This window comes from Paenibacillus sp. FSL W8-0439 (assembly GCF_038008995.1).
Lineage (GTDB): Bacteria > Bacillota > Bacilli > Paenibacillales > Paenibacillaceae > Paenibacillus > Paenibacillus polymyxa.
The window spans coordinates 2,573,014-2,620,000 of record NZ_JBBPAK010000001.1; the positions used below are offsets into that span (position 1 = coordinate 2,573,014).

The window sequence follows — 46,987 nt, forward strand, 5'->3', positions numbered from 1 at the left end:
ACTCCTGCAAAATCTCAGGAAGACAACCTATATGATCCACATCCTGATGTGTCAAAATCACAGCTTTTAGTTTGCCAAACGACACGCCTACCTTTTCCATAGCCATGCGTAAATCTTCGATTTGTCCTGGAAATCCTGTATCTACTAACACTGCCATTTCTCGATCCCACAACAGAATGGGATGAATCCTGTTCCCATGAAAATCTAGTTGAAGCATTTCCACTCCCTTTGAGATTTCCATAATACCATGCCTCCGTAAAATGAAATTTTCACCCATGCGGGTTGCCGATTCCACAAATCATGGAAGGATGGCTTAAACTTGTGGGATCGGCGATTACCTGTGATACTATGTTAGATTTATGGGGCGAATCCAACTCTGTTGGATTGTTTTTCTTTAATGTCTATGGATACGGTGCGAATGGACGTAATTGGAATAACAAGCGTCTGATATTGCGTAAGGTATTTAACATACTTGTCGTCAATCTGGTCCAATACCCCGTCGCTTGCACATGTTCCGTCAATGAAATGAATAGTTACTTCCTTGCCTTGCAAACTTGCTAACATGAAATCACCTCGTATTTTTCTTGTAGTTTCTTGGCCAGAGCAGGGGATCATTAAGTCTTGTGCATACTCTACAAAGAAGTTATCACTTGATCGATGATGCCATACTCCAGTGCTTCCTGAGCAGACATGAAAAAATCCCGGTCCATATCTTTTTCGACTTTTTCAAAAGATTGCCCGGTCCGTTCAGCTGTGACATGGGTTGCCTTTTCACGAGTTAATAAAATTCTTTTGGCGCTGATCGCAATATCGCTGGCCTGCCCTTGTGCGCCGCCGTGCGGCTGATGGATCATAATTTCACTATTCGGTAGTGCCGAACGTTTCCCTTTGGTGCCAGCCAGCAAGAGGATCGCGCCAAACGAAGCAGCAAATCCAGTACATATCGTATGCACATCAGGTTTGATGTACTGCATCGTATCATAAATGGCAAATCCTGCGGAAGTAGAGCCACCGGGGCTGTTGATGTACATGTAGATTTCTTTTTCCGGATCTTCTGCCGCCAGAAACAATAATTGAGCAATAATGCTGTTGGCTAATTGATCGTCGATGGCTGCTCCTACAAACACAATGCGATCCTTTAACAGTCTGGAATAGATATCGTATGATCGTTCACCTTGAGCGGTTTGCTCAACAACATAAGGAACATAAACACTCATTTTGTATACCCCCATTTTCTTGGTTCAGTTGATTTCTCCTTGTAAACGAACCGAGACCGTAAAAAGATACGGAGTTTTAATGGGAAAAATGATTTGCGTTATGGTGTAACTTCTATAACCCCTTGTTCGTTTACAATGAAGGTAGCAAATGGCTTTGCTTTAGCAGAGGGCAGAATATGACCGTAGAGGAGAAGGCCTATGAACATAGAAGATTCTGTACAGATGACAGACAATACACTAGACATCCAGAACTTTGATGAATTACAGGCGGTCCTGAAAAGTTACTGTCTGTCGCTTACGAAATCAAATTGGGATGCGGAAGAATTGGTGCAGGACACTTGGGTAAAAGCATTAGGAAAGTTAAATAAATTCGAGCATACAAATCCCAAGGCACTGCTGATGCGGATTGCTAAAAACACCTGGATTGATGATATACGGAGAAAAGCAGTCTACACTCGAATATTGAATAGGGAACAAGCGAAAGTAACTGTACCGGATCATGGATCTTTTGAAATCGAGATCGCGTTGCAGTCCTTAATGAATCATTTATCTGCGCTTCAGAGAACTGTTTTTTTGCTGCGAGATGTGTTTGGATATTCGATTCGTGAGACATCCGACATCCTTGAAACAACGGAGGGAGCGGTAAAAGTTGCACTTCATCGGGCACGAAAATCGCTAGGAGCAGTTCAGGAGGAACTCTTAAAAGGCGAATTATCCTTACCAGAAAGTGAAAAATCGAAAACTTTTCTAAGGGCATTAACGGCTGCATATCAGATGGGAGATATTGCAACTTTGGTTATGCTTTCCTACCAGGATGTAATAGAACCAGAAGTTATGATCAGTATCGTCAATAATAAGTTGCTCTGGAGTCACATCTCAGCAAAACAAGCGAATTTCGATACCATAAGTATGATGGCGGCGTAGTTTTCTTATCATCGTAGTATCATAGGATAGAATCACAAAGAATATTTTGATAAGGAAGACAACAACAAGCTGTTTTAAGCGCAGGATAAAGTAATGATAAAGCAAAAATTGAAAATCGAGGGCATCCCGGCAATTTTGTGGGGTGGTGAATCAGATAAGATACTTATAGCTATCCACGGTAATATGTCAAACAAGGCAGATGATGTGATCGTTATATTTGCAGAAGAAGCAACGGCACAAGGGTATCAAGTCATTAGTTTTGATTTGCCTGAACATGGTGACCGCAAAGAAGAAACCTACGTCTGTAAAGTTCAAAATTGTGTTCATGATCTTGACATCATCATGCGTTACACACAAAAGCAATGGCATGAAATTAGTATTTTCGCTTGTAGCATGGGTGCGTATTTTGGTTTGCTTGCTTATAATCATATCCCACTTACACAATGTCTGTTTCTTTCTCCGGTGCTAGATATGGAGAGAATAATCAAAAATATGATGACATGGTTCAGTGTTAGCGAGGATAGATTAAAAGTTGAAAAAGAAATATCTACACCCATTGGGCAAACACTTGATTGGGATTATTACTGCTATGTTAAATCGCATCCAATTGATACATGGAATAAGCCAACTGCCATACTTTATGGCTCTGAAGATGACTTGTGTGAATATGACGTCATATCTACGTTTGCAAGCCGATTTCATTGCCAGCTAAAAGTGATGGAACGTGGAAAGCATTATTTTCACACCAAAGAGCAACTACAGTTTTATAGACAGTGGTTGAAAGAACATTTAACCGCAAAATAAGCATATGGGAAGCAAGGAGTTTATCTCGCTGCTTCCCATTTAACGTACCTTCCAGCGCCGTATTTATCTTCAAAAGGTTACAAATAAGTAGCTGGTAAGTGAGTGTTTGAGATTGGAAAAAAGTTAAACCATGTGAAAGAGAATGATTTAGTATTATTGATAACGATGCAAGAAGCCATCAACTAATTTGGCATTTGTCATCTGAATTACAGACTGATCTTCCAGTTCCTCGGCCATATCATCATCTGTCATGGACACGAAAAAAATAATATCTTCTTTGGATTGGCCGAATTGAGTAAAAAGTACATCGTCGGTTTCTTTAACTACCTTGGCCATAATTTTTATCATTTCATCTTTATAGTCCAACACATTGTCGGTTGCATACAGAAATTTGCTAATATGATTGAGGTGTGTTGTATCGCCATATTGATATTCGCTTAATCCCCATCTGTAATAAATTTCATCTTCCTTGCTGTTGCACAGGTCTTGGGCTTTCATGTTTGTGATATGTCTAACAAGTGATTCCTCCGTATTAACAGCTAGAAATAAGGTGACAAAATCGCTGTCTGTGCCAAACGCGCAAGCGTAAACTTTTTCATCCTTCACTTCTTCCAGTATGCTTTTGAGATCTTCCAAAAATCCTGCTCTAAATCTTTCCTCAAATTCACTCAGAAAATTGCTCAACTGTTCATATACTCCTTTATGAGTTTTATGCTTGATTATACTTTACTATTATTAGCATGACTCGTGTAGCCTACCACAATTATAGGAACTTGGTTGGTACGAAACAAATAAGCCTAGAACCTTTCCAGAACTTCTTTCACAGCTGGTTTAGAAATTTTGGTGTAGCATTTTGGATTGAGCTATTGATTGCTCAGCCAATAGCAAGATATGCAATGAAAAACATACATGCAAGATAGGCTAGCCAAGAGAGAGTGTAAATCCGTAACATGATACCAAAGTCATAATAAAAAACCGCATAACAATATGGTTTTTCGTAAATCGGTAAAGATACAAACCATGTAAAAAGGCGCTGGTTCCAGCCTGGGACCAGCGCTTTTTCACGTTTCGGATTACGAACTTTCGCCGGACCAAGCAGGCCGGGTTGGCGACTTATTCCTAAAATGACGCATTCCCGACTGTTTGTCTTTATTCTTACTGGGCCGTTAAAATCAGTGGGCCGTCCTGTGTAACTGCGATCGTATGCTCATATTGTGCCGACAACTTGCCGTCGGCCGTTCTCGCCGTCCATTGATCGTCGTCGATCGTAATACGAAATGTACCTTCGTTGATCATCGGTTCAATGGTAAACACCATGCCTTCCTTTAACCGAATGCCTTTACCAGCGATGCCGATATGCTCGTAGCTCGGCTCCTCGTGCAGGCTCCGTCCGATCCCGTGCGCGAGCAAATCGCGTACGACCGAAAACCCGTTTGCTTCCGCATGCTGTTGAATCGCCGACGTTATGTCGCCGAGCCGGCCCCCGGGGAGTGCACGGGCAATCCCTAAATCCAAGCATTCCTTTGTCACCTTCATTAATTTTTGCGCCTCCGGCCGGATATTGCCCACCGCATAGCACCAGCACGAATCGCCGAACCATCCGCCGTATTCCACGACGATGTCGAGCTTCAGCAAGTCGCCGTCCATAAGCACCTGGTTCGAAGGAATGCCGTGGGCGACCACATCGTTGACCGAAATGCAGGTTTCGGCGGGGAAACCGTTGTACCCTTTCGTAAACTGCTTGCCGCCTAGCTTGGTGATGTGTCTGGCAACAAAGTCATTGATTTCCCGAGTGGTAATCCCAGGCTCGATCAGTTTGACCACCTCTCGGTAGCAGTCCGCAACGATCTGGCTTGCCGGTTTCATTTCTTCGATTTCTCTAGGTGATTTTAAGATGATCATCTTTGATGATTCGCTCCTTATCCATTCTATAATTTTAAAAACCGGGCGATATCCCTGGCCTCCTCGTGCAGCTTTCCGCGACGAAGCGAAAGCGAGGCGCAGCCGACCAAGGCGGCCAGCAGCATTTCCGCGTGGTGTAGCCGATACGGCGACTCTGCCGTATTTTCGCCGGAAGCGGCAACCTCGTCCACCGCACGCCCAGTCTCCAGCAAAGCGGCAAGCGGCGCGAGCACCTCCCGGCGAAAAGCGGCCGAGAGTGGGGCCGAGCGCGCTTCAGGCAGCGAGGCAAAGCCCTCACCGGCCAGCTTATGCAGCAGGTACAGGGCGTGGTCCTCCGCCCAAAGCTGCAGTAGCCGGACGCCAGCGGCGGCGACGGGGCCAAGCTCTGCGGTAGCGGCCGTTTCGCGGCTTTTGCTTTGGGAATCCGCGGCAGACGTGTTCCCGATATCTGCCGCCACAGCCAAGCCGAAATGCCCGCGCGCCGGCGCCTGCCCCGAAGCCGAAGCACGCGGGGCCTCCAACCATCCCCCGGACCGCTCCAACGCGTCCCATAGCAGATCGTGGAGCAGATCACCCTTATTGCCGTAATAATGGTATACCGTGCCATAGCCGAGTCCCGCCTGCACGGCCACATCGCGTATTTCCAGTAAAGGCCCTTTATTCAAAAACACATTGGCAGCGGCTTTCCGGATTTGTGCCAGTCGCCGCAGCCGGATCTCTTCGTTTTGTTCCTTCGTTCGTGGAGACATCTCGTCCGTTCACCTCTTTTGTTTTTGACCTACTCTTATGTCAATATAAAACATCGGCTTACGAATAACAAGAGTCGAGCAAAAAAGCGTCCCGACAGCACCTCGTAAATGGATGAAGATCAGGTGAGCAGAGTTATGCTATACTTGCGAAGTAAAAGGGGGTGCCTACTGATGGAGAATCTATTGGGATTGTCTGTGACTTCTTACACTCATGCAAAGCCAATTATTGAGAAAGCGTTACTTTGTATGGGGCGAAACAATTTTTTAACGCTGAACAAGCTTTTTTAATATTTTTGGCTTTGCACCTTATTTTAAAGAATCAAAATAAGGAGCGAGCAAAATTGAGATATACGAATGCTACAAAAGTTTTACCTCAAAAACTAATTACGGAAATTCAAAAATATGTTCAAGGAGAGACTCTGTATATTCCTAAGCCAAAAACGGAATATATGGATTGGGGCAGTTTGAGTGGCGGGAGAAGGTTGCTTGAACAGCGAAATGCCGCGATCAGAAATGCTTTTCAAAATCGCAGCAGTATCGAGCAATTAGCTAAGGAGTTTTTTCTCTCTACCGAAACCATTAAAAAAATTGTGTATTCACATAAAAAGTAGGGGGATACGCCAGCGAATATCAATCGATACCCCATGAAGTGGACATAAAAAACACCTATTTGCAAAGTGGCGTGGTGCTATACTCGCGTCAATAAATTTAGTTTTGGCTCATAAAATGGTGAGCTTAGGGCGTGACTGGATGATCGCGGTGAAAAACCAATCCGGTCACGTTTTTTTGTTTGGCAAAAGATTGGATTGCACCTCATTTTTTCATTATTGTTTTTATGTCAAAAATGATTCTAACTCGTTGTTTTCATTTATAAAGCTTATTTTAATCTTTAAAATATGAATATAAACGACAGAAACAACGGATTTGGAACGGTGCCGATTCTGAATAAATGAAGGGAAACATGTGTTGATTCATTGTCATTGAAAAAAGAAAGTGGGGAAACGACTACCATGGGGGAGCAAAAAAGTAGAAGTAGACATCTGATTGATCCAGAAATTATCAGTGCAGTTGATTTAATACCAACAACTGATCTTACCATATCTACACTAATGGAATCACGTAAAAACCAATCTCAAATGATGCAACCATTAGATGTAACGCAGATGTTCCCTGTTACATTGGAAAAAAAGATTGTGCCAAGTTATTTTAGTGGTCCAGATATTCAAATAGAAATCATTAAGCCCAAACAATCAAAGCATAATAAGTTGCCTCTATATTATTCTATACACGGAGGCGGGATGGTCTTAGGAAGTCCAGTCGTGGATCGTCCTGCTAATGCAGCTCTTGCTGCAGAACATGGTTTCTGTTGTGTATCTGTGTACTATCGCCTAGCGCCAGAGCATGTACAGCCAAGTCAGTTACAGGATTGTTATTCGGGCCTAAAATGGTGTATTGAACATGCGGAAGAGTTAGAGATAGATACTCAGAAAGTTGCCGTCGGGGGCAGTAGCGCTGGTGGTGGTTTGGCGGCTGGCTTAGCTTTGTACATTCGCGATCAGAAGGAATTCGAAATCCATCATCTAAGATTAATGAGGCCAATGCTAGATGACCGCACAAGTATCGCACCGGAGCATCCATACGCAGGAGAGTTTATTTGGACAAAACAAAGTAATTATTTTGGCTGGAAATCTGTATTGGGGATTGAACCGGGTTCTGAGGAGGTAAGTGAGTATTATGTGCCAGCCCGTGCAAAGTCATTGGCCGGGTTACCACCGACTTATATAAATATAGGTACCGTTGATTTATTTATTGATGAAGCCTTATCTTTTGCTAAACAACTGGTCTTTAATGGTGTATTAGTGGAATTACATGTTTATCCCGGATACCATCATATGTCTCCCGCTTTTCCAGATGCACATTTTTCAAAAGAAGGGACCAGAACAAGTGAATACGCCTTACTGAAAGCTCTGAACATATTTGATATAAACGCTAATGAGTATAATGCTAAAGGCTATTAAGGTACGATTGCAGTAAACAAAGCACTGTTGGAGAATACCCATCAGTGCTTTTTCATACCTACTTATGACCTGAATAAACAATTAATTGATAGATTCGATAAAAGGTCATTATCTTTTTTCTGTTCTTCCGACTTTTACCAACCATTTAGGGTAAAATAATACCGAGCATAAAATCCAACTACGGAAGTGGTGATGCCCCATGTCAACGAGCAGCAAACCGAATAGATTAGCCAAGGAAAAGTCACCGTATCTATTGCAACATGCTTACAATCCGGTAAACTGGTTCCCTTGGTCAGATGAAGCTTTTGAAATTGCTAAGCGTGATAACAAGCCTATTTTCTTGTCGATTGGCTATTCAACTTGTCATTGGTGTCATGCGATGGAGAGAGAATCTTTCGAGGATGAAGAGGTAGCTGAGGTATTAAACCGGGATTACGTATCCATTAAAGTGGATCGAGAGGAACGTCCGGATGTGGATCATATTTATATGTCCATCTGCGAGACGATGACCGGGCATGGGGGTTGGCCGCTGACGATTTTGATGACGCCGGATCAGAGACCTTTTTTTGCGGGTACGTATTTGCCCAAGGAGCAGAAGTTTGGGCGTGTCGGACTTTTGGATTTGCTAAGTAAGGTGGGAATCCGGTGGAAAGAACAGCCGGATGAGCTGATGGAGCTGAGTGAGCAGGTACTTACCGAGCATGAAAGACAGGATTTGCTTGCAGGTTATCGCGGAGAACTGGATGAGCAGTGCTTGAATAAAGCTTTCCATGAATACAGCCACACCTTCGATCATGAATATGGTGGCTTCGGAGAAGCACCGAAGTTTCCTTCTTCACATAACTTGTCTTTTCTGCTGCGATATGCACAACATACGGGGAATCAACAGGCATTGGAAATGGTAGAGAAGACGCTGGATGCGATGTCACGGGGCGGAATCTACGACCATGTAGGCATGGGATTCTCAAGGTACTCAGTGGACGAGAAATGGTTGGTGCCGCATTTTGAAAAAATGCTGTATGACAACGCTTTGTTGGCCATCACGTATACAGAGGCTTGGCAGGTGACAGGCAAGAGACTGTATCGACAAATCACTGAACAAATTTTTACATATATCGCAAGAGACATGACGGATGTAGGTGGCGCCTTTTATTCGGCAGAGGACGCGGATTCTGAAGGAGAAGAGGGTAGATTTTACGTCTGGAGCGACTCCGAGATAAAGTCTGTACTGGGCGATGAGGATGCCGCTTTTTTCAACGATTTGTACGGAATCACACCTTACGGTAATTTTGAAGGCCACAATATTCCAAACCTGATTGATATCAATCTGGAAGCCTATGCGAACAAGCATGACTTGACCGAGCCAGAGCTGGAGCAGCGGGTCAGTGAGCTACGGGCCAAGCTGTTTACTGCTAGGGAGCAGCGGGTTCATCCTCAAAAGGATGACAAGATTTTGACCTCGTGGAACGGGTTGATGATTGCTGCTTTGGCCAAGGCGGGGCAAGCTTTTGGAGATACCAGATATACTGAGCAAGCTCGAAAGGCAGAGACGTTCTTGTGGAACCATTTGAGACGGGGGGATGGACGCCTATTGGCACGGTATCGGGACGGTCAGGCAGCTTACCCCGGCTATGTAGATGATTATGCTTTTTATGTGTGGGGCTTGATCGAGTTGTACCAGACGACCTTTGATGTGCAATATCTACGGCGGGCACTGACGCTTAATCAGAATATGATTGATCTGTTTTGGGATGAAGAACGGGACGGATTATTCTTTACCGGATCAGATAGCGAACAATTGATATCCAGACCCAAAGAAATTTATGATGGTGCGATTCCGTCAGGTAACAGCATTGCGGCCCATAATTTTGTGCGGCTTGCGCGGCTAACGGGGGAAACTCGATTGGAAGACTATGCAGCCAAGCAGTTTAAGGCTTTTGGCGGGATGGTTGCTCATTACCCCTCAGGCTACTCAGCGCTGCTCAGCGCGTTGTTGTATGCGACGGGAAAGACGAAAGAGATTGTGATTGTGGGTCAAAGGGATGATCCGCAGACTGCCCAGTTCGTTCAGGTGGTTCAAGCTGGTTTTAGGCCGGATATGGTTGTTATTTTTAAGGATAAAGGACAGCCGGAGATTGCAGAAATAGCTCCTTATATCCATGATTACGATCTTGTGAATGGCAAACCAGCCGTATATGTGTGTGAGCATTTTGCTTGTCAGGCACCGGTCACCCATCTCGACGATTTTAAGGCTTTGCTGGATAGAATGGAATAAATCGTATTTAATCCCCTTGCGGGTGTAGCATATGGTGATTTCGATCAATGAGCCTATGTGTACCACCTTCAAGGGGATTATTTTATGTAAAGAGATAGGTATAGTATGTTGAAACTAACAATTTCTTAACATCTACACTGCATTTTTTTTAATAATTTTTAGGTATATTATATCAAAGAACCGGTTCCGTTCAGCCTTGTGGCGCTCAAAAATAAGTACATATACCTATTCGACTAGCGTGTTTATATTTTTTTATATCGAAGCATCTCAGCAAGAGATGTGAAAAAACGTGAGAGAGAATCTGTCGGGTGACTGTCATCATCGACAAGATTTAAGCGGTTCACCATAGGTTACAAAATTCAGGCGATGAAATGGAGATGCTTAGTAATGAAGAAGTTTTCAGAAAAAAAACGGAAGGTGTCGAGGATGCTCAGTAAAAATTTCAAAACAAAGCTAATGGTGGCCTTTATTGCATTTTTGATCATACCATCCATGATCGTGGGTGCTCTGTCGTTTGTGAGCGCTAGTCAGCAGATTCGAAACCAGATTGAAGAGAGCGCCGAGCAGGCTATAATTCGTACAAATTTTATCATTGATAGTGCCATTGAGCCCAAGATACATGATGCAGAATATTTTGCAGAAAGACTAAAAGGCAATCGGATCGAGACGGAGGAACAAGCAGCTAAACTGGAAGAGTTGTTTAAGCAATATGCTGCACTTCACCCAGAAGCAGAATCCATCTATTATGGTACGAAAGACGCTAAAATTACAACCTATCCACAAAAGCAATTACCCGATAATTATGATCCACGTATCAGACCTTGGTACGATGAAGCGATAAAGGGACCAACAAAGACAGCGATTAGTTCACCTTATCTTTCGGCAGATTCAAAGCAGATGACGGTTACGGTGTCGAGAGCAACGACAGATGGATCGGGTGTTATTGGCATTGACCTGAAAATTAGTGGTATTAAAGATACATTGAACAATATTAAAGTAGGCCATGAGGGTTATGCCATATTGCTGGATAGCAACCATACTTACATTGTTCATCCAACGAAGACAGCAGGCACCAAAATTACAGATATTGAATCACGCATGTTTCAAAGCGATACTGGTGAATACGAATATGAATATGAAGGTCAGCTCAAGTATATGAACTATGCGACCAATAAGCTGACAGGCTGGAAGATAGGCGGAACGCTTTATTTATCTGAAGTCGATGAAGCAGCTCAGCCGATTTTGATCAGCACTTTGCTTACCATTGTTGGTTGTCTTGTGATTGGTGCTATCATCGTTTATTTCCTGATCCGTTCCATCATTAAACCGATTTTAAAACTTAAAGAACAGGCGGAAAATGTGAGTGCCGGGGATCTGACACAGGACATTCAAGTCATGAGCAAAGACGAAATTGGACAATTAGGAGTAGCTTTTCAGAATATGCAGAACAACTTGCGATCTGTTATTCAGAATGTAGGAAACAGTGCAGATCACGTCGCTCTTTCTTCGAATGAGCTGACGGTAAGCGCGGAACAAACCAGCGCTGCAAGTGAGCAGGTGTCCCAAGCCGTGCAAGAAATTGCTAGCGGTGCGGAGAAGCAGACTATGGGGCTGGAAAATAACTCGGTGGCACTGGATGAAATAGCACATGGAATCACTCGAATCGCTGAACGCTCGACTTCAGTAGCGGATCTGGCCAGACAATCTGCCTTGCAAGCTGAGGAAGGACGAAAATCTGTAGAGCAGACAGGCGAGCAGATGAATTCCATTCACGAGTCAGTAGAGCGTTCCAACCGGATGATTCAAACCTTGCAAGCCCGCTCTCATGAAATTGGAGAAATTACGAAGGTCATTGGCGATATCTCCAATCAGACGAACCTGTTGGCGTTGAATGCAGCTATTGAGGCAGCTAGAGCAGGTGATCATGGTAAAGGCTTTGCCATCGTCGCGGATGAGGTGCGTAAGCTGGCAGAACAGTCTCAGAGTTCTGCCACCCAGATTGCCAACTTGATTGGCGAAATTCAACATGAAACCGAAACTACGGTGGAGACGATGGATAGGGTTACGACTGAGGTGAAGGATGGGCTACAGATTTCCAAAGCGACCATTGTGAAGCTGAATCATGCGATGGAAGGCATTCGAGAGACCACGCCTCAGGTAGAGGAGGTTGCTTCGATAGCCCAGCAAATCTCAGCCAGTGTACAAGAGATTGCAGCGACAGCCAATGAGCTGGCGACGATTGCAACCGGTAATGCCGCTACATCTGAAGAAGTGGCCGCCTCCTCAGAAGAGCAATTGGCTTCCATGGAGGAAATTTCAGCCTCTGCTCAATTGCTTTCCAATATGGCTGCTGATTTGAAGGTGATGATCAGTCGTTTCAAATATTAAAACGAGCTTGAACCTTATGGAATCTATAGTACAATGAATGCTCGGGACAGTTCTTTAAGCCTAATGGCATAAGGAATCTGTCCTGAGTTTTTTTATATTTCCGATACAGCTTCTCGCAACGTATGGGAGATTACAAGGAGGACGAACACTTGGTTCGAGATTTGTTGCTATATACGATCGTGATATTATTATTAGTTTTGATTTTTCAGCGTCAGCTCATTCGTCAGGCGTTCACGGGCGTCTTATACGGGCTGGCAGGAGTTCTGTTCTTATATTTTGGCATAAGTGATGGAACACTGCTGACCTGCGGGTTGGAAATAGGGATTGGTCTATTGTTCATAACTCTGTTTGGGCAGGCTCTAATCCCCGCCAGGTATACAAATGGACAGCGTTCGATTGACAAAAATCATGATCTGCTAACTTTACTTCGAGTTCAACCTGGCTTTACCTTCAGGCTGGAGAAAAGGGGGGATGAATTTTATTATATGCTGCTTGATGGTGAATTGCTGGAGCGCATGGGTCTGAATCTGCAAGTCAATTTCAATAAATGGGAGCATGTGAAACGTATCGGGGATATTTTGGAGCTTTCCTTTGAAACACTAGAGCAGCTTTCCGAATACTACAAACAGGCTTGGTTCGGTGATCGGACCGTATTTGAATTGGAGTTTTGGGAATATTCAGCTTTAATTACCTTGCATCCTGTCAGGGACGAGGGACTCACCAGATATGTCATCGGTCATGTATTGGATATTACGGAGTATAAAGCTTCCGAGCAGAAAAGAAAGGAGATGAGTGAATCTAACCATGCAAAAAGTATTTTTCTAGCTCATATGAGCCACGAAATTCGAACGCCGCTGAATGGCATCATTGGCCTCTCAAAGCTGTTGAGTAAGACTCAACTGACTGACGTTCAGAATGATTATCTCCATAAGCTGCTCGCCTCCTCGCGTACTCTTTTGTCCATGCTCAATAATGTCTTGGATTTTTCTAAAATGGAGGTCCGTAGGGTAGAACTGGAAAAGGCGGAATTTGAGCTGGAACACATGCTTCGGCATCTCGCAGATACCGTTGGGATTTTGCTGGAACATAAAAAAGTAGAGATCGTTTTCATAGCGGACCCGAAATTACCGAAAAGGTTCAAGGGAGATCCGCTTCGAATGGAACAGGTGCTTTTAAATCTTCTGACCAACGCCATTAAGTTCACGGACCAGGGACATGTATTGTTACAGGTAAAAATGGTAAGCCAGCAGGACGGACGAGTGAGTGTCTCTTTTATGGTAGAAGATACGGGCATAGGCATTTCCAAGACCGGAATGGACAAGCTATTCGTCCCTTTTACGCAAGTGAGTACATCAACCCACAGATATGGGGGTTCCGGGCTGGGTTTGGCTATTAGCAAACAATTGGCTGAAGCTATGGGCGGTAGCGTAGAAGTGAAAAGCTGTTTAGGAGAGTATAGTCAATTTTACTTTAATGTGGAGCTTGAAATAGGGGATTTTAATGCGAGAAGCACACAGCTGGAAAAACCAGTCAACGGCAAAGCCTTAATCATTGCACAGCATGAACTGGTGAGCCACAGCCTGAACGAACTACTGCAAGATTTGGGGCTACAAACACTCACCGTTTCATCCTTACAGGAATATTCAGACGCTTTTCAAAAGGGTGAACATTTTGATTTGGTTATGATTGATATGGGGATGGAAGACTTTAGAGAGCTTGAATCACGCAGGCATTGGCTTCATATACTGGATAAGCAAATGACTCAGGTCATTGGGCTTACAACCGTGTTCCAGTTGGAAGAAGTAGCCGCTGAAGCTACAGAGCAGGGGGTAGATGCCTTTTTGTCTAAGCCAGTAACCCGGAGCGCTCTTCTGGAGGTGCTCCGCTTGAGACCTGAGCAGGAAAAGCCAGTGTCTGTAGATAATCATAGTCTGGAAGCTGTTGCAACAATGGACCTCCAATATGAAGTTGGGGTCTCAACACAAAAATATCAAATCCTCATAGCAGAGGATAACGAGATTAGCCAAGTTGTGATCACTGAGTTTTTGGCAGAGCGTGGTTTTGAGGTAACGATAGTCACAAATGGAAGAGAAGTTATAGAATTACTGGAGCGGTGCTCATGGGATATGGTGCTACTTGATCTGCATATGCCGGAAATGGATGGTTTTGAGACGGCCAGACATATTCGAAGAAACAGAGCTTTTAACAGACTCCCCATTATCGCTTTTACCGCGGATGCTGTGCAGCCTGAGCAGGAGGTTTGTCTTCGTGCAGGCATTAATGATGTGCTGCTCAAGCCTGTACATGAATTAACCGCAACAAGAATGTTAAATAGCTGGATTCATTTAGCGTGGCTGCAAGAATTACATGGTATTCACGCGGAGAAAGCGATAGCCGGTATGGATGGCAAGGTGTATATTTTTCAATTTGCCCTACATAAATGGATACAGGAATACCAGTATCTTGATAGAAGAGTTGTGAGAAAAATGGACAATGGTCAGTTATCTTCTGCTCTTCGATTAATTCACTCGCTGAAGGGAGGAACGGGGAATCTGTGCGCGACTGAGCTGCTGGCAAAGGTGATAAAGCTGGAGAAAGCATTGAAGCGCAGCAATGAAACCTCAGGGGGAGAGCTGTATCCAGACTGGAGAGAGCAACTGAGTAGGGTTCAAAAGGAGATTAATCAAATTAAATCATCCATTCCCTGGATCTAGCTGCGTTATTGCATAAATTTGTAACCGATTCCCCAAATGGTCTTAATCAATTGCGGTTTCTTGGGGTCTTTTTCGATCTTTCTACGTAAATGGTTAATATGTACGTCCACTGCCCTCTCATTAATAAAGGAGTCTGTGCCACGGAGAGCCTGAATCAAGGCATATCTACTAAATACAATTCCTCGGTTCGTATAAAAAAGTTTCATTAGCTCAAATTCCGAATAGGTCATCTCTACCATCTGACCATTAACGGTAACCATTCTTCTCGCCAGATCCAAAGTAATGCCTGTTTCAGGTTCAGCTACAGGTGAAATGCCTCTTCCTTGCAAGCGTGTGATTTTGATCCGACGGAAAAGAGCTTCGATCCGTGCTTTGAGCTCTTGCATACTAAAAGGCTTGCAAATATAATCATCTGCTCCCAACGTAAGTGTACGAATGCGCTCTGAAATGTCGTTTTCTGTAGAAATCACGATGATTGGTACGTCCGTATGCTTGCGTATCAGTGGGCAGGGATTCACGCCATCCAAATCTGGAAGCAACAGATCTAGTAAAATAATATCGGGCTGTACCCTATCGAGTCGGGCAATACCCTCAGTCGCTTGTTCCACTCGTGTAACGTGGTAGCCTTCCCCTGTTAAATATAAGGAGAGAGTGTCACCCAGCATATTATCATCTTCAATAATCAAAACATTAGACATGATGTGTTTCCTTATCTATTTTTAAATTTAGCAAGTTCTTTTGATAGAGTAAACTCCTTTGGTCAGTCTGTCAAAAGCTCAGCTTTATTATGGAAATCCAGTCTCCGGACGATCTAGATATATATCTATTTGATATGAAAATGTACTATTTTTGAGATTTATTACTATATTACGTCATATTTCATATTTATTTAACAATATACTGCAAGGAAATGTCCTAAAATTACAATAAATTAACAAAAGATCTCAGAAACATGCATTGACTTTAATGAAAATTATGGTATTTTATTACATAGGAGTTGACATCCTCTGACAGACCTCTTAGAAAACCCCACTATTTAATCTTCTATTCATCTTACTCTCAATGTGCATCTCTGTTGTATTCTTTTGTACTCTATATGTTCTTGTGATCGTACTCAAGATTTTATGGTGTGGATATCCCATTGTGAATTCAGACTGTCTACTCATTTTAGATTACATATTTACACTTTTTTTGCTTTCCATGCTTGTATTTTTCAAAAATCAGGTCAGCGGGAGGACGAATATTTATGAACACATTCGAAACACTGGAGTCCAATGTAAGGTCTTATTGCAGGAGTTTTCCAGTTGTTTTCAACAAAGCAAAAAACGATGTTATGTACACGGAGGCAGGAGAGGGATATATTGACTTTTTCGCCGGTGCAGGGGCTCTAAATTATGGGCACAATAATGACTTTATGAAAAACCGGTTACTAGATTATTTAACCTCCGATCGGATCATGCATGGTCTGGATATGTACACCACGGCCAAGCAAGAGTTTATAGAGTCTTTTTCCGAGCGTATTCTCCGGCCTAAGGGCTTGAATTATAAGCTTCAATTTTGCGGACCGACGGGAACCAATGCGGTGGAAGCAGCACTGAAACTTGCGCGTAAGGTAAAAAAAAGAAATGGTGTTTTTGCTTTTATGGGCGCGTTCCACGGTATGTCGCTCGGTAGTTTATCGATTACCAGCAATAACTCCATGCGAGAGAGCGCAGGAGTCCCACTGAATAATGTTACCTTTATACCTTATAACAGCACATTTAACGGAATGGATACCATTTTGTACATGGAACAGCTTTTAACAGACACTCATTCCGGTGTGGAGAAGCCTGCTGCGATTATTTTGGAAACGATACAGGCTGAAGGCGGTATTAATATTGCAGATAACGAATGGCTGCGTGATTTGCGACAGCTTTGCGATGATCATGATATCTTGCTCATTGCTGACGATATTCAGGTCGGTTGCGGCCGAGTTGGTTCGTTCTTCTCGTTTGAGCGAGCAGGCATTGTGCCTGATATGGTTGTCTTGTCCAAGTCGATCAGTGGATACGGTCTGCCAATGTCCTTGTTGCTGCTTAAGCCAGAACTGGATATTTGGAGTCCTGGTGAACATAACGGCACCTTCCGTGGAAATCAGCTAGCGTTTGTCGGAGCAAAGGCGGCGCTGGAGTTCAGAGACACGGTTGGGTTGGAAGCCCAAGTGAAGGAAAAAGAAGCTTTTGTTCAGCAGTTCTTGCGTGAACATATCCAAACAATGGATCCACTTATTGAAATCCGCGGCTTGGGACTGATCTGGGGAATTGATGTGACCCATCTGGGAGAAGCTTTCGCCAAGGAGGTTGCAACTCTCTGCTTTAGTAAGGGGCTTATTATTGAGCGAGCTGGGCGTAACGATACGGTACTTAAAATTATGCCAGCGTTAACGATAAGTATGGAGAACTTGAGCAAGGGCTGCAATATTATTAAAGAAAGCATGGCTCAGGTAACCAGCAACTTGGTTACGCTGTAAATGTAATTCTATCAGCAAAGCCCCTTGGTTGGAGCCAACGTCTGCTGTAGGGCAAGCAGGTGTGGGCACCTTCCAAAGGGTAACTTGTGTAAATTAAGAAATAACCGCCTGCACGTATTTTTGTGCAGATTGCTCCAACTGCTCATCTGTCAAAACTCCGGCACCATACTGCACGAAATAAGGGAGCAATTTGACACCAATCAGAAGGCCTGTAGCTTCAAAAGGTCTCAACAGCTCTTCGATCGTATATCTGTTTCGTCCGTCATGTTGATAGTTTTCCTCCACGCTGGCAGCAGACAAGGCGATCAACAACTCTTTGCCCTGTAGCTTGTCACCTTCGCTTCCATAAGCCCAGCCGTAGGTTAAAACCTTATCCAGCCATTTTTTCAGCAGGGGGGGACTGCTATACCAGTAAAAAGGGAATTGCAGAACGATACGATCATGCTGCTCTAGCAGTTTTTGCTCATGGGCAACGTTGATTTGCTCATCCGGATATACTTCATACAGGTTGTGAACGGTCACACTGGATTGCTTTTTGAGTTCTTGCATCCATCTTTTGTTAATGCGAGACTCCGCAAGATCAGGATGAACAACAATAACGAGTGTTGACATGTAAAACCATCTCCTTAAAGCTTATTTTTCGTAAGTAAATAACCATTCTGCGTGTAACCATTTTAGTTTGCAATCCATAAAATTGTCAACTCTTCTCAATTTTAAGTTTCTACATACAAAAAAACTCCGACAACTATATGCCGGAGTTGCATTAAATGCATTTTTACATTAAGCGATATGGTTAAGAGCAACAATTTTATTTTTACCGGAGCGCTTGGCTTGATACAAATAGTCGTCTGTCTCCTGGAAAAATACATCTTTGTCTTTGTTCATATCCTCGGTATAGCTTTTTAATCCAATGCTTACGGTTACAGAAACGATTTGCATTTTCTCCTGAAAGGTCATTTTCTCCACTTCACGCCGAATGTTCTCTACAATCTGATAAGCTTCCTCAAAAGTATGCTCGAACATCAAAATAGCAAACTCCTCACCGCCATAGCGGGCCGGAATGTCATTTGCTGTAATCTGCTCTGTAATAATTTGCGAGATGCCTTCCAAAATTTTATCTCCAAACTGATGCCCGTAAGTGTCATTGATCTTCTTGAAATTATCAATATCCACTAACGCCAGATGGATGATCGCGCCTTGTTCGGCATATTCCAGTGCTTTTTCATAAAAGTTTTGGAAAGACAAATGATTGTATAGCTTCGTTAAACCATCAGTCATGGACATTTTACTAATAATCGCGTTACTGATCATTAATTCCTGCTGAGCACGCTTTGTTTTGTATAAATCCACTAACAAATCGCGGCCGCTGGCCTGAATAATGAGGGCAATAAAGGTGGACATAATCAAAAATGTCGGAATCGCCACGATATCAAAGTCTGACAAATAGCTGCGGAATGATCCATCTATTGCTAGCAATAGAAAGAAGACGATCACTTGCAATACAAAAGAAAGCCATATTAAGCGACGATTGAAGAACAAGATTGAAGAGAAAATAGGCAACAAGCACAACGCTGGAATAATCCGGATGTCATAGTTAAGGCGAATAATCATCCAACAAATAACGGTGCTTGCCATAAACAGAATTGCAAAAGAATACCTGTTAAATTTAAAATGTGCCAGTTCTGCAAGTAAGTTGGATCCACTCATGATTAGTGTGGGAACAATAAGGACCCCAACGTAAAATTCATAAGGCGAAGCGGAATAATCAAGGAATAAGTAGCTGCCCAGCTGGACGATAAAATGTACGGTTATAATCATCCAGTAAAGTAATAACATTTTGCGCACCCAGCGGGCTTGCTTTGTTCTGTAATCCATGGTTTGAGTAAGCCGTTTTGTCTTGTTCATGATGTCACCACACTTAATGTATCTATAGCCATTCTCGTATTATAAGATACTATGTGGTGAAGTTGAAGCTAATTTTTTTGAAGGACATGAACTCGTTAGCCCAGCAACACTTTTACCTGATGAATAGTTCCATCTCCTGCAACTGGCAGAATATTATTCGTTAGAATAGTGCCATCTACGGTAACTGTAGCTACACCTTTGGAGACGTGCTGTGGATTCGTGATATGAATCACATAGGTGTCGCCTCGGAAGACACGGGTGACTGTGAATTCTCCCCAGGATTTGGGGATGCACGGATCAATACGCAGACCGTCCCATTCCGGCTGAATACCGAGGATGGATTGAGTAATAGCTATAAAATTCCAAGCCGCAGTACCTGTTAGCCAGGAATTTTTGGCTTCACCTTCACGAACCGCATCCTTGCCCGCAATCATTTGAGCATACACATACGGCTCGGTACGATGAATGTCGCTGATGTCCTCTAGAAAAGCGGGAGCAATTTTGCTATACAGCTCAAAAGCGCGATCACCGCGTCCTATGACAGCTTCTGCCATCATAATCCAGGGGTTATTGTGACAGAAAATACCTGCATTTTCCTTATACCCAGGAGGGTAGGAAGAGATTTCACCCAGATTAATATAGTAGCGGGAATAAGGCGGATGTTGTAGTACAATGCCGTAGGGAGTTTCCAGCCGATCACGTGTAGAGTCGAGAGCTTTATGAGCCAAGCCTTCTTCAACGCCAATTCCTGCCATTACACAGAAGCCTTGAGGCTCTATGAAAATTTGCCCTTCCTCACAATCCTTGCTCCCTATTTTGTTACCATAATGGTCGTACGCCCGCAAGAACCATTCCCCGTCAAACCCATGCTCCAATGTGGCTGTTCGCATACAATCCACATGTGCTTGAGCGGCGACTGCTTCTTCATTCAAACCTCTGCGCTTGCAAAGTTCAATAAAATCCGGCCCAGTGTATACGAATAGTCCTGCGATAAACACAGATTCGGCTATGCGGCCCTCCAAATTCTGTGTCGTCTGATAGGACTCATCTGGTGTAGCGGAAAAACAGTTGAGATTCAGACAGTCGTTCCAGTCAGCCCGGCCAATGAGCGGAAGACCATGCGGACCGAGATTGTCTACAACATGATAAAAAGAACGCTTCAAATGTTCAAACAGCGAAGCGGCACGATCTATATTCCCGTCAAAGGGAACTTGTTCATCCAGTATGCCAAAGTCTCCGGTTTCTTTGATATATGCTGAGGTACCGACAATAAGCCACAGCGGATCGTCGTTAAAGCCACCGCCAACCTCGTGATTTCCTTTTTTGGTTAACGGTTGGTACTGATGATATGCCCCGCCATTTTCAAATTGAGTAGAAGCGATGTCGATAATCCGTTCCCTTGCCCGCTCCGGTATTTGGTGGACGAAGCCGAGCAAGTCTTGATTTGAATCCCGAAAACCCATACCACGTCCAATACCGGATTCAAAATACGAAGCCGAACGTGACATATTGAATGTAACCATACATTGATACGGGTTCCATATGTTCACCATTCGGTTCAGCTTGTCATCGTGACTTTGAAGGGTGTACTTGGACAGCAGATTGTTCCAATAACTTCGCAGCTCACTTAACGCACGGTCCACATCGGTTTCATCCGCAAATTGCGCGATCATGGCATGAGCCTGTTTTTTGTTAATAATACCGGGGGACTCCCATTTTTCTTCCTCTGGGTTTTCCACATATCCGAGTACAAAGTTACAGCTTGTTTCTTCGCCCGGCTCCAGTGTAATCTCAATGCAATGCGATCCGATAGGGGACCAGCCGCTGGCTATCGAGTTAGACGCTTGCCCTGCGGTGATGGTGTAGGGCTGATCCAGTCCGTTGTAGAGACCCAAAAAAGCTTCACGGTCTGTGTCATAGCCCGCCAGCGGACGATTCGCAGAGAAAAAAGCATAATGATTGCGGCGCTCACGGTATTCTGTCTTGTGATAAATGACAGAGTCCTGTATTTCAACTTCGCCTGTGTTCAAGTTACGCTGAAAATTGGTCATATCGTCATAGGCGTTCCACAGGCAGAATTCGACGAATGAAAAGAGTTTGATCTTTTTAGTTTGTAACGATATGTTCTGAAGCTTGACCTGGTGGACCTCGCCGTCAAAGGATAGGGGCACAAAAGCTAGTTGCGTAGCCCGAATCCCTCTGCGTTCCCCCATAATTGAGGTATATCCAAGTCCATGACGACATTCATACTGCTCCAGGTCCCTTTTAACCGGCATCCAGCCCGGAGTCCAATAATCTCCATCAGCATAAATATAAAAATAGCGACCACCGTTATCGACAGGAATATTGTTGTACCGGTAACGTGTTAAGCGACGTAAGCGAGCATCTCGATAAAATGCATAGCCGCCGCCTGTATTGGAGATGAGTCCAAAAAATCGTTCATTACCTAAATAATTAATCCAGGGATACGGAGTTTGAGGGGTGGTGATGACATATTCTTGGTTGGCATCATCGAAGAAACCATACTTCATGGCGCAGGACTCCTCTCAATTTGGAAAAATAAAAGACCCAACACATGATTATATTCAAACATACAGCAGTTCTTCCTTAAGAAATACATTTCCTGCTTTATGCAAAATGTGCTTGAATTCGTCAACCCTCTTTTTCGAATTTGCAAAATATTTGAAATGGGTAAATATACCTTTTTGTGCTAAAATAAAAAAGTTAGAATTCCGCAACACAGGAGGTTGCAAGAATGGTACCTATCACATTATTTTTCATCCCATATGCAGGCGGATCGGCATCAGTCAGCTTCAAATGGAAAAAGCTGCTGCTTCCACAGATTAAACTTGTCCCTTTGGAATTGGCGGGCAGAGGTATTCGTTCTGGGGAACCGCTTAAGGATAGTATTGAGGAGATGAGCGAGGATCTGTTGCATCAAATCAGCCATGAGTTAGCCCCTGGTGATCCTTATGCCATATACGGTCACAGCATGGGTACGATGATTGCATTCGAGCTGTATTATAAGCTGGTGGCTGGAGGATATGGCCAGCCGGCTCATCTATTTGTTTCGGGTGGACGGGCACCGCATATCCCAAGAAATCTCCCGTGGTTACATGATCTGCCTGCAGATCAATTCAGAACGCATTTGCAGAGGTATGGTCAACTTTCGGAAGCCATTTTTGACAATCAGGAATTGTATGACTATTTTATGCCAGTATTAAGAGCAGATTTCAAAGCAGTCGAGATGTATAAGTATATGAGCAAAGCCACGCCTTTACATTGCCCTATCACCGCCTTGACAGGACTGACTGATAACACGGTGGCCCTACAAGATGCAGAGGCGTGGGCACAGCATACGGATCAGCAATTTCGTGTGTTTACCTTTGAGGGAGGACACTTCTTTATTCATGATGAAGTAGAACGAATTACAGAAATCATCAATGAGTCCTTGGAGCTGAGTACGGCGATTAGTAGAATACAAAAATAAAAAGAGGTGATTTTTAGTGACAGTAGGTGTATTGGCACATTTGTTTGGCAAGTTGCCTTATCGCGAGTTGGCTGCAAAGGTAGGTGAAGCGGGCTTTACTCATGTTCAGCTCGCTCCGTGGAGAGCGATCAGTGATGTCGATTTTAATAAACCAGGCAAGTTCAATCCTGGATTGGCATTGTCTATCGCTGAGGAATTTCGTAAGCACGGAGTATCCATATCAGTGCTCGGGTGCTATTTGCATTTTTTTGTACAGGATGAGGAATTGTTACGTGAAAATGTAGAGCGGTTCAAAGAGCTGATCCGATACGCAAGTCTGTTAGGAGCACCAATGGTTGCAGCTGAAGTCGGACGCAATGAGGATGGGACCCCTTATTCGGAGCGAGACTGGAGAGTTGTAAAAGAAGTTGTGCGAGAATTAGCAGATGAGGCGGAGAAGTGGGGCGTATTTGTAGGATTAGAGGCTGCTAACGATCATTTGGTCGGAACAGCAGCAGAGCTAGCTACCTTTCTGGAGGAAGTACCGTCTTCACACATTGGTGTTGTGATTGATCCGGGTAATTTGCTAAAAACGGAAAACCTGGCGCGACAGGATGAGATCATCCGCGAAGCTTTTCAGCTGCTAGGACCTCGGATTATCGCAGCACATGCCAAAGACCGACGTTTGTCATCATCAGGTGAGATCGAGACCGTACCGCCGGGTTTTGGTGACATGAACTATGCTCTATATATGGAACTGCTGGAGCAGTACAAGCCAGGGGTCCATATTATTATGGAAGCTGCTCAGGAGCATGAAATGGCTCAATCCAAACGCTATATCGAAGGTCATCGGATCGCGGCTCAGAAAGCACAGCAAGTGTAAACGAAATCATAGACGCGTTCATCTTCATCAATAAATCGGCCATGATACAGGAGACTTGGAAGCGCCTACTTTTCCAAGTCTCTGTTTATTTGTTTAGCCTTGTATTACCGCCACAATCACAATGACCCAGCTTGCCAAAAAAGCCAGCCCGCCAATCGGGGTGACGGCTCCAAGCTTTTTCACACCAGACACACTAAGAACATACAGACTGCCGGAAAACAGAAGAATGCCCACCAGCATAACCCAACCTGCGGTTACAATAAGAGAAGAATGGGCAAGGTTGCCTGCAAGAACTCCCAGCAGCAACAAACCCAAACCGTGAGCAATTTGATATTGAATTCCTGTCTGGAATATGCTCATCATGTCTGCGGAAAGTCTTTTTTTCAACGCATGCGCCCCGAATGCTCCCAGAGCTACAGCTAAAAACATCACAATACAGCCAAGCAACAGCAACACTTTCATGTTTTAACGCCTCCTTGTGAAATAGTACCGATTCCTATCGATTTCGTCAATTTTCCTTGTGCAACTCTAAACATATAGAATTTTTCGACTCTCATTTGGCGACTAGTGTGGTATATTCTTGCCAGGGCCAATGTGAAGCATTTGGAGCTATGGACAGCGTGTCCTCCACCTTTATAACGGGAAAGTGAGGTGATGGCGCTGTCTTTTTGTGCTGTCGTTTTTCGGAACCAAATTTTAAGTAAAGCCAATATTGATAATGGAGAGGATGAATGCAAAAGTGATCAGTAGAAAATCTGTGTTCAGAAAATCTGTCTCTATGGTCATGTCAGCCATTTTGGTACTTCCGTTAAGCTTGGGTTTATTTCAGGCCGAACCCGACCGTGCATCAGCCGCAACCCCTGAATCAACACGCTTTTTGCAAATGTATAAACAACTGAAGGACCCAGCTAGCGGTTACTTTTCTAAAGAAGGTATCCCTTATCATTCCGTTGAAACACTTATGAGTGAGGCGCCTGACTATGGACACTTAACGACCTCGGAAGCATACAGCTATTGGATGTGGCTGGAAGTTCTCTATGGTCATTATACCGGGGATTGGGGTCATTTGGAATCGGCATGGGACAACATGGAGAAATATATCATTCCTGTTAATGAGGGTGACGGTAAGGAAGAGCAGCCTACAATGAGTAACTATAATCCGAACAGCCCTGCCACTTATGCCGCAGAATATCCACAGCCGGATCAGTACCCAAGCCGTCTGAGTGGTCAGTATGGTGCTGGCAAGGACCCACTGGACTCTGAGCTGAAGGCAACCTATGGCAACAATCAGACCTACCTGATGCATTGGTTGCTGGATGTAGACAATTGGTACGGTTTTGGCAATCTGCTGAATCCGTCACATACGACGACCTATGTGAACACCTTCCAGCGCGGGGAACAGGAATCGGTCTGGGAGGCCGTACCGCATCCATCGCAGGATAATCACAAGTTTGGCAAGCCTAATGAAGGCTTCATGAGCCTGTTCACCAAGGAAAATAATGCTCCTGCACAGCAATGGCGCTACACGAATGCCACGGATGCGGACGCACGGGCGGTTCAAGCCATGTACTGGGCAAAAGAACTCGGTTATGACAACCAGGTATATTTGGACAAAGCGAAAAAGATGGGAGACTTTTTGCGTTACGGCATGTACGATAAATACTTCCAGAAAGTAGGAAGCGCTTCCAATGGAAGTCCGATTGCTGGCACGGGCAAGGATGCCAGTCTTTATCTAATGGCATGGTATACGGCTTGGGGCGGCGGACTGGGCCAAAGCGGCAACTGGGCTTGGCGGATTGGTGCCAGCCATGCGCATCAGGGCTACCAGAATGTCGTTACTGCATATGCATTATCCGATAAGGATAGCGGATTGATCCCAAATTCACCTACGGCAGGACAGGATTGGGCGACCTCGCTCAAGCGCCAATTGGAATTTTACACTTGGCTGCAATCTGATGAGGGGGCCATTGCAGGTGGAGCAACGAATAGCTGGGATGGTGCCTACAAGGCGTATCCATCTGGTACGAGCACTTTTTATGGCATGGCTTATACAGGGGCTCCTGTATATCAAGATCCACCGTCCAACAACTGGTTTGGCATGCAGGCTTGGCCTGTCGAGCGGATTGCGGAGCTGTACTATATTTTGGCCAAGAAAGGTGACACTTCGTCTGAGCAGTTTAAAATGGCTAAACAAGTGACGGAAAACTGGATCGCTTGGTCCAAGAGCTATGTATTTGCCAACGAACGGCCTGTAACTGATGCGCAGGGTTACTATTTGGATGCACAAGGTAAGCGTATTCTGGGTGGCAAAAATCCGAAGGTAGCCACTACAGCGGCTAAAGGTGAGTTCTGGCTGCCGAGCAATCTGGAATGGAGTGGAAAGCCTGAAACCTGGAGCGGATTTGCCAATCATAAAGGAAATGCCAATCTTCATGTCGTAACCAAAAATCCAGGACAGGATGCAGGAGTGCTGGGCAGTTATGTGAAAGCGCTAACCTTCTTCGCTGCCGGAACAAAAGCTGAAAAAGGAGACTACACCGAGTTAGGCAAGGAAGCCAAAGATCTGTCCAAAGCCTTGCTTGATGCAGCATGGGGCTATAACGACGGCATAGGAATTACAACGAAGGAAGCACGTGAGGATTATTATCGTTATTTTACTAAAGAAGTATATATCCCGAGCGGATGGAGTGGTAAGACTGGGCAAGGCAACACGATCCCAGGCACAGACGCTACACCGTCTGATCCGTCCAAGGGCGGGAATGGTACGTATTCCAGCTATAGCGACATCCGCCCTAATATCACTAAAGATCCGCAATGGTCCTATCTTAAAGACAAATACACGACTTCATGGAACAAACAGACCAAAAAATGGGATAAAGGTGCGCCAGAATTTACGTATCACCGTTTCTGGTCCCAAGTAGATATGGCAACTGCTTATGCAGAGTATGACCGTCTGATTAATGGTAGTGGACCAGCCGAACCTACAGCTCCCAAAGCTCCGGCAAATGTAAAGGCGAGTGCAGGAGATGCACAAGTTACACTAACCTGGAGCAAAGCGACAGGTGCTGATAGCTACACGGTTAAGCGCTCCACAGCCAGTGGTGGCCCGTATACCACGATAGCAACGGTAACTGACGCCACTTACAAGGATACAGGGGTGGTGAATGAAACCACTTATTATTATGTAACAAGTGCAACAAATTCCTTAGGAACCAGCCCGGATTCTGCTGAGGTCAGCGCCAAGCCAACAGCAGCCCCGATTCCGGCGAAGGGAGATGTAATTGCCCAATACCGTGTGGGCGACACCAACCCGGGAGATAACCAGATTCGACCACTCTTCCGTGTCGTAAACAAGGGTAAAGAGGCTCTTGATCTGAAAAACGTAAAGCTGAGATACTACTATACTGTAGATGGCGATAAGGGGCAGGAGTTTCACTGTGATTATGCACAATTGGGCAGCGGCAATGTTCAGGGACGGTTTGTGAAACTGGATAAGGCCGTAACTGGGGCAGATTATTATTTGGAGATCTCCTTTGGAGCCGGTGCGGGAAGTCTGGCAGCAGGGGAAAACACGGGGGATATTCAGATTCGCATGAACAAGGCGGATTGGAGCAACTATAACGAAAGTGACGATTTTTCCTATGATGCAACCAAGACCTCTTATACAGATTGGGACAAAACACCTTTGTATATAAACGACAAACGTGTCTGGGGTCTGGAGCCTTGATTGTGAACTAAATGTTGAGCAAGGCGGGCGGAACGTGAGTGTGTCTGAATTCACTTCCGTCCGTTTTTTTGTGATCAAATTCATGGTACACTAAGAACGTTACATCATTACATATCTGACCGAGGTGACCTAAGACATGAATGACAATTTGGCACAGGCTCTGAATGAGCAAATGAACTTTGAATTTTACTCCGCTCACGTATATCTGGCGATGGCTGCATATTGCTCTAGTGAAAGTCTAGATGGGTTTGCAAACTTCTTCCTGGTACAAGCAGAGGAGGAACGGTTTCATGCCATGAAACTGTATAGATACATTAACGACCGTCGAGGACGCGCCACATTGGCAGCATTACCGGAGCCCAAAAATAGCTACGATTCCATGCTGGACGTATTTGAGCATGGCTACAAGCATGAGCAGCAAAACACACAAAAATTTTATCATTTGGCTGACTTGGCCCTCGATGCACGTGAGCATGCAACGATCCATTTCTTGAAATGGTTTATTGATGAGCAAGTCGAAGAGGAAGCTCTGTTCGATAGTGTTATCCAGAAGCTTAAGCGTATTGAAAGAGACAGCAATGCCTTTTATATGCTGGACAGCGAGTTTGCCAAACGCAGCTTTGTTGCCCCTGCGGAATAACACAGCGTACAGGTTGGTTTGAATGCCCCAGAGACAGGGACAGCATTCTATTGGTCTAGAAAGTAAAGGAGCCCGGCTTTCGGGCTTTTTTGCTTTTATTTGAATTGCGGACTTTCCAACCCTCAAGGGACATTGTTATTTTAAATGAAGGTATAGAAAAAATTAATTTGTCGCTGAATGGTGAGCATGCTACAGTTATGTTAACTTTTATTTCTGATTAAAAAGATAGGATTAGTTAAAAAATTTATGCACATTATTACAATACTATAGGGAGGCGGGGAACTATGAGCGAGATCTATCGTCTGGCACGTCAAGAGGATGCAGAAAGATTGCAGTATATAACGTATGAGGCATATGAAACAATTCGGCAGTTGGAGCTTAAATGGCCTGCCGCTCAGGCAGACGTCGCTCTCATTCAAGAAAACATTAAAAATAATGATTGCTATGTGCTGGAAGTCGATGGTGTCATCCAGGCTACCGTTAGTCATTTAAAAAATAGAGCCCTTAATTTTATAACCGATCTTCCGTTTGTGATGTGGTTTGCCGTAGATCCGGCTGCTCAGGGCAAAGGATATGGAAAAAAACTGCTGAACTGGGTAGAACAAACGATTATTCGTGATCAGGTTGGAGCTCCTGCAGTGACATTAGCCACTGCGGAAAAACATCCCTATTTATTATCCATGTACGAGCGTTGGGGATATGAACGTATCCATGCTTTTGACCATGGAACAGGGGACGGGACGATGCATTTACTGCGTAAAGTAGTGAATCCTGAATTATTCTCCACCTACATCCATGAAAAGAATGAAGCCGAGACTGCTAACCGAAATTAGACACGATCACTGGAGAAGCCTGAGTTCACAGTAGAAATTCCAAAATATCGTCAGGCAGGCTGTGCTTGCAGAGGAACTTGGCTTTAATGCGTACGGTACAGAAGAACGATAACAGATATGACCTTCTCTCAAGAAAGCAACCGAAGCAGCGGTGTTTTCGAGTCATTGTGACGGAGAGAGGGTTCTTTGATTTTTGGACAAATTGACAGAGATACATAAAAAGAGTAACGTAATTGTATATTTAAATTCATATAAAATTAATCGGATTAATTGAATGTGAAGTTGTACAAATCTGACAATATTAAGGAGGGATTTATTTGAGCAACTCGCAATCTGGCACAACCAAACGCCGTATAACAGCTGAGGATTTATATCGATTTCACTGGGTTAGCGATCCAGCTGTTCATCCCACGAGTGGCGAAATTGCTTACGTAGAGCAGTGTATTAATAAAGAACGGACAGACTACAACTCGGCTATTTGGCTGTTGCCGTTCGAAGGTAAAACTCCAATACCCTTTACATATGGATCGAAAGATGAAACACCTGTCTGGTCACCGGACGGGTCACAACTTGCTTTTCTCCGTTCGACAGACGGCAAGCGTCAGGTATGGATTATTCCAGCACGCGGGGGGGAAGCCCGACAACTTACGCACGTAGGGAACAATGTTCGTTCATTAGCCTGGTCGCCGGATGGAGCCTACATATCGTTTGTAGCTAAAACTGCTGAGAACCAGTCAAGTCCTACATGCGACGCAGGAAAGCAGGAGACACAGCTTGAGGGACGAGTAGTTAATCGAACAAAAGCTAAATCCGACGGCTATGGGCTGTGGGATGATACTCGTGATCACTTGTATGTAACTGATGTGACTTTAGGGCACACGGTTCAACTGACATCTGGCGCTTATGATGTGGTGGAGCCTGTCTGGTCACCGAATGGTCAACAGATTTTATTTGTCGCTAGGATAGCGGAGCATTCCAAAGAGGATACGGATTTACGCAAGCAAAATGATTTGTTTACGGTAGCTCCTGCGACTTCTAATAGCAATGCGGCAGTACCGTTTAAGCTGACTCATTCCGAGCTTCAAATCGAGAGCGCTGTATTCTCTCCCGATGGTACATTGATTGCCTTTTACGGTCATGATCGTCATGCCAAAGGCGCTACTCAGACTCGACTGTATACGGTTCCCTCCAGTGGCGGGACGGCAGTATGTGTTAGTGAGACGCTTGATGCTCACCTCGGTAATGCGGGTATGAGCGACATGCGTTCACATCTTCATGTAGGACCACCACGCTTCAGTGCGGACAGTCAATCCCTGTATACGCTGGTAACCATTGAAGGAAATGTGCACGTATATCAGTTTGCGCTTGATGGAACTTTTAAAATTTTAACCCAAGGAGAACGGGAAATTTACCAATTCGAGTTTACTTCGGATGAGCAGCATATCATTGCTGCTTCCACCAATGTCGCTTTACCAGGCGATTTGTTTCGAATTGCGATCCATTCAGGGACCGAGGAACGGCTAACACGAGTGAATGATGCTCTGCTTGATGAGATTGAGATCAGTGTGCCTGAGAGCTTCTGGACGGAGGTCGAGGATGGTCGGCGCGTGCAGGGATGGGTGATGAAGCCTGCTGGTTTTAAGGAGGGGGAGGCTTATCCTGCCATTTTGGAAATTCACGGCGGTCCCCATGCCATGTATTCCAATTCCTTTTTTCATGAGTTTCAGTTGCTGGCGGCTCAGGGGTATGCAGTCATCTATACGAACCCGGGAGGAAGTCGAGGGTATGGACAGTCTTTTACTAATGTTGTCCTTGGAGATTACGGCGGACGTGATTACACCGATCTACTGAGCGCCGTGGACGAGGCTATACGCCAATTCCCATTCATTGATCCAGAAAGACTGGGGGTCACAGGAGGCAGCTATGGTGGCTTTATGACTAACTGGATTGTAGGGCATACGGATCGTTTCCGCGCAGCTGTGACCCAGCGTTCCATATCTAACTGGCTGTCAATGTATGGGGTGAGTGACATAGGGTACTCGTTTACGGAAGATGAAGTTGGCGGGAATCCATGGGATGATTTCGAGCTTTTGTGGAGGCAGTCCCCGTTGGCTTATGTACAGCAAATCAATACACCGCTGCTCATATTACATGGAGAGCAGGATCTACGTTGCCCTATTGAGCAGGGAGAGCAGCTGTTTACAGCATTGCGTCGTTTGGGAAAGCCCACCCAATTTGTCCGTTTCCCAGCTTCGAGTCACGAGCTTTCACGTAAAGGGCACCCACAGCTTCGCGTAGAACGACTGCAACGCATTACCGACTGGTTTGTCCAACACAAAATATAAGTCTCATTCGATTTGTAGTGTTTATGGAAAAATGTCAGGTCCTAATCTTAGGACTTGGCATTTTTTAATGTGTCTTATATCCATTCTCTTAACCCCATTTAGTGCTGGTGCTGGGTCACGATTTACGGTTATCATATACGAAGATATTGTTCGTTCATCGCTTCTTGCTTATATTCATATTTAAAAGGAGATATACAATGGCTGAACCCTTAAAAAATATGTACACGGAGGAATTCCTTCGTCTATTCGGTGAAAGAGTACAGGCTGCATACAGTCCGTTCGACATTGACGGATTTATCCATCAAGTTATGGATAAAAAATGGGGAGAGCTGGAGCTAAAAGAACGAATACGGCGTATTTCGTTAACATTAGGGAAGTTTTTGCCCAGTAGTTATGAAGAAGCTCTTTCTATATTATTTGCCATTGATGAGTACTGTAGCGGATTTCCGTACTTGTTTTTCCCTGATTTCGTAGAGGTATATGGGCAGGGAGAAGAGCATTGGGACCTGTCCATGAATGCACTGGAGCGATTTACATCAAAATCCTCTGCGGAGTTCGCTGTGAGACCCTTCCTCCTGCGTGAACCAGAACGGATGATGCGGCAGATGATGACCTGGGCGGGACACCCCAGTGAACACGTCCGCCGTCTTGCCAGCGAAGGTTGTCGTCCACGGCTGCCTTGGGGACAGGCGCTGCCTGTCTTCAAACGTGATCCTGCTCCGGTATTGGCTGTATTAGAACTGCTGAAGGCCGATCCATCATTGTATGTACGTAAAAGTGTAGCCAACAACCTGAACGATATTGCCAAGGATCATCCCGATATTGTCATCGCAACGGCTCAACGGTGGAAGGGCGCACATCCTGATACCGACTGGATTGTGCGTCATGGCTGTCGATCCCTGATTCGCAAATCCATCCCTGAAGTGATGGCCATGTTCGGCTATGCGGATGATACAGATGGGGTGCCGCTGGTCACAGCAGCCTCTTTCACCACAGACCCTGCCGTATTAAAGATCGGGGATCACAGTGAACTGAGCTATGTGCTTCAGCTTCGAGAAGGTGAACCTGTACGAGTTCGCATCGAATATGGCATCGACTTTGTAAAGGCGAGAGGACAAGTCTCGCGTAAACTGTTTTTGCTTTCTGACAAAACGGTCCCTGGAGGAACCCGTCTAACGGGTACACGAACACATCGGTTCGCAGACCTGACAACTCGTCGTCATTATGCGGGAGCGCACCGAATTGTGCTGCTCGTAAACGGGCAGGAAGCGGCTTCTACAGTGGTAGACATTGAGTTGTAGATTACAATAATAGTAAAGAAAAGAGTCTGTATTCAGGCTCTTTCTTTTTGTCGTTTGTTTTACAAATTTTATTTTTTTCCAAATAAATTAATTCTGGTATTAGAACCTGGTACTAAGACGTGTTATACTACATAAAGGAAGTTGCTCTTATCTTATGTATAAAGGGGAAGGTATAATTTGACTGATCAGCAACAATGGCTTGCGCCTGAATATTACAATATGACTTCGGAAATGGAACACCATGAGGCTGGTAAGACCGCACTCAAGTGGTTAAGTGAGACAGGGGAATACGAAGAAATCACCTACGGAGAGCTGTTGAAAAAGGCAAATTGGCTGGCTGGTGGACTTGCAAGTCTGGGATTTAACAAAGGAGATAGAGTTCTGGTCGTAGTACCACGGCGTATTATTGCATATGTCATTTATCTGGCATGCTTGAAGCTGGGGCTTGCTGTCATCCCATCTTCAGAAATGCTGCGGGCCAAGGATATTGCATATCGCCTTCGCCATTCGGAAGCGCGTGCAGTCATTGCCTGGACCGGAGTAACAGGTGAAGTAGATAAAATAAGTGATGATTTGCCTGCTTTGGCTCACCGCATTGTAGTCCCCGGGGACCACACAGCAAATGCACCTGGTTGGCTTGTGCTGGATGAGCTGATGGAAGGACAAGAAGATATTTTTGAAGCTGTGAAGACACACCGTGACGACATGGCCATTCTGGCCTATACTTCGGGTACCACAGGAAATCCTAAAGCTGTTGTACATAGCCATGGCTGGGGATATGCCCATCTGCGGATAACATCACCATGGTTGGACATTCAAGCTTCAGACATAGTATGGGCCACAGCCGCACCTGGCTGGCAAAAATGGATTTGGAGTCCGTTTTTATCGGTACTGGGAAATGGGGCGACTGGATTCGTATATAATGGTTCGTTCCGTCCGGGTCGTTATTTGCAGTTGCTGCAGCAATACGGAGTCCAAGTGTTATGTTGTACGCCAACTGAATATCGAATTATGGCAAAAATGGATGGTTTGGATCAATACGATCTATCCCTATTGCGCAGCGCAGTTTCTGCGGGGGAGCCGCTCAATCAGGAGGTTATCAACAAGTTTCAGGAGCAGTTCAACATTACGATTCGTGATGGCTACGGTCAAACCGAGAGTACGTTAATTATTGGAAATCTAAGAGACACACCTCTGCGCACAGGCTCGATGGGCAAATCTATTGCACCGGGACTTGTTGAGGTCGTAGACGAGGATGGTATTCCGCTGGCTCCAGGGCAAGTGGGCGATATTGCAGTGCGTGCTGATCTGCCGGCATTGTTTCATACGTATTATCATGATCCAGAACGCAAATTAGCTAGTGTGCATGGAGATTATTTTGTTACAGGAGACCGGGCTCGAAAGGACGAGGATGGATATTTTTGGTTTGAAGGACGCGGTGATGATATCATTATCAGTTCTGGCTATACCATTGGTCCTTTTGAAGTAGAAGAAGCGCTGATGAAGCATGATTCTGTGCAGGAATGTGCAGCGGTAGCCAGCCCGGATGAAATCCGTGGACATGTTGTGAAAGCTTTCATCGTGCTCAAAGCCGGGGTAGAAGGATCACCGGAGTTAGTAAAGGAACTGCAACATCATGTGAAAACATGGACGGCACCTTACAAATATCCACGAAAAATAGAATTTATTCAGGAACTCCCTAAAACCAGCTCAGGAAAAATACGGAGAGTGGAGCTGCGTGATTTGGAGAAGCAATCCGCACTGTAGTGATGAAGCCATTCAATATTATTAAAACGAAACAGGAGCGTGGAAAAATGAGTACATTTGAATCATTATTGGAGCAATACGCAGAACTGGTCGTAAGAGTAGGGGTCAACATTCAGCCAGGACAGGCGTTGTTGGTAACTGCACCACTGGAAACTGTTGAGTTTACACGCCTGATTGTCAGCAAAGCCTATGAAGCAGGCGCTAAATATGTACAGGTAGAGTTTGAGGACGATTCCATTACACGCAGTCGTTTTGAACATGGTGACGAAGCCAGCTTTAATTACTACCCTGCTTGGAAGGCAGAGATGATGGAGAAATTCGCCGAAGAGGGTGGAGCTACACTTACGATTAAAGTGCCGAACCCGGATTTATATCAAGGTATTGACCCGGAACACGTTTCTCGCGCAACAAAGGCGGCGGCTACGGCGAGAGAAGGCTATGCTCACTATACGCGGAATGCTAAGATTAGCTGGTGTCTGATTAAAGCGCCGACGAAGGCTTGGGCAGATAAAGTATTTGCCGATATAGCAGAAGAGGACCGAATTCGTGTCATGTGGGATACGATTTTCCAAATGAATCGTGTAGACGGCTCCGATCCAATTCAAAATTGGCAGGGACATTTAAACAATCTCGAACAGCTACAAAACAAGCTGAATCATAAAAACTATAAAAGCCTCCATTATCGTGCACCAGGAACAGATTTGAAAATTGAATTGGCCGAAAGACATATTTGGCGTGGTGGCGGCGGTGAAAACGCCCAAGGAATTTATACCGTGGCAAATATGCCGACAGAAGAAGTGTTCACAATGCCTAAGCGTACAGGTGTCAATGGCCACATCACAAGTACCATGCCACTTAATTTAAATGGGCAACTGGTAGATCGCATTACGTTTACCTTTAAGGACGGTAAGGTCACCGAATATACAGCAGAATCCGGCGAGCAGCATCTCACTCATTTGCTCGCTACAGATGAAGGGGCCTGCTATCTGGGAGAAGTTGCCCTGGTGCCGTACGATTCACCGATTTCCAATCTCAATCGCATCTTTTATAATACAGGTATCGACGAAAATGCCTCCTGTCACTTGGCCCTAGGCAGTGCGTATCCATTTAATATCGAAAATGGGACACAAATGAACCGGGAGGAGTTACTCGAGAACGGTGCCAATGTCAGCCTGACTCATGTTGACTTTATGATCGGCTCAGCCGAGCTGGATATTGATGGTGAACTGCAAGACGGAAGCACAGAGGCTGTGTTCCGCAAAGGAAATTGGGCAATTTAGTTTAGTCTTTTCTTAATCTCACTTCACTCAACCCGCAAACGATCTGATTCGTTTTGCGGGTTTTTTCATAGCCTAATTCTCATATCTTTACTTGTTTTGTGAAATGTAAAGTGCTAAGCTAAGTTCAAACAATAATTTAAACAGTGTTTTAAATATCGTTTTAATTTTTGCTTAAATTGTTGTTTTGCTTAAAGTAGTCCGTTTCATTTGTCCTTTAGGATTAAACTAAACAGGAGGAGGAAAAAGATGAGTCACCCAGACAAAAAACAACAGACCAAAGAAAAAATTCTACAGTCTACGCTGGAGTTTATCCAAAAGAAAGGTTTCGAGGCGGTTACAATCCGAAAAATTGCTGACCTGTCTGGTACTAATATTTCTCTAGTTAATTATTATTTTGGCTCCAAAGAAAATTTGCTCAGCGAAGCTATCGAAGTGATCCTAAACAGCTTTCAGCACACATTTTCTGTTTTGGACAATACAGCGATGCCCCCGCAAGATAGACTGAAACAATTTTTACTTAACTATTTACAGGTCATTCGCCAATATCCAGAGCTACTATCACGAATTATTGTGATGGGCAGCACGCCCTTTACATCTCAACAGGAATACGGAAGATTTTTAAACATAATGGGGTTTCCAAAGGTCCAGAACACAATCAAGGAGCTAACAGGTGAGCAACAGCCAGAGCGGTTGTTAGCTATGATGCTGCAAATATTCGGAGCCATTTTTCTGCCTGCACTGATGAGTCCAATTCTTGAATCTGGAGCAGTTGTGGAAATGCCTACAATAGAGGAACAATTAAACCTGCTGTTTGAAAGATATTTTGATCAAAAATAAATCTCAGGGGTGAATACCATGGAATTTTTGAGAAAATATTGGCAAGATGCAGGAGGCATCATTGGAGTGGCTGTATGTATTGTTTTGCTTATGAATTCAGCCATCTTATCGGATCTATCAGGCATACTGTGGTTAAGCTTTGTGGCAATTTTGTTTCACCAATTTGAAGAATACCGCTGGCCCGGATATTTTGCGGGTTTATTTAACAATGTTTTGTTTAAAAGTGAAGCCCCGGATCATTACCCCTTGAACACTCAATCAGCGATGATCATTAATGTGGCAATTGCCTATGTATTTTATCTACTCCCCGTCTGGTTTCCCCACGTAATCTGGCTTGGACTCGCACCTGTTTTGATGGGATTTTTTCAGGTCATCTGGCACGGAATTGTTGTCAATCTCAAAGCAAAAACTGTATATAATCCCGGTTTGTGTACGGCAGTTCTCCTGCATGTCCCTGTCGGAATCTGGTATATCCATGAAATTGTAAAGCGAGACATTCCTACGGCAATAGACTGGATTGCAGGCACAATCTACTTTGTTTTTGCTATATACATTTTTATTGTGAAAGGGAATATATGGTTGAAGAAGAGTGACTCCCCTTACGCCTTTTCTAAACAACAGCTAGGCGCTTACGATCGCAGGTAGGATGTATTAGAAATTTATAACGCTATTGTTTACAAGTTGGATACAAGTAGAGGTATTCTCGAAACGAGGTTCGGTTACACTTGGTTTGTACTCAAGAACAAGGAAAGAGTGATCTCATAATGAAACCTATACATCAATCTCGCAATCGTAAAAAGTTAGCTTGCAAGCTAGTTACTACCAGCGCTTTATTAGCAATCGGTTTTGCTGTAATGACAGGATGCGGCAATAGTGGAGAAGCAAGCTCAATTGCTCCATCTACAACAAAATCAGCCACACCATCTGCCAGTAATTCAACAGATCAGAACACAGACATCAATACAAATGAGCAAGATACTCCCAATAACAAGACGAATACAGATATCAGTAAGCCTAGTGCGGATGCAGAAAATTCCAAGAAACCTGGAAAAAAGTCTGATCAAGGTTTAACCTCGACACAGCAGAAACCTGCTAGTAGTACAGCCACACCTGACAGTAAACACGGCTCCGCGACTGCTATAATGAGCGCAGCCAAGCAGGGGACGTTGCCTCATCTGCCTAAAGGTCTTGGTCTAGGAACGAGCAGCGATCTGTTGTTCGAGCTATGGGGGAAATCCGATTCTGGTTCTACAGGCCCTATGAGAAGTTACGCCAAATATCATACAGATCTCATACTGGATGGAAGTGACAAAGTTACAGAAATTACTTCTTTCGACCCACAATATAAAAAGTTGCTTATTAATCAAGTTATTAGCGAACTAGGCCAGCCCACAGAAACAATTGACACCTCTAAAGACACATCCGGCACAGCAGAAGCTAATTATACGATCAACAACACGTCAGATCTTAGTTATTATTTAGTATTTTCTTATCAAATCAAAACGCAAAAGGTCAATTATGTTCGGTTATACTTTAACACGATGACGCCATAATGGAGTGTGCCAAAGGAGTCGTTTCCATCATGATTAGGGAGGCGACTTTTTTGGTCGATTGCATTTTTAGAGTGTGACATTTATACTAATTAGTAATTGATTAATCACTACTAGGAAAATGTAACAAACAAAGGATGAGAAAATATGGCTAAAGCTACATCAACATCAATAAATCGCCAAAAGGAAATCATATCTGCTGCTATCGAAGTCTTTGCAGAGATGGGCTACTATCGAGCTACAACGGCCAAAGTTGCGGAACGGGCCAATATTTCTCAGCCCTATGTTTTCCGCTTTTTTGCTACCAAGGAAGCTTTGCTTATTGAAGCGTTGAAGGTTTCATTTGCACGCATCATAAACTCTTTTCACCAGGTCATTCATTCGGCTTCGTCTGAGCAGTTAGAGCATGAACTGATTGCAGCCTATTCGCAAATTATGATGGACTATCGCAATGAAATACTCTTACAAATGCAGGCGCAGACGATCCGTGAGGATGTGGTTGTAACCGTGATGCAACAGGGGCTACGTGAGATCCATACGACGGTCTATAATGCTTTCCGGCAGGCAGATATTGAACAAGCCATGGAAAAAACGATGCTTTTTCTCGCCAGAGGCATGCTATGTAATATCTCGATGTCGCTGGATCTACCAGAACTGATGAAAATAGACGATTAATTTTATGTATGCAGTAGAGTCGCGCTTTTGTGCGGCTTTTTTTGTTTGCTTTTAGTTAGTACAAGGCATAAATTCGTTAGTTTCTGAGCGAAAGGAGCTAACTAGGTTGACAAGGGAAGCGAGTCTCGTTATTCTTATACCCATAGGGGTATATGTATTAGGGGATTTTGCTAAACTAATCCCCCTCAAAAAACAGGCGGAGGTTATAGAATGTCATCAACTAACAATATCCAAGCAGATCATATTCTTGATTGCAAAGGGCTAGCTTGTCCTATGCCTATTATAAAAACAAAAAAGGCTATGAATGACCTCGTTCCCGGAAAGATTATGGAGGTTCAAGCGACTGACAAAGGTTCATTAGCCGATTTTCAGAGCTGGGCTAAAAACACTGGACATCAATATCTGGGCACTCTCCAAGAAGGAGATGTAATGCGACATTATTTACGCAAAGTAAATCCGGCTGAGGTGAAGAAGGAGCAAATATTTTCTTCTACGATAAGCCATGAAGAGCTACAAGCAAAATGTTCTTTAAAAGAGAACTTCATTTTGCTCGATGTTCGTGAACCCGCCGAATTCGCGTTTAAACATATCCCTGGATCTAAACATATCCCTCTTGGCGAACTGGAGAACAGACTTTCTGAGCTGAATCTGGAAGATGAAATCGCAGTGATCTGCCAAGCTGGAGCACGCAGTGAAAGGGCCTGCCGCTTGTTGGCAGACAAAGGAGCTAAAAACGTCAAATCTGTGCTTTCAGGCATATCCGACTGGGCAGGAGAAACAATGGGGAGCGATTCTATATGAGTACAGCAGCAGGAACTTATGCAGAGAATCAAGAGCAAGCTCAGCCCAAAACAACGATTATATTATTCAGCGGTGAGCTGGATAAGGCACTTGCTGCATTCATTATTGCGAATGGAGCGGCGGTATATGATCATGAAGTAACTATTTTCTTTACATTTTGGGGACTAAATATATTGCGTAAGGATGAACTCATACGCTCCAATAAAGGAATGCTCGAAAAAGCCTTTGGCTGGATCATGCCTCGTGGACCCAAAAAGCTTGGGCTATCCAAAATGAATTTTGCCGGACTCGGTCCACAGATGATCAAGCATGTCATGAAAAAGCACAATGCGCTTTCCTTGCCGCAGCTTATAGAGTTGGCACGAGAGCAGGGCATCAAGCTCGTTGCTTGTACCATGACAATGGATCTATTAGGACTGCAGCAAGCAGAGCTAATAGATGGTCTGGAGTATGCTGGAGTGGCCGCCTACTTGGGGGATGCTTCACAGGGGAAGGTGAATCTATTTATTTAGGGTATTCTATTTACTTTTTTGGTTTATAATATACCTATACGTGTATATGGTAAGTCAGAAAAGGAGTGCATTGCTTATGGATTACAATTACAGTGATGAACTGAAAACGCGCTTGAGAAGGATTGAGGGCCAGGTGCGTGGGGTGCTTCGTTTAATGGATGAGGGAAAGTCGTGCAAGGATGTAGTCAGTCAGCTATCAGCTGTACGCAACGCATCAGATAAAGCAATAGCCCAAATTGTAGCAGAAAATCTGCAACGTTGTATATTGGAAGAGCGAGAAGCTGGAGGAGATACAGATAAGCTGGTTAAAGAAGCAATTCAGTTGCTGGTGAAAAGTAGATAATTATGTGAATACACGAAAACAAAGAATATATAATAGCCGTAATTAAAAAGTTCGCTGCCTCTAGTTGGTAGCGGGCTTTTTTAATCGGACAATTTTTTGGGAATAACCCCTCTGTTTATGCTGAGATAGACAGGTGTAAATAACACATAAGGAAAACAACTTCTTCCGGGAGGTCTATTTATGGAGGTATTTGTTACGATTGGTGTCAAATTGATCATCAGCTTTTTTGGCTTGTGGATCATTACTTTTATTACAGGTCGAAAAACACTCAGCCAGTTAACACCACTTGATTTTTTGACATCATTGGTATTAAGCGAAATTGTAGGGAATACGTTATATGACGATAAGCTGACGATCTGGCATCTTTTGTTTGCTCTAGCACTATGGTGCGCGCTGGCCTACTTTTTCGAGAAAGCGACGACCCATTTTGTGAAATTTGGATATATGGCAGAAGGTCGAACAGTGTTGCTCGTAGATAAAGGGCAGGTTAATCAAAAGATGCTGGAGAAATATGATATAGAATTTACACAGCTACTCTCCATGCTACGCCAGCAAAATATTTTTTCTCTGCGTGAGGTCTGGTACGCCACTCTAGAGACGAACGGCTCATTGTCAGTCATGCGCAAACCCGAATACGAGCCACCTGCTGCTCAGGATATGGGAATCGATGCACAGCCTGACCTTTTTTCTGTTACTGTCATTGATAAGGGAAGGTTGCTAAACGAATCTATGCGTGGGAAGTCAATCGATATTGAACAGATTAAAGTAAAGGTGCGAGAGCAGGGATATGATAGTATCGACGAGATTGCCTATGCAGAGTTTAGCGAGGATGGGACACTTCACATCGTGCCGATGAAATAGAAAAAGCACAATAAAAGAGGCTGAATACTTGAATGATAGGCATACTATAGTTCTGCTCTTCTTACCGTGTATGGTGTAGCTGCTGAGATAGAGGCATAACTTCGGAGTATTGAACTACCGTATCCTTATGAAGAGGACTGTTTATTTGTCTTTTTTCTTTTTTTAATAACAATAACGGTAAACAGTAACAAAGGAAGGAAAATTTGAAAAATAGGAAACCAGGAATTAAGAACAAATTTTCGACCGATTACCATGTGATGAATATAGTTAGGCGACAAAAAAGAAAGACCATAAATAAGTGCTGCCAGGGGAAGAATCCATTTTTTAAATCCGACTCCAGTTATTTTTTCTAGTCCTATCACAGCACCATTAAAAAATAAAGACATTTTGATGATCAAGCCAAGAAAAAGAAGCAAGGTGAAAAGGGCATCCATTCGTTCGAACAGATCTGCTAATTCAATCAACTGAACGGTCTCCAAAAGAGGAAGTGTGCTATTTGCGGCGATCTTGGGTCCGAGAACAAAAATATCCAATTGATTAACAAATGTTAGAGCAAGTGCGGTCATTATATAGGCAAAGAAAACGGGTTTTGTGATATTCCGGCCTTTATGTACAAGCGGGTAAAATACAAGAAATAACACAGTTTGTCCGAATGGAAAGGAGATAAGCTCAGGAATAGCGGCTTTAAATATGGGTTTCCATCCTTCCTCTAAAACCGGAAGAGAATTTTCCAAGTGAAAGAGACCAGTTGCCGGAATTAATATACTAATTATGGCGTATCCAAGTACAAAAAAAGGGAAAAGGAACAAGCAAAATAAGAACAATGCTTTGTAGCCGTAACGAACCGTGTTGGATACGACCACGATTGTGATCAAGATGATGATCCACAAAGGGGTTTGGCGGAGCAAAGTCATTACTGTTACCTCGCCTAAATCGCGTATGTTTCGAGATGCTTCATATGTAAAATACATCACAAAAAGTAAGTTAATGATTGTACCCACATATTTCCCTGTGTAACGGCGAAACAACATGAACAAATCCAAATCAGGATCTTGATGGTGAATAGCAAGATGGAGCTTTAGCAGAAGAAGTCCTGCTAAAGCTCCTACCAACATAACTAACCAAGCATCTTGCTTTGCTTCAGCTCCCATTAAAAACAAAGTTGTACTTCCAACCTCAAACAAAGACATACAAATGATCAGCTCGGATACTCGGATTGTATTTTTACGCATTGCTTCAATTCACCTCTCCCTGCTTATTCATTTTTCAACAGTTCGTTAAAAGATTTTTCGAATAATCCCGGACGTGCAAGCTTCATTTTCACACCTATTTTTATATCCATGTTTGCGAACTCTTCAGGCCATGTCTCTTTTATTTTTTTCCAGTCTTTTGGATACTTGTGATGAATTTTATTTCCAACACCAATAAGGTCGATATTCTTTTGCTGTAAGGCTTTCCAGCCTTCCTGAATTTGTAATTTGATTATTTCCGCTGCTTGCATCTGCAATTGATGTATACTTTGCATATCTTTCATTTCTCTTTGCGAAGAGGCTGACAGAAGATCACCAGTAGCTTTAACGTCAACGTTGAGGTAATAATGATTTAAATTCTTGATTGGCGTAACCTTAACCTTGGCTTTCCGGATGAGGAAAGCGGACATAACATTTCCATCCACATAGTTTACAGTAGTGTTTTTAATCTGGTTGTTTAACCATGAAACCCCCATACTTTCCTTTTCATTTAGGAAGCCGACTCTCTTGTCTTTCTGAAAAATACTTAAGCCCGATAACTTGAGTTTATTTTTGGCGGAGGTTTCCTTGAAAACATCAACAGAATCTAGTTTCTCCGGCTCGGAACCCACAAGAGATATTTCTGGAACTCCGGCTGCACTATCGGAGCTAATTTTCGAAATAAATTCATACATGGATATTGCGGGGTAAATTGAGCCTAATTTGCTATCTCTTTCTATAATCTTTTCTAAAGCTTGACCAGGAATTTTCTCTGGTGGTACAAGCTTTCTCAAAAAATCACGAGCCTCTCCGTTGGCAATGAATACTTTTACAGTTTCTCGTGAATCAAGGTTGCGGAGGTAAATATCAATAATCTCTTCAATGCCTTGTTCTGCTGCTTTTTTTCCAATAACGAGTATATTATTTTGGGCGAAATATAGTTTACGTGGGTATTCCAGGCTACTCTTCATAACGGTCTCTCTCAATGTTTTTCCATGTGTAGAAAAGGTATGTACAGCGCTTTGCGATGCCCCGGTGGAAGAACCACCTGATCCAGTCGTCATGGCTGATGGAATTATAATTTGATAGGTATTGATCCAGTCGCCTTTATGTCCATCAATTCCAGTTGCTGTTGTGATGGCTAATTCGTTCAATTCTGTACGATCTACGCACCCTGTAAGTAATAATCCTGCAATAAACAGAACATAACTAACTCTTAATTGCCGCACCATTGATCTCTCCTATTTTTGGGTATCAGACTTGTCATTATTTTTGATTTCATCCGAACTAGCAGGGTATTGGTGAGCTGCCTGTCTTGTCTGGTTATGTCCTGTTTTTTCGCTAGGTCTGGTTTTCATAGCCCACCACGGAGCTCTGATGATAAGGTCCTTCATATTAGATTTAAAGGTGGGGCTGTAGGGCACAAAATAATCAACTCCGAATGATTTGAGAGATACAAGATGAACAAGAAGGGGGATAATTCCTATCAGAATACCGAATAAGCCCAGAGCCCCTGCCAGTAGCATAAGTGCAAAACGCAACAACCTGACTGCTGAAGCCATACCAAAATACGGGATGACAAAGTTCGATATAGCAGTGAAGGCAACAACGATAACCATTGCACCTGAGACCAGTCCGGCTTGCACCGCTGCCTGCCCGATAACCAAAGCTCCTACAATGGAAACGGCTGGTCCGATGACCCGTGGCATTCGCACACCTGCTTCACGAATCACTTCAAACATCAATTCCATCATTAAAGCTTCCAATAATGCAGGAAAAGGAGTTCCTTCCCGTTGAGCCATCAGCGTAATTAACAGCGTGGTGGGGATCATTTCCTGTTGGAAAGTCGTCAAGGCTATAAATAGAGAGGGAAGCAACAATGAGACTAGAAAAGATACCACACGAAGAGCCCTTAAAAAAGTTGAAATGTCATATCTCTGGTAGTAGTCTTCGGCCGTTTGAAAGAAATTAAAGAAGGTTACAGGTGCAATCAGAGCGAATGGTGTCCCATCAACCAGAACAGCTACTTGTCCGTCTAAAAGGCTACCTGCGACTGCATCCGGACGCTCTGAGTTTAGCATGGTGGGAAAGAGACTAAGTGGTTCATCCTGTATAAATTCTTCGATATAGCCACTTTCAAGTATGCTGTCTGTATCAATAAATTGAAGCCGTTTTGTAATTTCCTGTATTACTTCTGGATTAGCGACATTTTCAATGTAAGCTAACATGACTTTGGTTTGTGTATATCGCCCAATAATATGACTATCAAATTTAAGGTCAGGTGTCCGCAATTTTCTTCTGATCAGTGTGATGTTGGTTGAGATAACCTCCGTAAATCCTTCTTTAGGACCCCGCACTACGGTTTGAGTACTGGGTTCCTGAATAGCCCGTCTTACACCGCCTGCGATGGAAACTGCCAGGGCATATGTACTTCCATCGATAGCAATGACAGCATTGCCGGAGAGGATGGATTGATAAAATTCATTTTGCGAGTGTATCATTTGAATATTTCCTGATGGGATTGTTCTTTTTATTAGCGAAACTGCGGTATTTTCTTCAAGCATAAAAGAAGCTGCGGAGACCGACTCTGTAATTAAGCCTTCCATTAAATCGGAAAGCAAGTTTTGGTCAATCAGTCCTTCAATATAACAAACGGCGAGATGGCCAGCATGAGCAGGATTTTCGGGAAAATCACGAATAATAAAGTCAGAGCTTTGCCCGAGTTTTAATTTAAGTAAAGATAGAGTATGTGTTAATGATGGATTTATGGGTTCTGAAGAGGCCTGCTGTTTGGATTTTTCGATATCCTGTGTGTACCTTTTTCCAGGCTTCAGAACATTTCTAATCCAACGTGTTAACACAAGTACCCCCCCCTCTATATTGATAAAGCATATCTTTGCCCTGCAACCCAAAAATATACGCTATTTTTATGAATTGGATACTTAGTGAAAGACATTTGGCAGCCTTATAACTCCTTCGAAAATTAAACAGCACAGGTCCAAAGCAATTTGACTTATAGAATATTTGAGTCCCGGATTGAGGAAACTATCTCTTATGGTTTTGAAATTTCAGAAAGTGGTGATCAGATTTGAGTTTCTCGGATGATCAGCTTATCTGTCTCCGATTTGAGGACGAACTAGGGTATTTTGCTAAGTCTGCTGTTCCTCCTATTTATGAGACTGCTCCATTTTTCTTTGATACCTACGAAGACTATGCTGAAGCGGCTAATCATGAGAAGGAGCATTATGTCTATTCGAGAGGAACCAATCCTACCGTTCGGATTGCAGAACAAATGATTGCTGCGCTAGAAGGTGGGGAGGACTGTAAGTGCTTTGCCTCTGGAATGGCTGCTATCAGTGCCGCTCTAATGTGTAGCTTATCCGCAGGGGATCATCTGATTCTGGTCGGACATATATATGAAACTTCCGTCAGCCTAGCCAAATACTTAACGAAGTTCGATTTAAACTACACCATTGTACATTCGACTTCTACGGAAGCGGTTGCTAATGCCATCCAACCGCAGACTCGTGCTATTCTTATGGAGTCTCCTACCTCGTTTACATTCGATATGGTAAATATTCAGGAGGTAACTTCACTTTCCAAAGCGAAGGGTATACGCACAATCATAGATAATTCATGGGCTACACCCCTTTTCCAAAAACCATTAGAATGGGGCGTTGATATCGTCGTTCACTCCGCATCCAAGTACTTGGGGGGACATAATGATTTAATTGCAGGGGCAGTAATCGCTTCTAAAGAGATAATAAATCGTATGTATGCTGAAGAATATGAATTGATTGGCGGTTCGTTAGCCCCTTTTGAAGCCTGGTTACTCATACGGGGGCTAAGAACACTCCCGCTCCGTATGGAAGCCCATCAAAGGAATGCTCTGTTGGTTGCCCGTTTTCTATCAGATCATCCGGCCATTTCTAAAGTAAATCATCCTGGACTTCCTTCTCACCCACAGCATGAGCTGGCATGTAGACAGCTTAAAGGGTATGCCGGATTATTCAGCTTTGAACTAAAAGATTCGGGTTATGAGGATATATGCAGAGTGATCAATAAACTGAGACTGATTCGGATCGGTGTATCGTGGGGGGCTATGGAGAGCCAGGTGATCTCACCGAACTACGGGTTCAATAAGCAGAGTCTAAAAAAACAACACATGCCTGAATCCCTAATACGCTTGGCTGTGGGGCATGAACCTGCTGAACTTTTAATAGAAGATCTAGCTACAGCTTTAAGCTAAGCGATCATTTCAGGATTTTATGTAAAAAAAGCGAAAGCAGCAGTTCCATCAATAAAGAGCTTCTGGTTTTATGATTTATAACGTTTATACCTTCGGTTGTTATAGACAAATCATTATGTGTAGGCGTGGTTCAGTAAAAAATTACACTGTGTAGAAACACAAATCATTTACTGGTAAATATTACAACTTGCCTGATGGGTATACACGTGATAAATTATATATCCAGCCAGTTAAACGGCTGTTGAGTTGATCTTTGAAAACTGAACAACGAGTGAGTACG

40 protein-coding genes (1 of these 40 cut by a window edge) are annotated in these 46,987 nt (G+C 43.8%); 26 read left to right on the forward strand and 14 right to left on the reverse strand.

Features of this window, described 5'->3' with window-relative positions; translation table 11 throughout:
• The 3 genes from MKX36_RS11210 to clpP all read right to left on the reverse strand — a co-directional run.
• Window positions 1-241, reverse strand: partial view of an MBL fold metallo-hydrolase gene (locus tag MKX36_RS11210; protein ID WP_031463487.1) — the beginning only. 425 nt of this gene lie to the left of the window's left edge; 241 of the gene's 666 nt are visible here — the first part of the coding sequence; it begins with the start codon at window positions 239-241; its stop codon lies beyond the left edge, outside the window.
• Between the two features lie 116 nt (window positions 242-357).
• Entirely contained in the window at window positions 358-564 is a 207-nt protein-coding gene (locus MKX36_RS11215) for a hypothetical protein (protein WP_016819010.1), read from the reverse strand.
• Between the two features lie 68 nt (window positions 565-632).
• The gene (gene clpP / locus MKX36_RS11220; RefSeq protein WP_340864677.1) at window positions 633-1,217 is read right to left on the reverse strand and encodes an ATP-dependent Clp endopeptidase proteolytic subunit ClpP; all 585 of its coding nucleotides are present in this window, start codon (window positions 1,215-1,217) and stop codon (window positions 633-635) included.
• Between the two features lie 198 nt (window positions 1,218-1,415).
• Between clpP and MKX36_RS11225 the strand changes: the two genes are divergently transcribed.
• Together MKX36_RS11225 and MKX36_RS11230 are read left to right on the forward strand one after the other, a co-directional pair.
• Window positions 1,416-2,141, forward strand: a complete 726-nt coding sequence (locus MKX36_RS11225; RefSeq protein ID WP_340864678.1) for an RNA polymerase sigma factor — start codon at window positions 1,416-1,418, stop codon at window positions 2,139-2,141.
• Window positions 2,142-2,234: 93 nt separating this feature from the next.
• Complete coding sequence (locus tag MKX36_RS11230; protein ID WP_340864679.1) at window positions 2,235-2,945, forward strand: alpha/beta hydrolase; 711 nt, start codon at window positions 2,235-2,237, stop codon at window positions 2,943-2,945.
• Window positions 2,946-3,098: 153 nt separating this feature from the next.
• Here MKX36_RS11230 and MKX36_RS11235 read toward each other — a convergent pair whose 3' ends face one another.
• From MKX36_RS11235 to MKX36_RS11245, 3 genes are all read right to left on the reverse strand, one after another.
• A complete protein-coding gene (locus tag MKX36_RS11235; protein WP_031463491.1) occupies window positions 3,099-3,629 on the reverse strand; it encodes a DUF4303 domain-containing protein in 531 nt (176 codons plus the stop codon).
• A gap of 471 nt (window positions 3,630-4,100) precedes the next feature.
• Window positions 4,101-4,847 carry a type I methionyl aminopeptidase gene (map, locus tag MKX36_RS11240; protein ID WP_016819015.1) on the reverse strand — a complete coding sequence of 249 codons (747 nt, stop codon included), beginning with the start codon at window positions 4,845-4,847 and terminating at the stop codon, window positions 4,101-4,103.
• Between the two features lie 26 nt (window positions 4,848-4,873).
• Window positions 4,874-5,596 (reverse strand): TetR/AcrR family transcriptional regulator, encoded by a 723-nt coding sequence (locus MKX36_RS11245; RefSeq protein WP_340864680.1) that lies wholly within the window; start codon window positions 5,594-5,596, stop codon window positions 4,874-4,876.
• A gap of 341 nt (window positions 5,597-5,937) precedes the next feature.
• Between MKX36_RS11245 and MKX36_RS11250 the strand changes: the two genes are divergently transcribed.
• The 5 genes from MKX36_RS11250 to MKX36_RS11270 all read left to right on the forward strand — a co-directional run bounded on the left by MKX36_RS11250 (window position 5,938) and on the right by MKX36_RS11270 (window position 14,991).
• Window positions 5,938-6,207: a CD3324 family protein gene (locus MKX36_RS11250; protein WP_031463493.1), complete on the forward strand. Its 270-nt coding sequence runs from the start codon at window positions 5,938-5,940 to the stop codon at window positions 6,205-6,207.
• A gap of 399 nt (window positions 6,208-6,606) precedes the next feature.
• Window positions 6,607-7,614 carry an alpha/beta hydrolase gene (locus MKX36_RS11255; protein WP_340864681.1) on the forward strand — a complete coding sequence of 336 codons (1,008 nt, stop codon included), beginning with the start codon at window positions 6,607-6,609 and terminating at the stop codon, window positions 7,612-7,614.
• Between the two features lie 199 nt (window positions 7,615-7,813).
• Complete coding sequence (locus MKX36_RS11260) at window positions 7,814-9,889, forward strand: thioredoxin domain-containing protein (RefSeq protein ID WP_340864682.1); 2,076 nt, start codon at window positions 7,814-7,816, stop codon at window positions 9,887-9,889.
• Between the two features lie 387 nt (window positions 9,890-10,276).
• Entirely contained in the window at window positions 10,277-12,277 is a 2,001-nt protein-coding gene (locus tag MKX36_RS11265; RefSeq protein ID WP_025364824.1) for a methyl-accepting chemotaxis protein, read from the forward strand.
• Window positions 12,278-12,426: 149 nt separating this feature from the next.
• Window positions 12,427-14,991, forward strand: a complete 2,565-nt coding sequence (locus MKX36_RS11270; RefSeq protein ID WP_340864683.1) for a hybrid sensor histidine kinase/response regulator — start codon at window positions 12,427-12,429, stop codon at window positions 14,989-14,991.
• A gap of 5 nt (window positions 14,992-14,996) precedes the next feature.
• Here MKX36_RS11270 and MKX36_RS11275 read toward each other — a convergent pair whose 3' ends face one another.
• On the reverse strand, window positions 14,997-15,689 hold the full coding sequence (locus tag MKX36_RS11275) for a response regulator transcription factor (RefSeq protein WP_016819022.1): 693 nt from the start codon (window positions 15,687-15,689) through the stop codon (window positions 14,997-14,999).
• Window positions 15,690-16,237: 548 nt separating this feature from the next.
• On the opposite strand from MKX36_RS11275, the gene ectB reads away from it, so the two are divergent.
• Window positions 16,238-17,500 (forward strand): diaminobutyrate--2-oxoglutarate transaminase, encoded by a 1,263-nt coding sequence (gene ectB / locus MKX36_RS11280; protein WP_340864684.1) that lies wholly within the window; start codon window positions 16,238-16,240, stop codon window positions 17,498-17,500.
• A 93-nt stretch (window positions 17,501-17,593) separates the two neighbouring features.
• On the opposite strand, the gene MKX36_RS11285 is transcribed toward ectB, so the two are convergent.
• From MKX36_RS11285 to MKX36_RS11295, 3 genes are all read right to left on the reverse strand, one after another.
• Complete coding sequence (locus MKX36_RS11285; RefSeq protein WP_090891156.1) at window positions 17,594-18,112, reverse strand: NAD(P)H-dependent oxidoreductase; 519 nt, start codon at window positions 18,110-18,112, stop codon at window positions 17,594-17,596.
• A 168-nt stretch (window positions 18,113-18,280) separates the two neighbouring features.
• Window positions 18,281-19,405 carry a GGDEF domain-containing protein gene (locus tag MKX36_RS11290; protein ID WP_090891154.1) on the reverse strand — a complete coding sequence of 375 codons (1,125 nt, stop codon included), beginning with the start codon at window positions 19,403-19,405 and terminating at the stop codon, window positions 18,281-18,283.
• A gap of 95 nt (window positions 19,406-19,500) precedes the next feature.
• Entirely contained in the window at window positions 19,501-21,936 is a 2,436-nt protein-coding gene (locus MKX36_RS11295; protein WP_340864685.1) for a GH36-type glycosyl hydrolase domain-containing protein, read from the reverse strand.
• A 224-nt stretch (window positions 21,937-22,160) separates the two neighbouring features.
• On the opposite strand from MKX36_RS11295, the gene MKX36_RS11300 reads away from it, so the two are divergent.
• Both MKX36_RS11300 and MKX36_RS11305 read left to right on the forward strand, forming a co-directional pair.
• The gene (locus tag MKX36_RS11300; RefSeq protein WP_016819027.1) at window positions 22,161-22,895 is read left to right on the forward strand and encodes a thioesterase II family protein; all 735 of its coding nucleotides are present in this window, start codon (window positions 22,161-22,163) and stop codon (window positions 22,893-22,895) included.
• A 16-nt stretch (window positions 22,896-22,911) separates the two neighbouring features.
• Window positions 22,912-23,757, forward strand: coding sequence for a sugar phosphate isomerase/epimerase family protein (locus MKX36_RS11305; protein ID WP_044786508.1), 846 nt, complete (start codon window positions 22,912-22,914; stop codon window positions 23,755-23,757).
• Between the two features lie 93 nt (window positions 23,758-23,850).
• Here MKX36_RS11305 and MKX36_RS11310 read toward each other — a convergent pair whose 3' ends face one another.
• Window positions 23,851-24,219: a DUF423 domain-containing protein gene (locus MKX36_RS11310; RefSeq protein ID WP_017428559.1), complete on the reverse strand. Its 369-nt coding sequence runs from the start codon at window positions 24,217-24,219 to the stop codon at window positions 23,851-23,853.
• Between the two features lie 277 nt (window positions 24,220-24,496).
• On the opposite strand from MKX36_RS11310, the gene MKX36_RS11315 reads away from it, so the two are divergent.
• From MKX36_RS11315 to MKX36_RS11385, 15 genes are all read left to right on the forward strand, one after another.
• Window positions 24,497-27,484: a glycoside hydrolase family 48 protein gene (locus MKX36_RS11315; protein ID WP_445671818.1), complete on the forward strand. Its 2,988-nt coding sequence runs from the start codon at window positions 24,497-24,499 to the stop codon at window positions 27,482-27,484.
• Between the two features lie 136 nt (window positions 27,485-27,620).
• Window positions 27,621-28,124, forward strand: a complete 504-nt coding sequence (locus MKX36_RS11320; protein WP_013371107.1) for a ferritin — start codon at window positions 27,621-27,623, stop codon at window positions 28,122-28,124.
• Between the two features lie 284 nt (window positions 28,125-28,408).
• On the forward strand, window positions 28,409-28,957 hold the full coding sequence (locus MKX36_RS11325; RefSeq protein WP_031463500.1) for a GNAT family N-acetyltransferase: 549 nt from the start codon (window positions 28,409-28,411) through the stop codon (window positions 28,955-28,957).
• A gap of 317 nt (window positions 28,958-29,274) precedes the next feature.
• Window positions 29,275-31,302, forward strand: a complete 2,028-nt coding sequence (locus tag MKX36_RS11330) for a S9 family peptidase (protein WP_117289866.1) — start codon at window positions 29,275-29,277, stop codon at window positions 31,300-31,302.
• 197 nt (window positions 31,303-31,499) lie between these two features.
• Complete coding sequence (locus MKX36_RS11335; protein ID WP_117289864.1) at window positions 31,500-32,603, forward strand: hypothetical protein; 1,104 nt, start codon at window positions 31,500-31,502, stop codon at window positions 32,601-32,603.
• A gap of 177 nt (window positions 32,604-32,780) precedes the next feature.
• Window positions 32,781-34,370 carry an acyl-CoA synthetase gene (locus MKX36_RS11340; RefSeq protein WP_340864686.1) on the forward strand — a complete coding sequence of 530 codons (1,590 nt, stop codon included), beginning with the start codon at window positions 32,781-32,783 and terminating at the stop codon, window positions 34,368-34,370.
• Window positions 34,371-34,417: 47 nt separating this feature from the next.
• The gene (locus MKX36_RS11345) at window positions 34,418-35,650 is read left to right on the forward strand and encodes an aminopeptidase (RefSeq protein WP_340864687.1); all 1,233 of its coding nucleotides are present in this window, start codon (window positions 34,418-34,420) and stop codon (window positions 35,648-35,650) included.
• A 246-nt stretch (window positions 35,651-35,896) separates the two neighbouring features.
• Window positions 35,897-36,487, forward strand: coding sequence for a TetR/AcrR family transcriptional regulator (locus MKX36_RS11350; protein ID WP_016819037.1), 591 nt, complete (start codon window positions 35,897-35,899; stop codon window positions 36,485-36,487).
• 18 nt (window positions 36,488-36,505) lie between these two features.
• The gene (locus MKX36_RS11355; RefSeq protein WP_025364834.1) at window positions 36,506-37,132 is read left to right on the forward strand and encodes an HXXEE domain-containing protein; all 627 of its coding nucleotides are present in this window, start codon (window positions 36,506-36,508) and stop codon (window positions 37,130-37,132) included.
• Window positions 37,133-37,251: 119 nt separating this feature from the next.
• Window positions 37,252-38,040, forward strand: coding sequence for a DUF4309 domain-containing protein (locus tag MKX36_RS11360; protein WP_107735052.1), 789 nt, complete (start codon window positions 37,252-37,254; stop codon window positions 38,038-38,040).
• Between the two features lie 144 nt (window positions 38,041-38,184).
• Window positions 38,185-38,712, forward strand: coding sequence for a TetR/AcrR family transcriptional regulator (locus MKX36_RS11365; protein ID WP_340864688.1), 528 nt, complete (start codon window positions 38,185-38,187; stop codon window positions 38,710-38,712).
• Between the two features lie 210 nt (window positions 38,713-38,922).
• Window positions 38,923-39,513, forward strand: a complete 591-nt coding sequence (locus MKX36_RS11370) for a sulfurtransferase TusA family protein (RefSeq protein WP_340864689.1) — start codon at window positions 38,923-38,925, stop codon at window positions 39,511-39,513.
• Window positions 39,510-40,025, forward strand: coding sequence for a DsrE/DsrF/DrsH-like family protein (locus MKX36_RS11375; RefSeq protein WP_263560323.1), 516 nt, complete (start codon window positions 39,510-39,512; stop codon window positions 40,023-40,025). The genes MKX36_RS11370 and MKX36_RS11375 overlap by 4 nt, the downstream gene beginning before the upstream one ends.
• A 76-nt stretch (window positions 40,026-40,101) precedes the next feature.
• Window positions 40,102-40,368: a metal-sensitive transcriptional regulator gene (locus MKX36_RS11380; RefSeq protein ID WP_016819043.1), complete on the forward strand. Its 267-nt coding sequence runs from the start codon at window positions 40,102-40,104 to the stop codon at window positions 40,366-40,368.
• Window positions 40,369-40,548: 180 nt separating this feature from the next.
• Window positions 40,549-41,229 (forward strand): DUF421 domain-containing protein, encoded by a 681-nt coding sequence (locus MKX36_RS11385; protein WP_340864690.1) that lies wholly within the window; start codon window positions 40,549-40,551, stop codon window positions 41,227-41,229.
• Window positions 41,230-41,354: 125 nt separating this feature from the next.
• On the opposite strand, the gene MKX36_RS11390 is transcribed toward MKX36_RS11385, so the two are convergent.
• The 3 genes from MKX36_RS11390 to MKX36_RS11400 are packed head-to-tail and all read right to left on the reverse strand — an operon-like array spanning window position 41,355 to window position 45,319.
• Window positions 41,355-42,461 carry a GerAB/ArcD/ProY family transporter gene (locus tag MKX36_RS11390; protein WP_340864691.1) on the reverse strand — a complete coding sequence of 369 codons (1,107 nt, stop codon included), beginning with the start codon at window positions 42,459-42,461 and terminating at the stop codon, window positions 41,355-41,357.
• A gap of 23 nt (window positions 42,462-42,484) precedes the next feature.
• On the reverse strand, window positions 42,485-43,690 hold the full coding sequence (locus MKX36_RS11395; protein WP_045245171.1) for a Ger(x)C family spore germination protein: 1,206 nt from the start codon (window positions 43,688-43,690) through the stop codon (window positions 42,485-42,487).
• A 9-nt stretch (window positions 43,691-43,699) separates the two neighbouring features.
• Window positions 43,700-45,319 carry a spore germination protein gene (locus MKX36_RS11400; protein WP_340864692.1) on the reverse strand — a complete coding sequence of 540 codons (1,620 nt, stop codon included), beginning with the start codon at window positions 45,317-45,319 and terminating at the stop codon, window positions 43,700-43,702.
• A 227-nt stretch (window positions 45,320-45,546) separates the two neighbouring features.
• Here MKX36_RS11400 and MKX36_RS11405 point away from each other — a divergent pair, with 227 nt between their 5' ends.
• Window positions 45,547-46,707 carry a trans-sulfuration enzyme family protein gene (locus MKX36_RS11405; protein ID WP_340864693.1) on the forward strand — a complete coding sequence of 387 codons (1,161 nt, stop codon included), beginning with the start codon at window positions 45,547-45,549 and terminating at the stop codon, window positions 46,705-46,707.
• The last annotated feature ends 280 nt before the right edge of the window (window positions 46,708-46,987 follow it).

Coding starts and splice junctions, on each gene's coding strand:
- MKX36_RS11265 (WP_025364824.1), top strand. CDS start 10,277: ATGAAGAAGTTTTCAGAAAAAAAACGGAAGGTGTCGAGGATGCTCAGT.
- MKX36_RS11370 (WP_340864689.1), top strand. CDS start 38,923: ATGTCATCAACTAACAATATCCAAGCAGATCATATTCTTGATTGCAAA.
- ectB (WP_340864684.1), top strand. CDS start 16,238: ATGAACACATTCGAAACACTGGAGTCCAATGTAAGGTCTTATTGCAGG.
- MKX36_RS11295 (WP_340864685.1), bottom strand. CDS start 21,936: ATGAAGTATGGTTTCTTCGATGATGCCAACCAAGAATATGTCATCACC.
- MKX36_RS11345 (WP_340864687.1), top strand. CDS start 34,418: ATGAGTACATTTGAATCATTATTGGAGCAATACGCAGAACTGGTCGTA.
- MKX36_RS11290 (WP_090891154.1), bottom strand. CDS start 19,405: ATGAACAAGACAAAACGGCTTACTCAAACCATGGATTACAGAACAAAG.
- MKX36_RS11320 (WP_013371107.1), top strand. CDS start 27,621: ATGAATGACAATTTGGCACAGGCTCTGAATGAGCAAATGAACTTTGAA.
- MKX36_RS11380 (WP_016819043.1), top strand. CDS start 40,102: ATGGATTACAATTACAGTGATGAACTGAAAACGCGCTTGAGAAGGATT.
- MKX36_RS11325 (WP_031463500.1), top strand. CDS start 28,409: ATGAGCGAGATCTATCGTCTGGCACGTCAAGAGGATGCAGAAAGATTG.
- MKX36_RS11385 (WP_340864690.1), top strand. CDS start 40,549: ATGGAGGTATTTGTTACGATTGGTGTCAAATTGATCATCAGCTTTTTT.
- MKX36_RS11390 (WP_340864691.1), bottom strand. CDS start 42,461: ATGCGTAAAAATACAATCCGAGTATCCGAGCTGATCATTTGTATGTCT.
- MKX36_RS11360 (WP_107735052.1), top strand. CDS start 37,252: ATGAAACCTATACATCAATCTCGCAATCGTAAAAAGTTAGCTTGCAAG.
- MKX36_RS11365 (WP_340864688.1), top strand. CDS start 38,185: ATGGCTAAAGCTACATCAACATCAATAAATCGCCAAAAGGAAATCATA.
- MKX36_RS11355 (WP_025364834.1), top strand. CDS start 36,506: ATGGAATTTTTGAGAAAATATTGGCAAGATGCAGGAGGCATCATTGGA.
- MKX36_RS11215 (WP_016819010.1), bottom strand. CDS start 564: ATGTTAGCAAGTTTGCAAGGCAAGGAAGTAACTATTCATTTCATTGAC.
- MKX36_RS11225 (WP_340864678.1), top strand. CDS start 1,416: ATGAACATAGAAGATTCTGTACAGATGACAGACAATACACTAGACATC.
- MKX36_RS11310 (WP_017428559.1), bottom strand. CDS start 24,219: ATGAAAGTGTTGCTGTTGCTTGGCTGTATTGTGATGTTTTTAGCTGTA.
- MKX36_RS11375 (WP_263560323.1), top strand. CDS start 39,510: ATGAGTACAGCAGCAGGAACTTATGCAGAGAATCAAGAGCAAGCTCAG.
- MKX36_RS11395 (WP_045245171.1), bottom strand. CDS start 43,690: ATGGTGCGGCAATTAAGAGTTAGTTATGTTCTGTTTATTGCAGGATTA.
- MKX36_RS11300 (WP_016819027.1), top strand. CDS start 22,161: ATGGTACCTATCACATTATTTTTCATCCCATATGCAGGCGGATCGGCA.
- MKX36_RS11285 (WP_090891156.1), bottom strand. CDS start 18,112: ATGTCAACACTCGTTATTGTTGTTCATCCTGATCTTGCGGAGTCTCGC.
- MKX36_RS11230 (WP_340864679.1), top strand. CDS start 2,235: ATGATAAAGCAAAAATTGAAAATCGAGGGCATCCCGGCAATTTTGTGG.
- MKX36_RS11245 (WP_340864680.1), bottom strand. CDS start 5,596: ATGTCTCCACGAACGAAGGAACAAAACGAAGAGATCCGGCTGCGGCGA.
- clpP (WP_340864677.1), bottom strand. CDS start 1,217: ATGAGTGTTTATGTTCCTTATGTTGTTGAGCAAACCGCTCAAGGTGAA.
- MKX36_RS11260 (WP_340864682.1), top strand. CDS start 7,814: ATGTCAACGAGCAGCAAACCGAATAGATTAGCCAAGGAAAAGTCACCG.
- MKX36_RS11255 (WP_340864681.1), top strand. CDS start 6,607: ATGGGGGAGCAAAAAAGTAGAAGTAGACATCTGATTGATCCAGAAATT.
- MKX36_RS11275 (WP_016819022.1), bottom strand. CDS start 15,689: ATGTCTAATGTTTTGATTATTGAAGATGATAATATGCTGGGTGACACT.
- MKX36_RS11335 (WP_117289864.1), top strand. CDS start 31,500: ATGGCTGAACCCTTAAAAAATATGTACACGGAGGAATTCCTTCGTCTA.
- map (WP_016819015.1), bottom strand. CDS start 4,847: ATGATCATCTTAAAATCACCTAGAGAAATCGAAGAAATGAAACCGGCA.
- MKX36_RS11350 (WP_016819037.1), top strand. CDS start 35,897: ATGAGTCACCCAGACAAAAAACAACAGACCAAAGAAAAAATTCTACAG.